Origin of the sequence: Pseudomonas sp. KK4 (genome assembly GCF_001984065.1) — a bacterium.
In the GTDB taxonomy this organism is placed as follows: Bacteria; Pseudomonadota; Gammaproteobacteria; order Pseudomonadales; family Pseudomonadaceae; genus Aquipseudomonas.
In genome coordinates, this window is sequence record NZ_LYVP01000038.1 from 1 (window position 1) to 49,190 (window position 49,190).

Annotated in this window: 41 protein-coding genes and 1 riboswitch; of the genes, 32 read left to right on the forward strand and 9 right to left on the reverse strand. The window is 61.6% G+C overall.

Annotation, left to right across the window (positions count from 1 at the left end):
- On the reverse strand, window positions 1–478 hold a 478-nt coding region (locus B0W55_RS14760; protein WP_305882513.1), incomplete at its 3' end, for a biotin/lipoyl-containing protein.
- Window positions 479–489: 11 nt separating this feature from the next.
- On the reverse strand, window positions 490–3,135 hold the full coding sequence (gene aceE / locus B0W55_RS14765; protein WP_077046714.1) for a pyruvate dehydrogenase (acetyl-transferring), homodimeric type: 2,646 nt from the start codon (window positions 3,133–3,135) through the stop codon (window positions 490–492).
- A 383-nt stretch (window positions 3,136–3,518) separates the two neighbouring features.
- Between aceE and glnE the strand changes: the two genes are divergently transcribed.
- The 16 genes from glnE (at window position 3,519) to B0W55_RS14845 (ending at window position 22,492) form a co-directional block, all read left to right on the forward strand.
- Window positions 3,519–6,458: a bifunctional [glutamate--ammonia ligase]-adenylyl-L-tyrosine phosphorylase/[glutamate--ammonia-ligase] adenylyltransferase gene (glnE, locus tag B0W55_RS14770; protein ID WP_077046715.1), complete on the forward strand. Its 2,940-nt coding sequence runs from the start codon at window positions 3,519–3,521 to the stop codon at window positions 6,456–6,458.
- A gap of 191 nt (window positions 6,459–6,649) precedes the next feature.
- The gene (gene waaF / locus B0W55_RS14775; RefSeq protein ID WP_077046716.1) at window positions 6,650–7,684 is read left to right on the forward strand and encodes a lipopolysaccharide heptosyltransferase II; all 1,035 of its coding nucleotides are present in this window, start codon (window positions 6,650–6,652) and stop codon (window positions 7,682–7,684) included.
- 1 nt (window position 7,685) lies between these two features.
- Window positions 7,686–8,747, forward strand: coding sequence for a lipopolysaccharide heptosyltransferase I (waaC, locus tag B0W55_RS14780; protein WP_077046717.1), 1,062 nt, complete (start codon window positions 7,686–7,688; stop codon window positions 8,745–8,747).
- The gene (locus B0W55_RS14785) at window positions 8,747–9,868 is read left to right on the forward strand and encodes a glycosyltransferase family 4 protein (RefSeq protein ID WP_077046718.1); all 1,122 of its coding nucleotides are present in this window, start codon (window positions 8,747–8,749) and stop codon (window positions 9,866–9,868) included. The genes waaC and B0W55_RS14785 overlap by 1 nt, the downstream gene beginning before the upstream one ends.
- Window positions 9,869–10,675 carry a lipopolysaccharide core heptose(I) kinase RfaP gene (gene rfaP, locus B0W55_RS14790; protein ID WP_077046719.1) on the forward strand — a complete coding sequence of 269 codons (807 nt, stop codon included), beginning with the start codon at window positions 9,869–9,871 and terminating at the stop codon, window positions 10,673–10,675. It begins immediately after the preceding gene.
- Window positions 10,675–11,409, forward strand: coding sequence for a lipopolysaccharide kinase InaA family protein (locus B0W55_RS14795; RefSeq protein ID WP_077046720.1), 735 nt, complete (start codon window positions 10,675–10,677; stop codon window positions 11,407–11,409). The genes rfaP and B0W55_RS14795 overlap by 1 nt, the downstream gene beginning before the upstream one ends.
- Window positions 11,406–12,158: a lipopolysaccharide kinase InaA family protein gene (locus B0W55_RS14800; RefSeq protein ID WP_077046721.1), complete on the forward strand. Its 753-nt coding sequence runs from the start codon at window positions 11,406–11,408 to the stop codon at window positions 12,156–12,158. The genes B0W55_RS14795 and B0W55_RS14800 overlap by 4 nt, the downstream gene beginning before the upstream one ends.
- Window positions 12,158–13,609, forward strand: coding sequence for a lipopolysaccharide kinase InaA family protein (locus tag B0W55_RS14805; protein WP_077046722.1), 1,452 nt, complete (start codon window positions 12,158–12,160; stop codon window positions 13,607–13,609). The genes B0W55_RS14800 and B0W55_RS14805 overlap by 1 nt, the downstream gene beginning before the upstream one ends.
- Window positions 13,610–13,828: 219 nt before the next feature.
- Window positions 13,829–14,164, forward strand: a complete 336-nt coding sequence (locus B0W55_RS14810; protein WP_256576301.1) for a YceK/YidQ family lipoprotein — start codon at window positions 13,829–13,831, stop codon at window positions 14,162–14,164.
- A 154-nt stretch (window positions 14,165–14,318) separates the two neighbouring features.
- Window positions 14,319–16,076 (forward strand): carbamoyltransferase, encoded by a 1,758-nt coding sequence (locus tag B0W55_RS14815; RefSeq protein ID WP_077046723.1) that lies wholly within the window; start codon window positions 14,319–14,321, stop codon window positions 16,074–16,076.
- Window positions 16,060–17,190, forward strand: coding sequence for a glycosyltransferase (locus B0W55_RS14820; RefSeq protein ID WP_077046724.1), 1,131 nt, complete (start codon window positions 16,060–16,062; stop codon window positions 17,188–17,190). The genes B0W55_RS14815 and B0W55_RS14820 overlap by 17 nt, the downstream gene beginning before the upstream one ends.
- Complete coding sequence (locus B0W55_RS14825) at window positions 17,190–18,086, forward strand: antimicrobial resistance protein Mig-14 (RefSeq protein ID WP_077046725.1); 897 nt, start codon at window positions 17,190–17,192, stop codon at window positions 18,084–18,086. The genes B0W55_RS14820 and B0W55_RS14825 overlap by 1 nt, the downstream gene beginning before the upstream one ends.
- A gap of 8 nt (window positions 18,087–18,094) precedes the next feature.
- Window positions 18,095–19,495, forward strand: coding sequence for a PIG-L family deacetylase (locus B0W55_RS14830; RefSeq protein WP_077046726.1), 1,401 nt, complete (start codon window positions 18,095–18,097; stop codon window positions 19,493–19,495).
- Between the two features lie 84 nt (window positions 19,496–19,579).
- The gene (locus B0W55_RS14835) at window positions 19,580–20,536 is read left to right on the forward strand and encodes a glycosyltransferase (RefSeq protein WP_077046727.1); all 957 of its coding nucleotides are present in this window, start codon (window positions 19,580–19,582) and stop codon (window positions 20,534–20,536) included.
- A 54-nt stretch (window positions 20,537–20,590) separates the two neighbouring features.
- Entirely contained in the window at window positions 20,591–21,352 is a 762-nt protein-coding gene (locus B0W55_RS14840) for a glycosyltransferase (RefSeq protein ID WP_077046728.1), read from the forward strand.
- Window positions 21,353–21,400: 48 nt separating this feature from the next.
- Entirely contained in the window at window positions 21,401–22,492 is a 1,092-nt protein-coding gene (locus B0W55_RS14845) for a glycosyltransferase (protein WP_077046729.1), read from the forward strand.
- On the opposite strand, the gene B0W55_RS14850 is transcribed toward B0W55_RS14845, so the two are convergent.
- On the reverse strand, window positions 22,487–23,092 hold the full coding sequence (locus tag B0W55_RS14850; protein ID WP_077046730.1) for a serine/threonine-protein kinase: 606 nt from the start codon (window positions 23,090–23,092) through the stop codon (window positions 22,487–22,489). The genes B0W55_RS14845 and B0W55_RS14850 overlap by 6 nt on opposite strands.
- Window positions 23,093–23,200: 108 nt before the next feature.
- On the opposite strand from B0W55_RS14850, the gene B0W55_RS14855 reads away from it, so the two are divergent.
- The 3 genes from B0W55_RS14855 to hldE all read left to right on the forward strand — a co-directional run bounded on the left by B0W55_RS14855 (window position 23,201) and on the right by hldE (window position 27,825).
- Window positions 23,201–24,373, forward strand: a complete 1,173-nt coding sequence (locus tag B0W55_RS14855; RefSeq protein WP_077046731.1) for an O-antigen ligase — start codon at window positions 23,201–23,203, stop codon at window positions 24,371–24,373.
- A 15-nt stretch (window positions 24,374–24,388) separates the two neighbouring features.
- The gene (gene msbA / locus B0W55_RS14860) at window positions 24,389–26,194 is read left to right on the forward strand and encodes a lipid A export permease/ATP-binding protein MsbA (RefSeq protein ID WP_077046732.1); all 1,806 of its coding nucleotides are present in this window, start codon (window positions 24,389–24,391) and stop codon (window positions 26,192–26,194) included.
- A gap of 206 nt (window positions 26,195–26,400) precedes the next feature.
- Entirely contained in the window at window positions 26,401–27,825 is a 1,425-nt protein-coding gene (gene hldE / locus B0W55_RS14865) for a bifunctional D-glycero-beta-D-manno-heptose-7-phosphate kinase/D-glycero-beta-D-manno-heptose 1-phosphate adenylyltransferase HldE (RefSeq protein WP_077046733.1), read from the forward strand.
- A 33-nt stretch (window positions 27,826–27,858) separates the two neighbouring features.
- Here the strand turns inward: hldE and B0W55_RS14870 are convergent, their stop codons facing one another.
- The 4 genes from B0W55_RS14870 to B0W55_RS14885 form a co-directional block, all read right to left on the reverse strand.
- Window positions 27,859–28,827 carry a metal ABC transporter ATPase gene (locus B0W55_RS14870; RefSeq protein WP_077046734.1) on the reverse strand — a complete coding sequence of 323 codons (969 nt, stop codon included), beginning with the start codon at window positions 28,825–28,827 and terminating at the stop codon, window positions 27,859–27,861.
- 33 nt (window positions 28,828–28,860) lie between these two features.
- A complete protein-coding gene (locus B0W55_RS14875; RefSeq protein WP_077046735.1) occupies window positions 28,861–29,673 on the reverse strand; it encodes an aldo/keto reductase in 813 nt (270 codons plus the stop codon).
- Window positions 29,670–30,845 (reverse strand): FAD-binding oxidoreductase, encoded by a 1,176-nt coding sequence (locus B0W55_RS14880; RefSeq protein WP_077046736.1) that lies wholly within the window; start codon window positions 30,843–30,845, stop codon window positions 29,670–29,672. The genes B0W55_RS14875 and B0W55_RS14880 overlap by 4 nt, the downstream gene beginning before the upstream one ends.
- A gap of 72 nt (window positions 30,846–30,917) precedes the next feature.
- Window positions 30,918–31,250, reverse strand: coding sequence for a multidrug efflux SMR transporter (locus tag B0W55_RS14885; protein WP_077046737.1), 333 nt, complete (start codon window positions 31,248–31,250; stop codon window positions 30,918–30,920).
- A 101-nt stretch (window positions 31,251–31,351) separates the two neighbouring features.
- On the opposite strand from B0W55_RS14885, the gene B0W55_RS14890 reads away from it, so the two are divergent.
- Both B0W55_RS14890 and waaA read left to right on the forward strand, forming a co-directional pair.
- Entirely contained in the window at window positions 31,352–32,272 is a 921-nt protein-coding gene (locus B0W55_RS14890; protein ID WP_077046738.1) for a LysR family transcriptional regulator, read from the forward strand.
- A complete protein-coding gene (gene waaA, locus B0W55_RS14895) occupies window positions 32,265–33,539 on the forward strand; it encodes a lipid IV(A) 3-deoxy-D-manno-octulosonic acid transferase (protein ID WP_077046739.1) in 1,275 nt (424 codons plus the stop codon). The genes B0W55_RS14890 and waaA overlap by 8 nt, the downstream gene beginning before the upstream one ends.
- 188 nt (window positions 33,540–33,727) lie before the next feature.
- On the opposite strand, the gene B0W55_RS14900 is transcribed toward waaA, so the two are convergent.
- Window positions 33,728–35,167: a TolC family outer membrane protein gene (locus B0W55_RS14900; protein WP_077046740.1), complete on the reverse strand. Its 1,440-nt coding sequence runs from the start codon at window positions 35,165–35,167 to the stop codon at window positions 33,728–33,730.
- A gap of 204 nt (window positions 35,168–35,371) precedes the next feature.
- Window positions 35,372–35,477, forward strand: a riboswitch (TPP riboswitch).
- 163 nt (window positions 35,478–35,640) lie between these two features.
- On the opposite strand from B0W55_RS14900, the gene thiC reads away from it, so the two are divergent.
- On the forward strand, window positions 35,641–37,530 hold the full coding sequence (gene thiC / locus B0W55_RS14905) for a phosphomethylpyrimidine synthase ThiC (protein WP_077046741.1): 1,890 nt from the start codon (window positions 35,641–35,643) through the stop codon (window positions 37,528–37,530).
- Between the two features lie 175 nt (window positions 37,531–37,705).
- Window positions 37,706–38,998: a putative hydroxymethylpyrimidine transporter CytX gene (gene cytX, locus B0W55_RS14910; protein ID WP_077046742.1), complete on the forward strand. Its 1,293-nt coding sequence runs from the start codon at window positions 37,706–37,708 to the stop codon at window positions 38,996–38,998.
- Here the strand turns inward: cytX and B0W55_RS14915 are convergent.
- Window positions 38,967–39,713, reverse strand: a complete 747-nt coding sequence (locus B0W55_RS14915) for an RsiV family protein (protein ID WP_077046743.1) — start codon at window positions 39,711–39,713, stop codon at window positions 38,967–38,969. The genes cytX and B0W55_RS14915 overlap by 32 nt on opposite strands.
- Window positions 39,714–39,918: 205 nt before the next feature.
- Between B0W55_RS14915 and B0W55_RS14920 the strand changes: the two genes are divergently transcribed.
- The 9 genes from B0W55_RS14920 to B0W55_RS14960 form a co-directional block, all read left to right on the forward strand.
- Entirely contained in the window at window positions 39,919–40,536 is a 618-nt protein-coding gene (locus tag B0W55_RS14920; RefSeq protein WP_077046744.1) for an NUDIX domain-containing protein, read from the forward strand.
- Entirely contained in the window at window positions 40,527–40,979 is a 453-nt protein-coding gene (locus tag B0W55_RS14925; RefSeq protein WP_077046745.1) for a DUF1249 domain-containing protein, read from the forward strand. Before B0W55_RS14920 ends, B0W55_RS14925 begins: the two co-directional genes overlap by 10 nt.
- 104 nt (window positions 40,980–41,083) lie before the next feature.
- A complete protein-coding gene (gene cpdA, locus B0W55_RS14930) occupies window positions 41,084–41,899 on the forward strand; it encodes a 3',5'-cyclic-AMP phosphodiesterase (RefSeq protein ID WP_077046753.1) in 816 nt (271 codons plus the stop codon).
- 155 nt (window positions 41,900–42,054) lie between these two features.
- Entirely contained in the window at window positions 42,055–42,663 is a 609-nt protein-coding gene (locus B0W55_RS14935) for a YqiA/YcfP family alpha/beta fold hydrolase (RefSeq protein WP_077046746.1), read from the forward strand.
- A 78-nt stretch (window positions 42,664–42,741) separates the two neighbouring features.
- Entirely contained in the window at window positions 42,742–44,649 is a 1,908-nt protein-coding gene (parE, locus tag B0W55_RS14940; protein ID WP_077046747.1) for a DNA topoisomerase IV subunit B, read from the forward strand.
- The gene (locus B0W55_RS14945) at window positions 44,649–45,638 is read left to right on the forward strand and encodes an esterase-like activity of phytase family protein (RefSeq protein WP_077046748.1); all 990 of its coding nucleotides are present in this window, start codon (window positions 44,649–44,651) and stop codon (window positions 45,636–45,638) included. Before parE ends, B0W55_RS14945 begins: the two co-directional genes overlap by 1 nt.
- On the forward strand, window positions 45,635–46,159 hold the full coding sequence (locus tag B0W55_RS14950; protein ID WP_077046749.1) for a TIGR02281 family clan AA aspartic protease: 525 nt from the start codon (window positions 45,635–45,637) through the stop codon (window positions 46,157–46,159). The genes B0W55_RS14945 and B0W55_RS14950 overlap by 4 nt, the downstream gene beginning before the upstream one ends.
- Before the next feature lie 7 nt (window positions 46,160–46,166).
- Window positions 46,167–48,422 (forward strand): DNA topoisomerase IV subunit A, encoded by a 2,256-nt coding sequence (parC, locus tag B0W55_RS14955; protein WP_077046750.1) that lies wholly within the window; start codon window positions 46,167–46,169, stop codon window positions 48,420–48,422.
- Between the two features lie 185 nt (window positions 48,423–48,607).
- Window positions 48,608–49,190 (forward strand): membrane integrity-associated transporter subunit PqiC (locus tag B0W55_RS14960; protein WP_077046751.1); only part of this gene is annotated, 583 nt, incomplete at its 3' end.

The window sequence follows — 49,190 nt, forward strand, 5'->3', positions numbered from 1 at the left end:
TGCTCGCCTTGTCCGATTCCAGGGTGATCAGCGACTGATCAGCCTCGACGGTGTCGCCGACCTTGACCTGGATCTCGATGATCTGGGCCTTGCCCGACGAACCGATGTCCGGCACGTGCACTTGCTGAACGCTGGCGGCAGCCGGCGCAGCAGCAGGAGCAGGTGCGGCAGCAGGTGCGGCAGCCGGTTTGGTTTCAGCTTTTGCAGCCGGCGCAGGGGCAGCCGCAGGAGCCGCTTCAGCGGCGCCTTCGACTTCCAGTTCGAGCAGTTCGTCGCCTTCTTTCAGGCGGTCGCCCAGCTTCACTTTCAGGCTCTTGATGATACCGGCCTTCGGCGCAGGCACTTCCATGCTCGCCTTGTCCGATTCCAGCGTCAGGATGCTCTGGTCGGCTTCGATGCGGTCGCCGACCTTCACAAACAGTTCAATTACTTCACCTTCACCGCTGCCGATGTCAGGTACGCGAATGAGTTCGCTCACAGAATCTCTCCTCAGCAGTCCAGTGGGTTGCGTTTTTCCGGGTCGATCCCGAACTTGGCGATGGCTTCAGACACCACCTTGGGTTCGATATCGCCACGGTCAGCCAGTGCTTCAAGGGCTGCCAACACCACGAAATGACGGTCGACTTCGAAGAAATGACGCAGTTTCTTGCGGCTGTCGCTGCGGCCGAAACCGTCGGTGCCCAGGACTTTGAATTCCTTGGACGGTACCCACTGACGGATCTGCTCGGCGAACAGTTTCATGTAGTCGGTAGAGGCAATGACCGGACCTTTGCGGCCGTTCAGGCACTCTTCAACGTAGCTCAGCTTGGGCTTCTGGCCCGGGTGCAGACGGTTGGTGCGCTCGACGGCCAGGCCATCGCGACGCAGTTCGTTGAAGCTGGTCACGCTCCACACGTCAGCGCCGACGTTGAACTGCTCGCGCAGGATCTTCGCCGCTTCACGGACTTCACGCAGGATGGTGCCGGAGCCCATCAGCTGAACGTGGTGCGCCGCTTCGCGGGTGTCTTCCTCGAGCAGGTACATGCCTTTCTTGATGCCTTCCTCGGCACCGGCCGGCATGGCTGGCTGCTGGTACGACTCGTTCATCACGGTGATGTAGTAGAAGACGTCCTGTTGCTCTTCGGTCATCTTCTTCATGCCGTCCTGAATGATCACCGCCAGCTCGTAGCCGTAGGTTGGATCGTAGGTGCGGCAGTTCGGAATGGTGGCAGCCAGCAGGTGGCTGTGACCGTCTTCGTGCTGCAGGCCTTCACCGTTGAGGGTGGTACGGCCGGCGGTGCCGCCGATCAGGAAACCACGGGTACGGCTGTCGCCAGCGGCCCAGGCCAGGTCGCCGATACGCTGGAAGCCGAACATCGAGTAGAAGATGTAGAACGGCAGCATCGGCTGGTTGTGGCTGGAGTACGAAGTACCGGCAGCGATGAAGGAGCTCATGGCGCCCGCTTCGTTGATGCCTTCTTCGAGGATCTGGCCCTTCTTGTCTTCCTTGTAGAACATCACCTGATCTTTATCGACTGGCTCGTAGAGCTGGCCGACGGAGGAGTAGATGCCCAACTGACGGAACATGCCTTCCATACCAAAGGTACGGGCTTCGTCCGGGATGATCGGCACGATGCGTGGGCCGATTTCCTTGTCCTTGACCAGTTGCGCGAGGATCCGCACGAAGGCCATGGTGGTGGAGATTTCACGGTCGCCCGAACCGTCGAGGATAGCCTTGAGGGTATCCAGGTCCGGCGTCGGCACGCTGAAGCTTTGTGCGCGGCGCTGTGGCACGAAACCGCCCAGTGCGGCGCGACGCTCGCTCAGGTAACGGGCTTCGGCGCTGTTTGGCTCTGGCTTGAAGAACGGCAGGTGTTCCAGCTCTTCGTCCTTGACCGGGATGTCGAAGCGGTCGCGGAACAACTTCAGGCTGTCGACGTCGACTTTCTTGGTGTTGTGCGCGGTGTTCTTCGCTTCGCCGGCACCGGTGCCATAACCCTTGATGGTCTTGGCCAGGATGACGGTAGGCTGGTCTTTGTGGTTGACCGCCTGGTGGTAGGCTGCATAGACCTTGTACGGGTCGTGGCCGCCACGGTTGAGTTTCCAGATCTCGTCGTCGGACAGGTCTGCAACCATTGCCTTGAGTTCTGGCGAGTTGAAGAAGTGTTCACGCACGAACGCGCCGTCTTTGGCCTTGTAGTTCTGGTACTCGCCGTCGATGACTTCGTCCATGCGGCGCTGCAGGATGCCGTCGACGTCCTTGGCCAGCAGTGGGTCCCAGAAACGGCCCCAGATGACTTTGGATACGTTCCACTGAGCACCGCGGAACACGCCTTCGAGTTCCTGGATGATCTTGCCGTTGCCGCGAACCGGGCCGTCGAGGCGCTGCAGGTTGCAGTTGATGACGAAGATCAGGTTGTCGAGCTTCTCGCGGCCAGCCAGCGAGATCGCGCCCAGGGATTCGGGCTCGTCGCACTCGCCGTCGCCCAGGAAGCACCAGACTTTCTGCTTGCCGGCAGGAATGAAGCCGCGGGCTTCCAGGTACTTCATGAAGCGTGCCTGGTAGATCGCCTGGATCGGGCCCAGACCCATGGATACGGTCGGGAACTGCCAGAAGTCAGGCATCAGCCAAGGGTGCGGGTAGGACGACAGGCCCTGACCGTCCACTTCCTGGCGGAAGTTGTTCATCTGGTCTTCGGTGATGCGGCCTTCCATGAACGCACGGGCGTAGACGCCTGGCGAGGTGTGGCCCTGGAAGTAGATCAGGTCGCCGCCGTGTTCGTCGGTCGGGGCCTGGAAGAAGTAGTTGAAGCCGATGTCATACAGGGTCGCACTGGAAGCGAAGCTGGAGATGTGACCACCCAGGTCAGAATCTTTCAGGTTCGTGCGCATTACCATGGCCATCGCGTTCCAGCGTACCAGCGAGCGAATGCGGCGTTCCATGAACAGGTCGCCAGGCATGCGTGCTTCGTGGGTAACAGGGATGGTGTTGCGGTAAGGCGTGGTGATGGCGTAGGGCAGTTGCGAACCGCTGCGGGTAGCGAGTTCACCCATACGGGTCATCAGATAGTGAGCACGGTCTTCGCCTTCTTTGTCGAGAACCGATTCCAGGGCGTCCAGCCATTCCTGGGTTTCGACGGGATCGAGGTCTTGCATGGCTTGCTCCAGGGCGGAAAGGCTACCAGAATCGGTTGCCTGAGTTAGCGACTGGCCTTGTGGGCAGACGTTATGAATTCTTGGATTGCCGATAGGTTGTTCCGGCGGTGTGTAGTTTTACTACAAATCATCCGGCATTTCAGCCTTACTAATGTATATACGAGTAGTAAAACTACAGATGAGCGGCTTGTGGCACCCGGCTGCGATGTGAGAATAAACGTTAAGGTTGGTCTTTTTCCAATCAAAAAAGGTGAAAGTTTGATGTTGGCTGCCAAAATAAAAGAAATTTCAGCTATTTCTAACTTTTGTTCGACAGTCCCTCAGGTAGTGCATTCCTACAATTCACTACATTCGGCTCATTCCACGCCGATCAAGGATAGACCATGAGCCTGCCCCTGCTTGCCGAACTGCCGGATATCCTGCTGCCGTTTGTCACCCGCGCTGAACAGTCGTTTCGGGCCGCCGTCGCTGACCTGGAAGACGATCATGGGCTGTCCGAATGGACGCCGGAACGCTGGGCACAATTTGCCCGTGTGACCGCTGCCAGTGACTTCGTGATCGAGCAATCGGTGCGTGATCCATTGATGCTGTTGGAGCTGGTTCGTTCCGGCGAACTGGACCGTGCCTACGCCCCCGGCGAGTTGTATGCACAGATCGCCGCGGCGGTAAACGCGGCTGAAACCGACGATGTGCTGGGCCGCGTCTTGCGCCGCCAGCGCGCCCGCCATCAAGTGCGAATCATCTGGCGTGACCTCACCCGCCAGGCCGACCTGATCCAGACCTGCCGCGATCTGTCGGACATGGCCGATGCCAGCATCGACCAGGCCTATCAATGGTTGTACGCGCGGCACTGTCAGCAGTTCGGCGTGCCCACCGGTCGACGCAGTGGCGAACCGCAGCAGATGGTCGTGCTCGGCATGGGCAAGCTCGGCGCGGTGGAGCTCAACCTGTCGTCGGACATCGACCTGATCTTCGCTTACCCCGAAGGCGGCGAAACCGTCGGCGTGAAGCGCGCACTGGATAACCAGGAATTTTTCATCCGCCTCGGCCAGCGCCTGATCAAAGCCCTGGACCCGATGACCGTCGACGGTTTCGTGTTCCGTGTCGACATGCGTCTGCGGCCTTATGGCTCCTCGGGCGCGCTGGTGCTGAGCTTCAACGCGCTGGAGCAGTATTACCAGGACCAGGGCCGCGACTGGGAGCGCTACGCGATGATCAAGTCGCGGGTGGTGGCCGGCGATCAGGTGGCTGGCGCGCAATTGCAGGAAATGCTGCGACCGTTCGTGTATCGGCGGTATCTGGACTTCTCGGCGATCGAAGCGCTGCGCACCATGAAGCAGCTGATCCAGCAGGAAGTGCGACGCAAGGGCATGGCCGACAACATCAAGCTGGGCTCCGGGGGCATCCGCGAAGTGGAGTTCATCGCCCAGGCTTTCCAGTTGATTCATGGCGGGCGCGACTTGAGCCTGCAGCAACGTCCGCTGCTCAAGGTGCTGAGCACGCTGGAGGGGCAGGGTTACTTGCCGCCGGCGGTCATCAGCGAATTGCGCGAAGGCTACGAATTCCTGCGTTATACCGAGCATGCGATCCAGGCGATTGCTGACCGCCAGACCCAGATGCTGCCGGACAGCCCTCAGGATCAGGCGCGCATTGCCTTTATGATGGGCTTCGCCGATTGGTCGGCCTTTCATGAAAAGCTGATGTACTGGCGCGGTCGCGTGGCCTGGCACTTCGGTCAGGTGATTGCCGATCCCGATGAGGAGCAAGGTGCCGAAAACGAAGTGGTGGTCGGCGGCGAGTGGCTGCCGTTGTGGGAAGAGGCCCAGGATGAAGAGGCGGCCTGCCGGCAGTTGCAGGAAGGCGGTTTTGCCGATGCGCCCAAGGCGCTGAAGGCACTGGCCAGCCTGCGTGGCAGTCCACAGTTGCGGGCCATGCAGCGTCTGGGCCGTGAACGCCTCGATGCCTTTATTCCACGGTTGCTGGCGCAGGCGGTCGAGCACGCCGATCCGGACCTGGTGCTGGAGCGGGTGTTGCCGCTGGTGGAGGCCGTGGCGCGGCGTTCGGCGTATCTGGTGCTGCTGACCGAGAACCCCGGTGCACTGCGACGCCTGCTGACCTTGTGCGCGGCGAGTCCATGGATCGCCGAGCAGATCACCCGCTTCCCGCTGCTGCTCGATGAACTGCTCAACGAAGGTCGGCTGTTCAAACCGCCGTTGGCGCCGGAATTGGCCGCCGAGTTGCGCGAGCGCCTGACGCGGATTCCCGAGGACGACCTCGAGCAACAAATGGAAGCCTTGCGCCATTTCAAACTGGCGCACCGCTTGCGGGTTGCCGCTTCGGAAATCGCCGGCCACCTGCCGTTGATGAAAGTCAGCGATTACCTGACCTGGCTCGCCGAGGCGATTCTCGAACAGGTATTGGCCCTGGCCTGGCGCCAGACCGTGGCCAAGTACGGCACGCCGCTGCGCACTGACGGCACCTTGTGCGATCCCGGCTTCATCATTGTCGGTTATGGGAAAGTCGGCGGGCTGGAACTGGGGCATGGTTCCGACCTGGACCTGGTGTTCATCCATGACGGCGATCCCCAGGCGGAAACCGACGGGCCGAAACCGATCGATGGCGCGCAATTCTTCACCCGGCTGGGGCAGCGGATCATCCACTTGCTCACGGCCCAGACCAACTCCGGTCAGCTGTATGAAGTGGACATGCGTCTGCGACCGTCCGGTGCATCCGGTTTGCTGGTCAGTTCGCTGGGGGCGTTTGCCCGTTATCAGGAGGGCGAAGCCTGGACCTGGGAGCATCAGGCGCTGGTGCGGGCGCGGGTGCTGGTGGGCAGCGAGGATGTGGGCCAGGCGTTCGAGAAAGTTCGCGCGGCGGTACTCGGCAAATCACGGGATCTTGCGACCTTGCGCCAGGAAGTCAGCGAGATGCGCGCCAAGATGCGCGATAACCTGGGCAGCAAGAGCACCGCGGCCGGCACCGGGGCAAATGCCTTCGAGGCCACGGCGCCGTTCGATCTCAAGCAGGACGCCGGAGGTATCGTCGATATTGAATTTATGGTGCAATACGCGGCCCTGGCGTGGTCGCAGACGCACCCGGCACTGCTGCGCTGGACGGACAATATCCGCATTCTGGAAGAGCTGGAGCACGAAAGGCTGATGCCCGCCGAAGAGGCCAGCCTGTTGCGCGAGGCCTATAAAGCCTACCGCTCCGCCGCCCACCGGCAGGCCTTGCAGAAGGACGCCGGGGTGATACCGGGCGACCAGTTCGCGGACGAACGGCGCCAGGTAATGCGGATCTGGCGGGAGCTGGGGCTAAGCTGAAACCGGATATTTGAAACACTGAATACCCTGTGGGAGCGGGCTTGCCCGCGAAGAGGCCGTCACATTCAGCCTCTATAGTGACTGACACTCTGCCTTCGCGAGCAGGCCCGCTCCCACAGTAGATCTGCATTGTTTGTAGAATTCTCGAGGCGGGGAGGCGTATGCCTCCCCGGTTCGTTTTTGGAAACCACATGAAAATTCTGATCGTTGGGCCCAGTTGGGTCGGTGACATGGTGATGGCGCAGACACTGTTTCAGTGCCTCAAGCAGCGCCACCCGCAATGCGAAATCGACGTGCTGGCCCCCGAGTGGAGCCGGCCGATTCTTGAGCGCATGCCCGAAGTCCGCCAGGCCTTGAGCTTCCCGCTCGGCCACGGCGCACTGGAGCTGGCAACCCGTCGGCGCATCGGCAAATCCCTGGCCGGCCAGTACGACCAGGCGATCCTGCTGCCCAATTCCCTGAAGTCGGCCCTGGTGCCATTTTTTGCCGGCATCCCCAAGCGCACCGGTTGGCGCGGCGAGTTCCGCTACGGCCTGCTCAACGACGTGCGCACCCTGGACAAAGAACGCTACCCGCTGATGATCGAGCGGTTCATGGCCCTGGCCTACGAGCCGGGTGCCGAGTTGCCCAAGCCTTACCCGCGCCCGAGCCTGCAGATCGACCCGGTGACCCGCGAGGCGGCGCTGGCCAAATTCGGCTTGGCCCTCGACCGTCCGGTGTTGGCGCTGTGCCCCGGCGCTGAATTCGGCGAGTCCAAGCGCTGGCCGTCCGAGCATTACGCCAAGGTCGCCGAAGCGAAGATTCGCGAAGGCTGGCAGGTCTGGCTGTTCGGTTCGAAAAACGATCACGCCGTCGGCGAGGACATCCGCTCGCGACTGATACCCGGCCTGCGTGAAGAGTCGGTGAACCTCAGCGGCGGCACCTCGCTGGCCGAGGCCATCGATCTGCTGTCCTGCGCCGACTCGGTGGTGTCCAACGACTCCGGCCTGATGCATGTCGCCGCCGCACTGAACCGCCCGCTGGTGGCGGTCTACGGCTCGACGTCCCCGGGCTTCACGCCGCCGCTGGCCGAGCACGTCGAGATTGTGCGCCTGGGCATCGAATGCAGTCCGTGCTTCGATCGCACCTGCCGTTTCGGTCATTACAACTGCCTGCGCCAGCTGATGCCGCCTGCGGTGAACGAAGCCTTGCAGCGGTTGCAGGGCACTGTGGTCGAGGTCAAATAGTTTGCGGGTACTGCTGATCAAGACTTCATCGCTGGGCGACGTGATCCATGCGTTGCCGGCGCTGACCGACGCGGCGCGGGCCATCCCCGGCATCACCTTCGACTGGGTGGTGGAAGAAGGCTTCGCCGAAATCCCCACCTGGCACCCGGCGGTGGGCAAGGTGATCCCGGTGGCGATCCGTCGCTGGCGCAAGAACATCTGGCAAACCATCAAGAGCGGCGAGTGGAAGCGCTTCAAGCAAAGCCTTCGTGCGACGAAATACGACCTGGTCATCGATGCCCAGGGCCTGCTCAAGAGCGCTTTGCTGACCCGCTACGTCAAAGCCCCGGTCGCCGGGCTCGATAAAGACTCCGCCCGTGAACCGATCGCCGCACGCTTCTATTCCCGGCGCCTGGCCGTGGCCCGTGGGCAACATGCGGTAGAGCGGGTGCGCCAGCTGTTCGCCGTGGCCCTGGGCTACGACTTGCCCAAAGGCCTGGGCGACTACGGCCTGAACGTCGAGCGCATGGTGGAACTGCCGCGCAAGAACCCCTATGTACTGTTCCTGCACGGCACCACCTGGGACACCAAACACTGGCCCGAAGCCTATTGGCGCGAGCTGACCGAGCGTGTCGGTTACCTCGGCGTGGGCGTGAAACTGCCGTGGGGCAATGCGATCGAGAAAGCCCGGGCCGAGCGCATCGCTGCCGGTTTCAAGCATGCCGAAGTGTTGCCCAAGCTGAACCTGGCCGGTGTCGGCAAAGTGTTGGCCGGGGCGCAGGCCTGCGTGGCGGTGGACACCGGGCTCGGTCATCTGGCTGCCGCGCTGGACGTGCCGACCCTGTCGCTGTTCGGCCCGACCAACCCGGGCCTGACCGGTGCCTACGGCAAGTCGCAGATCCATCTGGCGAGCGACTTCCCTTGCGCGCCGTGTCTGCAAAAGCAATGCACCTACCAACCGACGGCCGAAGATGCCCAACGGTTTGATCTGAAACGCGAGTGGCCCCTGTGCTTCACTCGCCTGAATCCCGAGCGTGTCGCCAGCCGATTGAGCACGTTGTTACTGGCTGAGGAGCTGCGCTGATGCAACTGGCATTTGTCCTTTATAAATATTTCCCCTTCGGTGGCTTGCAGCGCGATTTCATGCGCATCGCCCTGGAATGCCAGAAACGCGGTCACCAGATTCGCGTCTACACGCTGATCTGGGAAGGCGACGTGCCGCCGGGGTTTGAAGTGCTGGTGGCACCGGTCAAGGCGTTCTTCAACCATCGGCGCAATGAAAAGCTCAGCGAATGGATGGAAGCCGACCTGGCCAAGCGTCCGGTCGACCGCCTGATCGGCTTCAACAAGATGCCGGGCCTGGACGTCTATTACGCCGCCGACGGTTGCTTCGAAGACAAGGCACAAAATCTGCGCAACTCGCTGTATCGCCGCTGGGGTCGCTACCGCCACTTCGCCGAATACGAGCGGGCGGTATTCGCCAGGGACGCGAAGACCGAAGTACTGATGATTTCCGAAGTGCAGCAACCGCTGTTCATCAAGCATTACGATACCCCCGTCGAGCGCTTCCATCTGCTGCCACCGGGCATCGCTCAGGATCGCCGCCGGCCTGCCGACGCGGACCAGATTCGCGCGGGCTTTCGCGCCGAGTTCAACCTCAGGGATGATGAGCTGCTGCTGGTGCAGATCGGCTCCGGGTTCAAGACCAAGGGCGTCGATCGCAGCCTCAAGGCCCTGGCGGCGCTGCCCGCTGATCTGAAGAAGCGCACCCGGCTGTTTGTAATCGGCCAGGACGACCCCAAATTATTCCAGATGCAAAGCGCGACGCTGGGCCTGGGCGACAACGTGACCTTCCTCAAGGGGCGCAGTGATATTCCGCGTTTCCTGCTGGGTGCCGATCTGTTGATCCATCCGGCATACAACGAAAACACTGGCACCGTGCTGCTTGAAGCGCTGGTGGCCGGGTTGCCGGTGCTGGTGAGCGCGGTCTGCGGTTATGCCCATTACATTGCCGAGGCCGACGCCGGCCTGGTGCTGGACGAGCCGTTCGAGCAGGCGCAATTGACCCAGTACCTGACCGGCATGTTGAACGACGCTCAGGCACGGGCGGCCTGGAGCCGCAATGGTCTGGCCTTCGCCGAGACGGCCGATCTCTATAGCATGCCGCAGCACGCGGCCGATGTGATTCTGGCGGAGCACGCTTAAATGAAGTTGATGCTGGCTGAACCGTTCAAGAGCCTTTGGGCCGGACGCGATGCGTTCACCGAAGTCGAAGGCTTGCAGGGCGAGGTTTACCGTGAGCTGGAAGCGCGCCGGACCTTGCGCACTGAAGTGAACGGCCATGGTTTTTTCGTGAAAATCCATCGTGGCATCGGCTGGGGCGAGATCTTCAAGAACCTGCTCACCGCCAAATTGCCGGTGCTGGGTGCGGGCCAGGAGTGGCAAGCCATCCAGCGTCTGCAGCAAGTCGGCGTGCCGACCATGACCGCCGTCGCTTACGGCGAGAAGGGCAGCAATCCGGCGGACCAGCACTCGTTCATCGTCACTGAAGAACTGGCGCCCACCGTCAGCCTCGAAGACTTCAGCATCAACTGGGTCAAGCAGCCGCCGCAGCCAAGGCTCAAGCGCGCGCTGATCGCCGAGGTGGCGCGCATGACCGGCATGATGCACCGCGCCGGGGTCAACCATCGCGACTGCTACATCTGCCACTTTTTGCTGCACACCGACAAACCGGTGACCGCCGACGACTTCAAGCTCTCGGTGATCGACCTGCACCGTGCCCAGACCCGTCCGGCAATCACCTCGCGCTGGCGCAACAAGGATCTGGCGGCGCTGTATTTTTCGGCCCTGGACATCGGCCTGACCCGCCGCGACAAACTGCGCTTTCTCAAGGGCTACTTCCAGCAGCCGCTGCGGCAGATCCTCAGTGAAGAGGCCGGGCTGCTGAGCTGGCTCGAAGGCAAGGCCAACAAGCTTTACGACCGTAAACAGCGATACGGGGATGCGCTCTGATGGCGGGTTGGACACTGGAACCTGCTTACAGCGACCTGGCAGAAGATTTCGGCAGCCTTGAAGCGGTGTTTGCCCTTGAGGGCGAACGCCTGACCCGTGACCCGCTGTCGGAGGTGATCCGCGTTCAGCGCAATGGCGTCAACTATTACGTCAAACGCTACTCGGGCGCCGGCAAAGGCCTGCGACGCTACCTGGGCAAGCCTCGGGTCAAGATGGAATGGCAGAACCTCAAGCGTTTCGCCAAGTGGGGCATTCCCACCGCCGAAGTGGTGGCCTGGGGCCTGGAGCGGCGCGGCGCGGCCTATGATCGCGGGGCGATGATCACCCGTGAACTGCCGCACACCGAAGACTTGTCGGCACTGGCCGAACGGCATGATGCCAAGCTGGCCGACCGATCCTGGGTCGATACGGTCAGCCGTCAGTTGGCCGACTACACCCGGACCATGCACGAACACCACTTCACCCATAACGACCTGAAGTGGCGCAACCTGCTGATCGACGATCAGGCCAGACTGTTCCTGATCGATTGCCCCAACGGCGATTTCTGGCGCGGCTTCTGGCTCAAGTACCGGATCACCAAGGACCTGGCGTGCCTGGACAAGGTCGCCAAGTATCAACTGTCGGCCACACAACGCCTGCGCTTTTACCTGCAATACCGCCAACGGGACCGGCTCAGTGCCGCCGATAAAAAACGGATCCGGCACGTGGTGAGATTTTTCGAGGGACGCGAATGACTGATTTTCTGGCCCCTGAAGACCGTGCGCTGCTCGAGCGTCACGGCCTCGGCACGTTCGAAGCACTCTGGGCCCGGCAGCTCGATGCCGTGGATGAACCGAACACCGCTCGCGGTGGCTGGAGCAGCGTGTTTCGACTGGATCTGGAGGGTCACGGCTTCTACCTCAAGCGCCAGAGCAACTACCAGACGCACACCTTGCACGCGCCTTTTGGCGAACCGAGTTTTGCCCGGGAATTTCGTAACATCAGCCGTTATGAAAGGCTAGGTATTCCGGCCTTGAAGGCGGTGTTCTTCGGTGAGCGCAAGGTCGACGGCGAAGTGCGGGCAATTCTGTTGACCCGTGCGCTGGATGGTTGGGCTGATCTGGATTCGTTGCTGCAGCGTTGGTCGGACCTTGGTGAGGCGCAGCACACGGCCATTCTGCAAGCCTGCGCAAAACTGGCGCAGCGCCTTCACAGCCAGCGCCAGGTGCATGGCTGCTTTTACCCCAAGCATATTTTTCTGCGCGCCACCGGTGATGGCTATGAGGCGCAACTGATCGATCTGGAAAAGACCCGGCCCTTGTTGTTCGGTCAGCGTGACCGGGTCAAGGACCTGGAACCGCTGCTGCGTCGGGCGCCGGAGTGGAGCGAAGACCAGTTGCGCATTCTGTTGGCGGCCTATCTGAACCAGCCGCAGGACAGCGCGTTGATCGATCGCTGGCTGAACCGCCTGACCGCCCGCCGCAGCCACAAGGAGAAGCGCTGATGCGTTTGTCCGAACTTCAAGGTGCTGGGCGTAATCCGGTTTTGCCGCTGAGCCTGTCATTGGCTGATGCCGCGGGGCCTGCGGATTTGCAGTTGCTGAGCCTGTTGCGGGTCTTGCCCGGGCAGCGTTATGTCGGTGCCGGTGTGTGGCGCGGTCGTCCGGTGCTGGCCAAATTGCTGGTCGGCAGCAAGGCGGCGCGGCATTTTCAGCGCGAACTCGATGGCGTGCGCTTACTGGCGGCGCAGGGCTTGACCACGCCGCTGTTGCTGGCGGACGGGCTCAAGGACGGCGAGGGCGGCTGGCTGTTGTTCGAGTTCCTGGAAGAGGCTGCCAGCCTCGGCGACGCCTGGAGTCAGGTCGAGCACCTGCCGGTGCTGGCCGATGAACAGACCGCGGTGCTGGCCGAAGCCCTGGGTGCGATCGGGCAAATGCACCGCAAAGGTTTGTGGCAGCAAGACCTGCATCTGGACAACCTGCTGCGCCAGGGCAGTCGATTGTACCTGATCGACGGCGCCGGTATCCGTACCGAAACGCCGGGCCAACCGCTGTCACGGCAGAAAGTCCTGGAAAACCTCGGCGTGTTCTTCGCCCAGCTGCCCAAAGCACTGGAGCCGTTCACCGAAGAGTTGCTGGTGTACTACCTGCTGAGCAACGGCGAACATGCCTTGCCCATGGAAGCGTTGCAGAAGCAGATCGACAAGGTGCGCAGCTGGCGACTCAAGGACTACCTGATCAAGGTCGGGCGCGAATGCACGCTGTTCAGCGTCCAGCGCGGTGCGTTCGGTTTGCGTGCCATACGTCGCGAGGAAGAAGCGTCGATGCTGCCGGTACTGGCGCAAGCCGACGCCTTGCTCGACCAGGGCCACCTGTACAAGACCGGCGGCGCGGCGAGCGTCGGCAAGGTCGAGGTGGGCGGTCGGACCTTGGTGATCAAGCGCTACAACATCAAGGGGTTTGCCCACTGGCTCAAGCGCTTCTGGCGCCCGAGCCGTGCCTGGCACTCCTGGCGCGAAGGCAATCGCCTGGCGTTCCTCGGGATCGCCACGCCCAAACCACTGGCGTTGTTGGAGAAGCGCTTTCTCTGGTTGCGCAGCCGCGCTTACCTGATCACTGAGCATCTTCCCGGGCCGGACATCATCGAGCGCTTTGCGCCCTACGTTGAAAGCGGCGATGCACCCGAGGCCGAGTTGGCGGCACTGGATCAGCTGTTTGCCGCCCTGATCCGTGAGCGCATCAGCCACGGTGATTTCAAAGGGCACAACCTGTTCTGGCAGGAAGATCGCTGGGCATTGATCGATCTGGATTCGATGTGTCAACACAGCTCGGCGGGCAGCTTTGCCACAGCCTATGCGCGGGATCGGGCGAGGTTCATGCGCAACTGGCCCGAGAGCAGTGCCCTTCACCAAGTGATCGATCAGCGACTTCCCAAAGATATCTCCAGCGCTGTCTGAATCGCCTTCGCGAGCAAGCCCGCTCCCACAGGTTGATCTCCAATGGCCACAGAGCGGGAGCGGGCTTGCTCGCGAAGAGGCCAGAACAGCCAACCGGGAATGAGGGACAGGTTCTTGTGAACTGTCCTACACAATCTTGAGAAACCATGAACTGTGGCCTGACGGATCACGGTGCTAGTTTGCCTGACGTTCTCGGAGGGCAGACTTTTGACAATGAAAATGGCTATCACATCAGGCGCCATCTGGCTGGCATTGACCGGCTGCGGCACCGTCTCCACGGTCTTGCAGGACGACGCCAAGGCAGCCCAAAGCCTGCGCAAACAAAAAACCTACTGCCAGTCCATCCCCCGGGTCTACAGCGGCCTGGCTTATGACTTCTGTGTATTGAATGCGCCACCCGACCCTACGGGAATACTGGTTCCCTTTGTCCTGCTGGACTTGACCCTGTCCGGTGTCTTCGACACGGTTTCCCTGCCCTATACGATTTATCGCCAGGCGGCAGACGGCAATATCCAGGTCTACTGGCGCCCGTCACGCGGCTGGAAAGCCCCATGAACGGCCCCACTCAAGCTTGCCGCTTGCCGCTAGAGGCTTGCCGCCGCTTTTAAGCTATAATCCCGCCCTTTAGCTGCCTCGCGCTCCTGGCGAAGGCACATCATTTTTGTGGCGTTTACAGCGCCTGCATGCAGACTAAAGAGGCTAGACCCCTGTGGCATTGACGATTCTTGGCCTGTCCGGCGCCCTTAGCCATGATCCTTCCGCAGCCCTGTACATCGACGGCAAGCTGATCGCGGCGGCTGAAGAAGAGCGCTTCGTACGCGATAAACATGCAAAGAACCGCATGCCCTACGAATCGGCGAAGTTCTGCCTGGAACAGGCCGGCATCAAGCCTTCGGACGTTGACGTAGTCGCGATTCCTTTCGCCCCGATCAGCATTTTCGGCAAGGCCCGCTGGCAGTACGCCAAGCGTTACTGGTACGCCCCGGACCGCGCACTCGACGCGATCCTGATGGGCAACCGTCGCTACAAGCGCTATCGCAACAAGATCGTCTGGTGCCTGGAGCAACTGGGCTTCGATCCGAAGAAAATCAAGATCGAACCGGTTGAACACCATTTGGCCCACGCTTCCAGCGCCTACCACTGCTCGGGTTTCAAAGAGAAAACCGCGATCCTCGGCATCGACGGCAAGGGTGAGTACGCCACGACCTTCTTCGGTTATGGCGAAAACGGCAAGATCCACAAGATCAAGGAATTCTTCGATCCGGACTCCCTCGGCGGCCTGTACGGCGCGATCACCGAGTTCCTCGGTTTTGACATGCTGGACGGCGAGTTCAAGGTCATGGGCATGGCGCCGTACGGCGACGCCAGCAAATACGACTTCTCGCGCCTGGCTTCCTTCGAGAACGGCGAGCTGGTGATCAACACCGACTACGCCAACGTGATCGGCCTGCGTCGCTATAAAGAGAAGGGCAAGGGTTACTACTTCTCGCCGAAGCTGATCGAGTGGCTGGGTCCGAAGCGCGAAGGCGACATCGCCGATGAGCCGTACATCCACTACGCCGCCAGCATTCAAGCGCTGTTCGAAAAAATTGCGCTGCAGATGATCGACTACTACCTGGGCGACGTGCTCAAGGAAACCGGCAAACTGGCCTACGCCGGTGGCTGTGCGTTGAACGTCAAGCTGAACCAGAAAATCATCGCCCGCGATGACGTCAAGGAACTGTTCGTGCAGCCTGCCTCCGGCGACGCCGGCACCGCAGTCGGCGCAGCGGCCTATGTGTCCCATGCCCGTGGCGTGCCGGTCGAGAAGATGGAACACGTCTACCTCGGCCCTTCGTACAGCAACGAAGACGTGATCGCCGCGTGCGCCCGTCACGAGAACAAGCCGGCCTGGCGCAAGCTGGACAACATGCCGGAGCAGATCGCCAAGATCATGGTCGATGGCAACCCTGTGGCCTGGTTCCAGGGTCGCATGGAGTTCGGTCCGCGCGCATTGGGCGGTCGTTCGATCATCGGTTGCCCGAGCGTGGCCGGTGTGGCCGATCGCATCAACCATCAGATCAAGTTCCGCGAGCGTTGGAGGCCTTTCTGCCCGTCGATGCTCGACACCGTCGCGCCGCAGATGATCAAGATCGATCACCCTGCGCCGTTCATGACCTTCACCTTCGAAGTGGCTGAAGAATGGAAGACCCGGGTGCCGGAAGTCGTCCACGAAGACGGCACCTCCCGGGCCCAGGTGCTCAAGCGCGAATACAACCCGCGCTACTACGACATGATGAAGGCGCTGGAAGTACTGACCGGCAACGGCGTGTCGCTCAACACCTCGCTCAACCGTCGTGGCGAACCGATGATCTGCTCGCCGACCGACGCCTTGAATATGTTCTTCGGCTCCGACCTGCAATACCTGATCATGGAAGACATCCTGGTCGTCAAAGAGGGCGCAAACGCCTATGACACGCTCGGCTGAACGCCATGTGCTGCAGTTCTGCCACGGCTATGACGGGCCGTTCCTGGACTGCGCGCGGCAGTACGCCAGCCTGTTCGCGGGGACCGGCTATCGCGTGACCACGGTGTTTCTGACCGGGGTCGCCGATGCCGAGGTCGCCGCGGGGTGCGCCAGCGATGAAGTGTTGTTCATGGAATACAGCTCCAGGGCCATTCGTGGCCTGAAGCTGGGCGCCATCAGCGATCTGCGCAAGATCGCCGCTTCACGCAATTTCAGTTTCTGCATCGCCCATCGTTTCAAGCCGATCTACATCGCCTTGCTCGGCACCTCGTTGCCGGTGATTGGCGTGCATCACGCGTTTGACGATTACAAACGCGGCAGCCGCAAACTGTTCGCCAACATTTTTCGCAAGCGCCTGAGCCTGCTCGGCGTCTCCGATGCCGTGCGTGACGACATGCGTCGTTGCCTGCCGAAGTGGCCGGCGTCGCGGATACAGACGTTGTACAACCGTATCGACGTGCAAGCGTTGCAAGACAGCCAGGTATCGCCCGGCGAAGCTCGGGAAATCCTTGGCCTGGCGGCGGACGCCTGGATTGTCGGCAATGTCGGGCGGCTGCACCCGGACAAGGACCAGGCCACGTTGCTGGACGGTTTCGCCGCGGCGTTGCCGGGGTTGCCGACCAACAGTCAGTTGGTGATTCTCGGTAGCGGGCGTCTGGAAGAAGACCTCAAGGCTCAGGCCCGCGAGCTGGGTATCGGCGACCGCGTGCTGTTCCTCGGGCAGGTGCCCGAGGCGCGGCGCTACTTCCGTGCCTTCGACGTGTTTGCCCTGAGTTCCGATAACGAGCCGTTCGGCATGGTGCTGCTCGAAGCCATGGCCGCTGGCGTGCCGTTGCTCGTCACGGCCTGTGGCGGGGCGAAGGAAGTGGTCGAAGGCGTGGGCATTCTGTTCCCGCTGGGCGATGCCGAACACCTGGCTCAAGGGCTGCAACATCTGGCCGCCATGGATGCGCAACAACGCCAGCAATGCACCGAGCTGATGCTCGATCGCTTGCGAGAGCGTTTCTCCGACCGCGCGGTACGCGATGCTTTCTGGCATTTGCCGCAGGTTACCGAACTGGCACCGAGGGGCTGATGCTCAACCGATTTAAAGGCTGGCGCGAACGCGGCTGGTCAGTCGCCGATGCCTCGACTTATACCCAGGCCTGGCAGCGCTACGGCGGCAGCGTCGCGACGCATCCGCTGGTGGTCGAGCGCCTGGCGCAGTTGGCCGGCATCCCGGTGCGGTACCTGGCCTGGGAGCAGGACGGCGACGTCAAAGCGGCGATCCCGACCTGGGGCCGCGATCTAGCCTTGTCCAAGGACGTGCTCAAGCGCAGTGGCAAAAAGGGTCTGTTCGACCTTGGCAACGCCGAGATCATCCTTCCCGCCGCTGACGATGCCCAGGCGCCGTTGCGTCATCGCGGCCGTTACCTGTCGGCGCTGAACGAACGCCGTTTCAGCGGCATCAAGCTGCAGGCCGAACAGCTGGCCATGGCCCGTGCACCCGAGGACCTGTCGAAGAAGTTTCGCTACAACCAGCGCCGTGAACTCCGGTTGCTGGAGGAGGCGGGTGGCGTGGTGCGACCGGTGGCGGAGTTTTCCAGTGCCGAGCTGGCGGCAATCTATTGCGACCTGTTCCAGCGTCGCTGGGGTTTTCCTGCAACAGGCGCGGCGCGCATGGCCGAAGTCATCGAGTTGTTGCGCCAGTTGCTGATTGGTTCGGTGATTTTCCTCAACGATGCGCCGATTGCGATTCAGTTGGTGTACCGCGTCGAGGCGCCGCAGTGGATCAGCGTCGAGTACATCAACGGTGGCGTCGACCCCGAAACCCGCGAATTCAGCCCCGGCAGCGTGCTGAGTTTTCTCAACACCCAAAGCGCCTGGGAGCATGCCCGGGCACTGGACAAACCCTTGCGCTTTTCCTTCGGTCGCGCCGACCGGGAATACAAGGATCGTTGGTGCAACCCTGTGCCGGTCTTTACCGTATGAGTCAGCCCATGAGTCGCAAACAAGCCCTGCTCAAGCGCCATCGACGCAACAAACGCATCGGCCTGTTGATTGCCCTGGGGCTATTGATCATTTGCGGCGTCTGGGTGGCCTGGTGGTTGCCGCTGGTGCTGGCGGTGCTGGGCTGGATCGCCCACGAGGCCTGGTTTGCCGACCATCTGTTCTATTCGCCCAAAGACGATTACCAGTACAACTTCCCGCCCTACACGCCGCAGCCCAAGGTTCATCTGAACGGCGACCGCCTGCGCCTGGACGACGGGGTGATGCTGGTCGAGGACGCGACGCTGGTATTGGCGCTGCGAATCAAAAGCACATGGCTGGGGCGCTTTTTCGACCCGGTGGTGGAGTTGACCGGCGGCGACAACCCCGATCGACAGGCGTTGGAACGAGGCGTCAACGGCCTGCGTTACCTCAACCTCAGTGGTCAGGCGCCAGTGCTGTCGCGAGGAGAGTTGCGCCTGCGCGGGCGTTTTTGCCGGCTGTCCGGCGAGCCCGTGCTGTGGGCGCTCGAGCATCCTGACTACCGTCGGCAGCGGGTGATGGTGATCGCACCTCACGCCGATGACGCGGAGCTGGCGGCCTACGGGTTGTACAGCCAGGCCGACGAAACCTGGATCGTCACGCTGACTGCCGGTGAAATCGAAGCCGAGCACTATCAGCAGATGGGCCTGGATAACGTCGAGGCCGCGCGGCTCAAGGGCCGGTTGCGGGCCTGGGACAGCATTGCGGTGCCGCGTTGGGCCGGGGTGCCCGAAGCGCATTGTGTGCAATTGGGCTACTTCTGCCTGCAACTGGCCGCCATGCAGGCCGCGCCCGCTCAGCCGGTGGGTTCCCGGGAAGCGGATCTGAGCGACACGCGGTTGTTCCGTCGGATGAACCCGTTCGCCCTGCCGGGCGATGCCGACGGCGCGCCGACCTGGAACAATCTGCTGGCCGATCTGCGCGAATTGTTGCTGCGGGCGCAACCCGAAGTGATCGTGCTGCCGCACCCGACGCTTGATCCTCACCCTGATCATATTTGCGCTCAGCAAGCTGTTCTCGAAGTACTGAAGGACCTCGATTGGCAGCCGACCCTCCTGGGCTACGCCAACCACCTGCACGACAATGATCGCTGGCCCATGGGTGACCATGGTGCGGGGACGGCATTGCCACCGGTTTTCGATCCGGCCAGTTCGCTGCATCCCTATTGCCTGTCGCTGACGGTGGCGCAGCAGCGTGACAAGGCCATGGCCTTGGGCATGATGCACGATCTGCAGCCAAGACCTGCGTTCAAGCGCCGTTTGCGCCGAGTGCTGCAGCGCCTGTTGGCCGGCCGCTCCGGTTCGCCCTACGGCGAGAACGAATTTTTTCGCAAGGCTGTGCGCCGCCATGAACTGTTCTGGCGTTTGTAAGGTGTTTCGGGCCTGGGGTGCGCTTGCGTCGAGCAGCGACTATTTCAGGTGTTGCTCGGTTTGCCTGTTGCGGCAAGGAAGACGATGAAAGTTTTATTTCTGGTGCAGAAAGAACAGCGGGCCATTCTGGATCGTCTGTACGAAGGCGTTGCGGCTCATTGCGAGTGCGACCTGCGGTGGCTGAGCAGCGACGAGCAGCGCAACCTGCGCAGCTATTTCCGCCGTGAAGTCGATGTATCGCGGTATGAGCGGATCGTGTTTTTCCTGCGCTTCAAGCAGGAGATCCGTCAGGTCGGTTTCATCCGCACCCTCCCCAACCTGGTGATTCTCGAACACGACGCCTACCAGAACTACATTCCGTGCAAGTACACCGGCAAATTCAGCGCGCATTACCGCCGCTTGCCGTGGGCGCGGGTGATCAGTTCCGGTTTCGTGGTGACCGAGCGACTGCGCGGTGAAGGTTTCGATGCGGTGTTCGTGCCCAAGGGCTACGACCAGACACAGCTTGTAGACCAGGGTCGCGAACGCGATATGGAACTGGCATTTGTCGGCAGCACCAACAGCGCTGCCTACAGCGGCCGCAAAGCGCTGCTCGATGAGTTGGGCCGCGTCGAGCCACTGGTGGTGACAAGGACCAAATCCGGCGAAGAGTATCGCGACACCCTCAACCGCATTCGCTTTTTCGTCAGCGCCGATGTCGGCATGGGCGAATTCATGATCAAGAATTTCGAAGCCATGGCCTGTGGCTGTGTGTTGCTTGCCTACGATCAGGGCGCGGCGGAAAGCCAGGCGCTGGGACTGCAGGACATGCACAACGTGGTGTTCTACCAGAGCATTGCCCAGCTTCAGGAGAAACTGGCGATCTTGCGCAATGACAGCCAATTGGCACAGCGAATCGCGCACAATGGCCGCGAACTGGCGGTCAGTCAGTTCAGTTTCGCGCGCATCGGCCAGCGAATCGTTGAGGAACTCGAGCCGGCATTGCGTCCGCGTGCGCCGCTGAGCCTGCTGGAAAAAGTCCGCCTGAAACTGGGTATTTGACAAGATCTGTCGAGCAATCGATATTGCGCGACCCTAACCGTTACTGAGAATCAAGTGCGATTTTCCAAAGAAAGTGACATCACGTTCGTGGTAACAAGCTGTGGTCGACTGGATCTGCTGAAGATCACCCTCGACAGTTTCGATCGCTTCAACACGGCGCCCATCCGTGAGGTGTTCATCACTGAAGATGCCGGTGACGAGGGCATACACGCGATCATCCCGGCCCATTGGAAAGATCACTGCACGGTGTTCGTCAATCGGCCGAAACTGGGGCAACTGGCTTCGATCGACCTGGCCTATGAACATGTGAAAACGGCGTATGTTTTCCACTGCGAAGACGACTGGGAGTTCTATCGCCGGGGATTCGTGGAAGACTCCCTGGCCGTGCTGGAGGCTCGCCCGGAAATCCTGCAGGTATGGCTGCGCAGTTATAACCACGATCTGCGTATTCACAGCCCCTACATTCGCCTCGGTGAGCGCGAAGTCGTGGAGGGTGTTGCGTGTTACCCGCTGATCTCCGACAAACCTGAGTGGCAGGGGTTTTCCCTGAATCCAGGATTACGCCGGATGAAGGAATACCGCTTGTGTGCCCCATTTACCGGCTACAGTGGAGAGAAGGCGCTTTCGGTGCGATACGCCGAGCTGAATCTGGCGGCCCGCATACTGGAAGCTGACGCGGTGATGCATACCGGTTTCGGTCTTCACGTCGAAACGGCGGCGGAGCGTCTACGCAAGGCACGCCGCAATCGACGTGATCAGGTCAAATTCGTATTGTCCTTGGTGCTGGGAGTCTGCATTGGCCGGTTCATCCTCTAGGTGCGCAGCAGCCCTTTTCCAGAACCCCGTGCACTGGCTTCGCGCACTATGAGTATTCTCAACATCATGTGGGCAGGGGGCGCTCCATTCGCCTCTACTCATAAAGTGCATCAGCAGATCCTGTCCCAGGTGTCGCCCTCGGTGCCGGTCAAGACCTGGCTGCTTCAGGGGCGTGCGTCCGAATCCCGAGTGAACATGGGGGATGTTCGGGAGTGGGGGGTGTCCTCTGCCCGTCTGAAGGGGCGGCATTTCTGGCGGCTCCTCAAACCCTGGATGCAGGCTCGGTTCAGGAGCGCTCTGCAGGAGAGCGGTGCACATCTGCTGCTGCTCGATGGCCTGGGTGTTGCGCGCACGATGCTGCCGCTTCTCAAGGCAATGCCCCAGGTCCGCGCGGTGGTGGTGTTCCATGGTTCAACGCGCCTGAACGCTTCTGATCGCGTGCTTTTCCACCAAGTGCCCATGGCGCAACTGACGCTGGTCGCAGTTTCCAACACCCTGGCGGACAAAGTGAGCCGAGACTTGCAAATACCGGTCATGGCACTGCGAAGCGCGTTCGATCCGGCGGCCTTTCGTTGCGCACTGCTATCGCGAGATCAAGCGCGAGCCCTGCTGGGTTTGCCTTCGGGTGTGCAGGTATTGGGGGCGGTCGGGCGCCTGGTTCCGGGCAAGGGCTTTGGCTTGCTGCTCAATGCGTTTGCGGCGGCCCTGCATGAGCGCCCCGATCTGCGTCTGGTCATTGTGGGTGAAGGCACGGAGCGTGCCGCCCTGGAAGCGCAAATCGATAGCCTCGGCTTGCGCGACAAAGTCTATCTGCCGGGCCATCTGAGCGATGCCGCACGGCTGTATCAAGCGTTCGATTGGGTGGCGATTCCTTCGAAAAGCGAAGGGTTGGGCCTGATCATGCAAGAGGCGGTGATGGCCGGTGTTCCGGTGCTGTCCAGTGAGCTGGAAGTGTTCCGCGAGCAGTTGGCCGATGCGGGGTGGTACGCACCGACGGAGGATGTCGGCGCCTGGCACGACGCTATCGTGCGAGCCTTTGGCACCTCTGCCGAGGCGGTTGCAGCCGCTCAGCATCAGGCGCTGGCCCCTGAACAGGCCTGGCAGCGTTTCAGCCAGGCCGCCCGCTCACTGCTTTCATGACGGTAGGACAGCCTGCTCGAGCGCTTGTAACGGAAAGCTCTCGTTCAGGTTTTCGCGTGCAATATAGCGGGCGAAGTGTTGCAGGTTGCGTTTGATCAGATGCCGGGGCAGTGGCCCTCGCAGAAAACGCATATCGGCCACATCGATCAGCCCCATGCGATTGTCCGGCGTGACCACGATGTTGCCCAGATGCAGTGAGCGAAAGTAAATACCCGATTGATGAAGATTGCGGATCAGCCCGGCGAGATCCGGCAGGGCTTGCGGCCAGCTGAAACCGTCCTTGCTCGCGATCTGACGCAGCGTCTCACCCGGCAACGGCTGGTAAAGCACGGCCGTCATGCCAGGCGTTTCCAGCCGGTGATATTGCAACACCTGCAAGGTCGGTACGCCGAGTTTCTGCAACGCCAGGGCATTGTCGATGAAGCGTTTCGAATAGGGCCGAAACAGCGCCGAAGAAAAAATACGCTTGCGACGGAACAGTTTCAGAATATTCCCATCCGGCAACAGGTAGACTTTCGGCCCGTAGCTGTCGGCCTCGAGTACCTTGGCACCGTCAATCATTTGATTTAAAGCGGCTTGCGGCAGCCGAGAACATTGCATCGTGGAAAGCCTTGTCGGAAGAACGGGCGCGGTGGCGGGCAATGATGCCGAAAAGTTTCAGCTTTAACCATGCCAGTTGGATAAGCGAATACTCTCAGGAGCAATTTGATGCACGAAAAACGCTGGGCGCAAACATGGATGTCGATCGGTCTGCTGTGGTTTTTATTGGCTATCGCTGTTGCCCCTACCAACAAGGTCTATCAGCAGGGGATGGTGGCATTTCTCTGGCTGCCGGCCCTGGTGTTTGCCTGGTCTGCGCGGGTTCAGCTCACAGAAGCGCTTTACCAACATCGCTGGATCTGCATGCCGTTGCTCGGGCTCCTGGTCTGGTCGCTCATCAGCCTTTACTGGTCGAACGCCCAGGACACCAGTCGTGAAGCCAAGCGTCTGCTGTACATCGTGGTGTTCCTGTTGTTCTTCCCGGTGTTCGCCAGCGGCCGGCCCGACCGTGTGATCCGCGTGATGCAATGGGGCGGGATCGGCCTGGCGATCGCTACGGTAGTCGCCATCGCCAAGTTCTACGGGATGGCCGGCAACCCCTGGAGTGCGCGGGCTGAAGGCCTTGGCGAGTTGTCTCATCCGATTCTGGGTGGCTATGTCATCGGGTTGGCGGCGGTGTGGCTGGCGCTGTGGGTGCCCCGTACCGCTTCATTGCAGGCGCTCTGGGTCGTTGCCCTGGCGGTGTTGGGTGCGTTTGTGCTGCTCAGTCAGAGCCGTGGCGCCGGCCTGGCACTGTTTTTTACCTTGCTGGCCATGCCGATCTGGTGCCGTGACCGGCGCAGCCGCGTTGTCGCAGCGACCGCACTGGTCGTGGCGTTCCTGGCGTTCTGGTTTTTCGAATCGCTGGTCACGGCGCGGGGCGTGTCCTATCGTCCGCAGATCCTGGTGGCCAGCCTGCAAATGATCGCCGAGCACCCATGGCGCGGCCTGGGCCTGGGCAGCGACTACAAGGTGTTTGCCTCCAATACTTATTTCGACCATGCCCATAATCTGTTCAGTCACATCGCCATCGAATTGGGTGTTCCGGGGCTGTTGCTGTGGTGCGCGGTGTGGCTTGCGGTGCTGCGCGAAGCCTGGAAGGTTCGGGAAACGCTGTATGCCCGAGGCATCATTGGCATGTGGTTGTTCTCCACCCTGGCCATGCAGTTCGATGCCGCCAGCCTCAGTGGTACTCCGCGGGCCGAATGGTTCATCAGCTGGCTGGTGGTGGGGCTGGCAGGTGTTTTGGTATGGGCGCGGGTCAATCCCGGCGCTTGTGATAAAATTTCGCGTTCTTCTTAATCAGTGAGCCCTACGATGAGTGATGCGCCGCGTGACGCGGGACAGGATTCCAGCCTGAAAATCTATTTTCGGCTGTTGGGGTACGTAAAGCCCTACACCGGCCTCTTCTTGCTGAGTATCGTGGGCTTCGTCATTTTTGCTTCGACCCAGCCAATGCTGGCCGGCATTCTCAAATACTTTGTCGATGGCTTGAGCAACCCTGAAGCGGTGCTCTTTCCGAATGTCCCTTATCTGAAAGACCTGCAATTGCTGATGGCTGTGCCGCTGCTGATCATCCTGATCGCTGCCTGGCAAGGCCTGGGCTCGTTCCTTGGCAACTATTACCTGGCGAAGGTTTCGCTGGGGTTGGTCCATGACCTGCGTGTCGAGTTGTTCAACAAGCTGTTGGTGCTGCCCAACCGCTATTTCGATACCCACAACTCCGGGCATCTGATCTCGCGCATCACCTTCAACGTCACCATGGTCACCGGTGCCGCCACCGATGCCATCAAGGTGGTGATCCGCGAAGGCCTGACCGTGGTGTTCCTGTTTGGCTATCTGGTCTGGATGAACTGGAAGTTGACGCTGGTGATGCTGGCGATCCTGCCGCTGATTGCCTTGATGGTCGGCAACACCAGCAAGAAATTCCGCAAGCAGAGCAAAAAGATCCAGGTGGCGATGGGCGACGTGACGCACGTGGCGTCCGAGACCATCCAGGGCTATCGCGTGGTGCGCAGCTTCGGTGGCGAGCGCTACGAAGAGCAGCGTTTTGCCGCGGCCAGCCAGAGCAATACCGACAAGCAATTGCGCATGACCAAGACCGGTGCGGTCTACACGCCCATGCTGCAACTGGTGATCTATACCGCCATGGCGGTGCTGATGTTCCTGGTGCTGTTCCTGCGTGGTGACGCCACGGCCGGTGATCTGGTGGCCTACATTACTGCCGCAGGCTTGTTGCCCAAGCCGATCCGACAGCTGTCGGAAGTGAGCTCGACCATCCAGAAAGGCGTTGCCGGTGCCGAAAGCATTTTCGAGCAGCTGGACGTCGAACCTGAAGTCGACACGGGTACCGTCGAGCGCGATCGCATCAGTGGTCATCTGCAGGTGCGCAACCTGAGCTTCTCCTACCCGGGCACCGACCGCGAAGTGCTGAAAAACATCAGCTTCTCGGCGGCGCCTGGTCAGATGATCGCCCTGGTGGGACGCTCTGGCAGTGGCAAGTCGACCCTGGCCAGTCTGATTCCACGTTTCTACCATCATGACATCGGTGAAATTCTTCTGGACGATGTGGAAATCGAAGACTACCGCTTGCGCAATTTGCGCAGGCACGTGGCACAGGTTACGCAGCATGTGACGCTGTTCAACGACACCATCGCCAACAACATCGCCTATGGCGATCTGGCCGGTGCGCCCCGTGCCGATATCGAACGGGCCGCCAGCGATGCCTATGCGATGGACTTCATCTCGCAAATGCCTGACGGCCTGGATACCCAGGTCGGGGAAAACGGCGTGTTGCTGTCGGGTGGGCAGCGTCAGCGCCTGGCGATTGCCCGGGCGTTGTTGAAAAACGCGCCACTGCTGATTCTCGATGAGGCAACCTCGGCGCTCGATACCGAGTCCGAGCGTCATATCCAGGCAGCGCTGGATCACGTCATGAAAGGGCGGACAACACTGGTCATCGCCCACCGTCTGTCGACCATTGAAAAGGCCGACCTCATTCTGGTGATGGACCAGGGGCAGATCGTCGAGCGCGGCACCCATGCCCAGTTGCTGGCGCAAAACGGCTACTACTCGCGCCTGCATGCGATGGGGCTGGATGCGCCGGCGGAAGATATCGCCTGAGTTCCGCCTTTGCAGGCGCTGTCTCAAGCTGCGATCTTTTTGATTTGCGTTAAAAATCAAAGGGTCGCAGCCTCGTTTCACTCGACAGCTCCTACACCGACTCTCCTGAGGTCTTCGCGAATTCATCCCGTTGCAGTCGCCGCACAAGCCGGTGCCTGCCCTGTGTTAATATCGCGCCCCTGTTCATTTTGTATGTGGGTTGCTCCATGAAGTTGTCCATGCCGCGATTCGATCAAGCCCCTGTCTTGGTGGTCGGCGATGTCATGCTCGACCGTTACTGGCATGGTGGTACCTCACGGATTTCCCCTGAGGCGCCAGTACCGGTGGTCAAGGTCGATCACATCGAGGACCGCCCGGGCGGTGCCGCCAACGTTGCGTTGAACATTGCCGCGCTCGGGGCCCCGGCCTCGCTGGTGGGTGTAACCGGCGATGATGAAGCCGCCGACAGCCTGGCCAACAGCCTCAAGGGTGCCGGCGTGCGTGCCCTGTTCCAGCGCGTTGCGCACCAGCCGACCATCGTCAAGCTGCGGGTCATGAGCCGTCACCAGCAACTGCTGCGTATCGACTTCGAAGAACCTTTCGCCACCGACGCCCTGGCGTTGTCCGCGCAAGTCGACGAATTGCTCGAAGGCATCAAGGTGCTGGTGCTGTCCGACTACGGCAAAGGCGCACTGAAAAATCATCAGGTTCTGATTCAGGCGGCCCGTGCCCGTGGCATTCCGGTGCTGGCCGACCCCAAGGGCAAGGATTTTTCGATCTACCGGGGCGCGAGCCTGATCACGCCGAACCTCAGCGAATTCGAAACCATCGTCGGCGGTTGTGCCGATGAGCACGAGCTGGTGAGCAAGGGCGCGCAGTTGATGCACGACCTGGACCTCGGCGCCTTGCTGGTGACCCGCGGCGAGCACGGCATGACCCTGTTGCGTCCGGATCACCCGGCCTTGCACCTGCCGGCCCGTGCCCGTGAAGTGTTCGACGTGACCGGTGCCGGCGACACGGTGATTTCCACCCTGGCGGCGGCCATTGCTGCGGGTGAGGAATTGCCTCACGCGGTCGGCCTGGCCAACCTGGCGGCGGGCATTGTGGTCGGCAAACTCGGTACGGCAGCCATCAGTGCGCCGGAACTGCGTCGCGCGATTCAGCGTGAAGAGGGTTCGGAGCGTGGCGTGCTGGGTCTGGAGCAACTGCTGCTGGCCGTTGACGACGCCCGTGCGCACAACGAAAAGATCGTGTTCACCAACGGTTGCTTCGACATCCTGCATGCCGGTCACGTGACCTACCTGGAGCAGGCGCGGGCCCAGGGCGATCGTCTGATCGTCGCGGTCAATGACGATGCCTCGGTCAGTCGCTTGAAAGGGCCGGGCCGGCCGATCAACAGTGTCGACCGTCGCATGGCCGTGCTGGCCGGTCTGGGGGCGGTGGACTGGGTGATCAGCTTCCCTGAAGGCACCCCGGAAAACCTGCTGCGCGAGGTCAAGCCGGATGTGCTGGTCAAAGGTGGCGATTATGGGATCGACCAGGTGGTCGGCGCGGACATCGTGACCGCTTACGGCGGGACGGTGAAAGTGCTGGGCCTGGTGGAAAACAGCTCCACGACCGCAATCGTCGAGAAGATCCGCAAGTCTGAATGACAGAGATCGGTCCCACGCTCTGCGTGGGACCGATTACGGGCGTGCGGTCTTGTGCGGCACGATCTTTTTCAACAGCTGCTTGGCTTTCCCGCGCAACAGCGCCAATCCCGAATGTTTCCCTGGCGGCGTCAAGCCCTGCTGGCGCACCCAATCCTTCCAGCGTATCCGCTCCTCTTTCACCACCCAACCTTCCTGCCGGGCAAAGCTTTCGGCCAGGTACAGCCCGCGCGTGCTCGCCGGGTACAACTGATCTTTTTTCAGGGTGTAGAGCTCGGCCAACGGATGGCCGTCCTGCAAGGGCATCAGGTACAGGTCGGGGCGCTTGCGGTCCAGGCGAGCCACCAGTTGATCGCCTTCCAGGCGTTCGTCGACATGGAACAGGCTCAGGGATTTGGCTTCCTTGGGCACGTCGAGGCGCAAATCGTAGATCAATTGCAAAGACGCTGTGGGCAAATGCACATAGGCCCGCGGCCGTTCGATCAGTTGCAGGTTGGCGCAACGCACCGGCCGCGCCGACCCCGACAGCGGCGACAGGCGAAAGGGCAGGGCTTCACGGTAATGCAAGGCCGAGGAGTAAGGCGCGGGCAGCCAGGTCTCGTTGAAACGGCCATTGAGCCAGCCTTCCGGGGTTTCCAGCAGGCATTCTTCGGCGATCTCCTGAATTGCCGTATGAAGCGGCAGGTTCAGCTCATGGGCCGGTACATAACCGGAGATCAGCTTGAGCACCACATCGCCCCGGTCCTGCCGACGCTGGCGCACCAGCACCCAGTAATCGCGATTCTGCCAATGCAGGGTCAGGCGCACCGAAACCCCGAGGTTGGCCAGTTCAAGGGCAAAGCGCTCGGTATCGCCGACCGCCACCGGGCGGCGACGCTGCAAAATCTGGGAAAAATTAAGCGGTCGGCCGACGCTCTGGTAACTCAGGCCTTCGGGAGTCGCTTCGACGAATAAGGGCAGGGTCTTGAAGTTGCTCGGGTTCTTTCTGATGAGCGTACGCGGCATGTCGGCTCCTGCTTAAGGCCGCGTAAGGCGGCGTCAGTTGCTACGTAGGACCTGGGCAACGGTCGCGACGTTATGGGCGAGGTGCAGCGGGTTGATGGTCCCGACAATAGCACTGGCGACCCCCGGATGTTCGAACAACAACTCGAAACTGGCCCGCACCGGATCCACCCCAGGACTGAGGCAGACATGACCGCTGGCGAGGGCTTTTTTTACCAGAATGGCTTTGCCGTGAGCAGCAGCATAGTCAATGACAGGCTTTTCGGATTGTTCGTTCAGATTGTAGGTGACCATCGCGCAATCACCTTGCTCCAGCGCCTTCAGGCCGCCCTCGACCGTCTTGCCGGAAAAGCCGAACCCACGGATCTTGCCTTCGGACTTGAGTGCAGCGAGCGTTTCGTAGACCTCACAGTGGTTGAGGATTGCCAGGTCGTTGCCATCGGAATGCACCAGCACCAGGTCGATGAAGTCGGTTTCCAGACGTTGCAAGCTGCGCTCCACCGACAGTCGGGTGTGCGCGGCAGTGAAATCGTGCCGAGACTGACCGTCGGCAAACTCTTCGCCGACCTTGCTGACGATGACCCAGTCCTGACGTTGCCCGCGCAGCAGAGGGCCGAGGCGCTCTTCGCTGCGGCCATAAGCCGGGGCGGTGTCGATCAGGTTGATGCCCAGGTCGCGAGTGAGCTTGAGCAGCCGGCGCGCGTCGTCATCGTCGGGAATCTGAAAGCCGTTGGGGTACTTGACCCCTTGATCGCGGCCAAGCTTCACAGTGCCCAGGCCCAAGGGGGATACCAGCAGCCCGGTGCTGCCGAGCGGGCGATGCAGATCATGCAGGGTCGGTACGGTCATGGCAGCAGTTGCTCCCAGGCAGGAACGCCCATCGGCGGTTTTGGCAATGGCGGCAGTGGCGTTGCAGGGCCAGGTTGAATCCCGTCCCGTTCAAGGCTGTTGATCACTCGATCGGCAAAATCCGGCGCCAGCGCCAATTTGGTTGGCCAGCCCACCAACAGCCGGCCTTCTTCGGCCAGAAAGGCGTTGTCGGGGCGGGTCAGGCCTGTTTGCAGGGGTTCGGCGCGATCCACACGCAAAGTGGCCCACCGCGCGGTGCTCAGGTCGATCCAGGGCAGCAACTGGCCGAGTTCTTTCTGTGCGGTAGCGATTTGCTCGGCGGGCTCACGGGCTACGCCGTCAGTCTCGGCGATATCGCCACCCAGGTACCAGACCCATTGACCATCGGCAGCCGGGTGGGTGGTCACGGTGATGCGCGGTTTGGTGCCGCCGCCCAGGCAGTGGGCGTACAGCGGTTTGAGGCCCGGTCCTTTGGCCATGATCATATGCAGCGGCCGGCGCTGCATGGCTGGCTGGCTCAGGCCCAGGGCTTCGAGCAGTGATGCCGTTCCGGCACCGGCACTGAGGACGATGCGTTGCGCGCGAATCTCACGCTCGTCGACCTTCAGGCCGACCAGGACGCCACCCTCCAGCAGCGGTTCGATGGTCTGCCCGGCGAGCAAGCCGTCACCCGCCAGGTCCGCCAGGCGCTGGACCAGACTCGGCACGTCGATCACCAGTTCGGCCAGGCGATAGACCTTGCCCTTGAAGCGCTTGTCTTGCAGGGCGGGGGGCAGTTGATCGCCCTTGACCTGATCCACGCGACCGCGCACGGCCTTGCTGGCGAAGAAACTGGTGAGGTTGCCGGCAATGGTGCCGGGGGACCAAAGGTAGTGGGCTTCGGACAACAGGCGCACGCCGGACAGGTCCAGCTCGCCGTTGCCGGCCAAGGCTTCGCGCCAGCGCCGGGGCATGTCGGCAATGGCTTCCGAGGCGCCGGTCAGGGCACCGTGCAGCGCGTATTTGGCGCCGCCATGGATGATGCCCTGGGACTTCATGCTCTGCCCGCCGCCGAGGCCGGCGCTTTCCACCAGCACGGTCGAAAAACCCTGGCGACGCAGGCGCGCATTCAGCCAGAGGCCGGCGACACCAGCGCCGACAATCAGAACGTCGGTGGAAATAACGGATGGCATGCAGCGACCTCAGAGTTCAAGACGAGGGCGCAGTATACAGATTCATGCCGAACGCCATGTAGCAGCCGGGTATCAGTGCCCCGCGGTCTTGGAGAAGAGCTGGATGACGACGACCCCCAACACAATCAACCCCATCCCCAGCATCGCCGGCACGTCCAGCTTCTGCCCATAAATAAACAGCGCCGCCACACTGACCATCACAATGCCCATGCCGGCCCACACGGCGTAGGCCACGCCCACCGGCACGCTGCGCACCACCAGGGTGAGCATCCAGAAGGCGATGCCGTAACCGACGATGACCAGGATCAGCGGCAGCGGCGTGCTGATGCCTTTGACCGCTTTCATCGAAACGGTGGCGATGACTTCGGCGCAGATGGCGATGGCCAGGTAGTAGTAGGCGGTCATGGGTCAATCCTCATAAAAAATGCTGCTTGCTGAGGCGGCATTTTAGAGATCCCCCAGATGCGGTAAAGTCATTACCTATCTGCTGGGGAGATGGGTTAGCCATGAGCATGCAATGGAATCTGGATCAGTTGCGACTGTTCGTCAGCGTCGCGGAGCAACGTTCGTTTTCCGCCGTGGCGCGCGGCCAGCGCAAGGCGCAGTCGGCGGTCAGCAGTGCAATCGCCTTGCTGGAGGAGGACCTGGGCGTGAGCCTGTTCGACCGCAGCAGCGGTCGGCAGCCCAGACTTACGGAAGCGGGTACGGCCTTGCTTGATGAGGCTCGGGAAGTCCTGCGCCAGTGCGAGCGCCTCAATGGCCGGGCGCTGGCAATGATGCGCGGCCAGGAAGCACGATTGCGTCTGGCCCAGGATGAAGCGATGCCCTATCAGCCCGTGATTGAAAGCCTGGAAGCCCTGGCCGAGCGCTTTCCCAGCCTGGAAGTGCAATTGACCAGTGCCGCCCAGGGCGAAGTGGCGCGAAAACTGGTGGAGCGCCGCGCCGATCTGGGCCTGCTGTTCTTTCATGATCAGATTCCCGAAGCCTTGGAGCGGCGGGTGCTGGGCAGTGTGGAAATGGTCACCGTGTGCGGCGTCGACCATCCGCTGGCGCAACAGACGCAGGTCGATCGCCAGCAATTGGCGCAGCACCGTCAGTTGCTGATGTCGACCCAGTCCAGCCTTTATCCGGGCAGTGAACCGGCCAGTCCGCAAGTCTGGCGGGCCGACAGTTTCTATGTGATGGCCGAATGGCTGGTTCGCGGCCTCGGCTGGGCCTGGTTGCCGCGGCATGTGGTGCAATACCCGACCTATCACGACCAGATGGTCGAATTAAGCAGCGAATGGACCCCGCCCGCGCTGGTGGTGGAGCTGGTCTGGCGTCGCGATGAGCCGCTCGGGCCGGCGGCGCGCTGGCTCGCGGAACGTTTTGCCGTGCACCTGCAGGCGATCGGCGAAAAACCCGATAAACTCCGCCGCCATGAATAGATCTCTCTACACCGTGCTGTTTTACCTGGGGCTGCCGTTGGTGGCGATTCGGCTGTGGCTGCGGGCGCGCAAGGCGCCGGCGTATGCCAGGCGCGTTGGCGAGCGCTTCTCCTATGGCATGCCGACGATGAAGCCCGGAGGTATCTGGGTGCACGCGGTGTCGGTGGGCGAAAGCATTGCCGCCGCGCCAATGATCCGCGCCCTGTTGCAACGTTATCCACAGCTCCCGATCACCGTGACCTGTATGACCCCGACCGGCTCGGAGCGCATCCAGGCACTGTTTGCCAATGAACCGCGCATCCAGCACTGCTACCTGCCCTACGACTTGCCGTGCGCGGCGAAGCGTTTTCTTGATCGTGTCCAGCCGAAACTGGCAGTGATCATGGAAACCGAGCTTTGGCCCAACCATATCCACCAATGCGCCAAGCGCGGGATTCCCGTGGCCCTGGCCAATGCACGATTGTCCGAGCGCTCGGCCAGAGGCTATGGCCGGTTCGGCAAACTGACCGGGCCGATGCTTGCCGAGATGAGCCTGTTCGCCGTGCAGACCGAAGCCGAAGCGCAGCGTTTCCGGGAGTTGGGCGCACGGGATGAGACCGTTGAAGTCACCGGTTCGATCAAGTTCGACCTGACCATCGACCCGCAACTGCTGCAGCGCGCCACCGAACTGCGCGGGCAGTGGCAAGCCCAGGAACGTCCGGTGTGGATCGCCGCCAGCACCCACGACGGTGAAGACGAAGTGGTACTGGCCGCCCATCGCCGGTTGCTGGCGAGCCATCCCGATGCGTTGCTGATTCTGGTGCCAAGGCACCCGGAGCGCTTTGACTCGATGTTCGAATTGTGCCGCCAGCAGGGTTTCGCCACGGTCCGCCGCTCCACGGGCGAGGCGGTGACTGCCGATACGTCAGTGTTGCTAGGCGATACGATGGGCGAATTGCTGTTTCTCTACGCCCTGGCCGACAGCGCTTTCGTCGGGGGCAGCCTGGTGCCCAACGGCGGGCATAACCTTTTGGAGCCGGCAGCCCTGGCCAAACCGGTGTTGAGTGGTCCGCACCTGTTCAACTTCCTCGAAATCGCCGCGCAACTGCGCAGTGCCGGCGCGTTGCAGGAAGTGGACGATGCCGAAGGGCTGGCATTGGCGGTACAACGCCTGTTCGAATTACCGCAGGATGCGCAACGCATGGCGCAGGCGGGGCTGACGGTGATGCGTCGCAACCAAGGCGCGTTGCAGCGTTTGCTGGATGGGTTGGGACGGTTGATCGACTGACCTGAAGCCTGAAACCTGAAACCTGAAACCTGTGGCGAGGGAGCTTGCTCCCGTCCGGCTGCGAAGCAGTCGTAAACCGGCCATTGCGCTGGGTCAGTCGAAATGCATTCGCTGGTTTTGGGGCCGCTACGCGACCCAGCGGGAGCAAGCTCCCTCGCCACTAAAAGCCTTTCAGCAGGATGGGTCTGTTACTGGCCGGGTCTGGCTTTGAGTTGTTCGGCCGCAGCCTTGGCCAGATCCGGCGGCAGGAAATCCTTGTCCGGGTTGTAATTGGGGTTGAGCCAGCGCGCCAGGTCCTGCAGATCCCCCGGGTTCAGGGTGCCGGCCTGTTGCTTGAGGCGCAGGTTGTCGAGGATATAGTCGTAGCGGGTGTTGTTGTAGTCACGGACCGAGGTGTACAGCGAACGCTGTGCATCCAGCACGTCGACAATGTTTCGCGTACCCACCTGATAACCGATTTCCGTCGCTTCCACCGCACTCTGGTTGGAAATGATCGACTGCTTGCGCGCCTGCACCTGCTCGACATCGGTGTTCACCGCACGATGCAGGTCGCGGGTGTTTTCCACGATGGAGCGAAGCAGGGATTCACGCTGCTGCTCGGTCTGGTCCAGTTGGGCGTACCCTTGGCGTACCTGGGAGTTGATCAGGCCACCGCTGTAGATCGGGATGCTCAGTTGCAGACCGATCGAGGTCTGCTCGACATCGCCCTTGTACGGCAGGGGGAGGTTGTTCGGGTTGCTGAAACCCAAGGCATCGTTGTCGCCTTTTTCGTACCGGGCCACCGCATCGACAGTCGGCGCATGGCCAGCCTTGCGTTGCTTGAGCGTTTGTTCGGCGGCGCTGACGGCGTAGTTGCTGGCCAGCAGATTGAGGTTCTGCCGGGCCGCGGTTTCGACCCAGGCCTTGGCGTCGTTGGGCGCCGGCGGCAGGATCGGCAGGTTATGGCTGATGCCCTGGATCGAGTTGTATCGACGGTTGGTCAGGGTGACCAACGCTTCGAAAGCATCATCCACCTGGCGCTGCGCAACAATGCGGTTGGCCCGCGCGGTGTCGTAGCTGGCCTGGGAGTTCAGCACGTCGGTCTTGTCCGACAGGCCGACGTCGAAGCGCTCGTTGGACTGGTCCAATTGACGCTTGAACGCGGCTTCCTCGGCCTTGGTCGATGCCAGGTTGTCCTGGCTGCGCAACACGTTGAAGTAACTGTCGGCGGTTTGCAGGATCAGGTTCTGTTCGGTCGCAGAGAGTTGCAGCGCGGCCTGTTCATTCACATCCTTGGCGGCCTGGAACTGGAACCAGCGATCAGCACGGAACAAGGGTTGTGCCAGGGTGGCCTGATACGAATGGGCATTGCGGTTGGCGGTAGCGGAAGGCTGATCGATCGAGGTGCGCACGCTGGTGACATCGGCGCCGCCAGACAGGTTGGGCAGCAACCCGGCGCGGGCCTGGGGCACGACTTCTTTCTGCGCGCCATATTGGGCAACGGCGGCCGCCAGGTCGGCGTTGTTGTTGACCGCCTCCTGATAGACGCTGACCAGATCGGTCTTGGTCGATAAGGGCGCTTCTGCTGCCCAGGCCATTCCATTGGACGCACAAGACACGGCAACGGCCAGTGAGAGTTTGCGCAGCATGAGGCGATCCCTAGAAAAATTATGCTGATAATTTGAGCGCCAAGGCTACGGCGCGGCACTTGCAGCGTCAATGCGCAGCACGGCCGTAGCGAGTGTAGTTGCGCTGGAGAGCGGCAACAATCCTGCCGTTCTGGGTAATTACGCCATTCATCACGGTGTTTATCGCGGTGTTGGCGTTCTTGAGCCGTTGTGTCTAGACTGGCCACGTTCTTGTCGGGGTGCCTTGCTATGAGGCTGAGATCGAATAATTTCGGATCCCGTTGAACCTGATCAGGTTAGCGCCTGCGTAGGGAACAAGATTTCTCGTCACCCGGCGAGTCCTCTTGTGCTTCGTCCGGGATGTGATTCGACCATCGAACACCCCTCGAGCACTGAGCACAGCACGGCTGGATTTCCCAGCTCACGTGCGTCCATTCGTTACAGGTTCGCTCCGACAAAATTCCACTGCCTGGATGCTGTCTGGAGAGCCCGTGATGACCATAAAAGCAAAAATCGCCACCAACCTGAGTGACTCGGCCAAGGTCGATCAGCAATCGGTGCAGCCGTTTACCCGCTCGCAAAAAATCTATGTTCAGGGCAGCCGCCCGGACATTCTCGTACCGATGCGCGAAATCAGCCTCGACGTGACGCCGACCGACTTCGGCGGCGAGGTCAATGCGCCGGTGGTGGTGTATGACACCTCGGGCCCCTACACCGATCCCAATGTGATTATCGACGTGCGCAAAGGCCTGGCCGACGTGCGCTCGCCCTGGATCGAAGCCCGTGGCGACACCGAGCGCCTCAGTGGCCTGAGCTCCAACTTCGGTCAGGAACGCCTCGCCGATCCGGAACTGACCCAACTGCGTTTTGCCCACGTCAACAACCCGCGCCGCGCCAAGGCCGGGGCCAACGTCAGCCAGATGCACTATGCCCGCCAAGGCATCATCACCGCCGAGATGGAATACGTCGCCATCCGCGAAAACATGAAGCTGGAAGTGGCCCGCGCCGCCGGCCTGCTGGACCAGCAACACGCCGGCCACAGCTTCGGCGCCAGCGTGCCGAAAATCATCACCCCTGAATTCGTCCGTGACGAGATCGCCCGCGGTCGCGCGATCATTCCGGCCAACATCAACCACACCGAACTGGAACCGATGATCATCGGCCGTAACTTCCTGGTGAAGATCAACGGCAACATCGGCAACAGCGCCCTGGGTTCGTCCATCGAAGAAGAAGTGGCGAAACTCACCTGGGGCATTCGCTGGGGTTCGGACACGGTCATGGACCTGTCCACCGGCAAGCACATTCACGAAACCCGTGAGTGGATCATCCGCAACTCGCCGGTGCCGATCGGTACCGTGCCGATTTATCAGGCCCTGGAAAAAGTCGGCGGCGTCGCCGAAGACCTGACCTGGGAGCTGTTCCGCGACACGCTGATCGAGCAGGCCGAGCAGGGCGTCGACTACTTCACCATCCACGCCGGTGTGTTGCTGCGCTACGTGCCGATGACCGCCAAGCGCGTGACCGGCATCGTGTCCCGCGGCGGTTCGATCATGGCCAAGTGGTGCCTGGCGCATCACAAGGAAAACTTCCTCTACACCCATTTCGAAGACATCTGCGAAATCATGAAGGCCTACGACGTCAGCTTCTCGCTGGGCGACGGCCTGCGTCCGGGATCGATTGCCGATGCCAACGACGAAGCGCAATTCGGCGAGCTGGAAACCTTGGGCGAGCTGACCAAGATCGCCTGGAAGCACGACGTGCAGTGCATGATCGAAGGCCCGGGCCACGTGCCGATGCAGTTGATCAAGGAGAACATGGACAAGCAGCTCGAGTGCTGCGACGAGGCGCCGTTCTACACCCTCGGCCCTTTGACCACCGACATCGCACCGGGCTACGACCACATCACCTCCGGCATCGGTGCGGCGATGATCGGCTGGTTCGGTTGCGCCATGCTCTGCTACGTGACGCCCAAGGAGCACCTGGGGCTGCCGAACAAGGATGACGTGAAGACCGGCATCATCACCTACAAGATCGCCGCCCATGCCGCCGATCTGGCCAAGGGGCATCCGGGGGCGCAGATCCGCGACAATGCCCTGAGCAAGGCGCGTTTCGAATTCCGTTGGGAAGACCAGTTCAACCTGGGCCTGGACCCGGACACCGCTCGTTCGTATCACGATGAAACCCTGCCGAAGGATTCGGCCAAGGTCGCGCACTTCTGCTCCATGTGCGGGCCGAAGTTCTGCTCGATGAAAATCACCCAGGAAGTGCGTGAATACGCAGCCAACCAACGGATCGAAGCGCTCGACGTGGATGTCGCCCAAGGCATGGCCGAACAGGCCGAGCGCTTCAAGCAGGAAGGCAGTCAGCTGTACAAGAAGGTTTGATCTGACCTGTGATTGACGGCGCCTGTGCTGCCGTCTTCGCGAGCAAGCCCGCTCCCACAGTGGACCGCGTCCGCCCGGACAACTCGGTCAACTGTGGGAGCGGGCTTGCTCGCGAAGGCGTCGGACCGGGCACCCAACATCTCAATGACACAATTATCCCTCTGAGATAACACCCTTGAGCATTCAACCCAGCACTTATTCACCTGACATTGCGGTCCCCACCGACAAACGTGTGTTCGGCGGCCGCGATCTGTTTTCCCTGTGGTTCTCCCTCGGCATCGGCCTGATGGTCCTGCAGACCGGCGCCTTGCTCGCGCCGGGCCTGGGCCTGTCCGGCTCGTTGCTGGCGATCTTCCTCGGCACCCTGGTCGGCGTTCTGCTGCTGGCGGCGGTGGGCGTGATCGGCAGCGATACCGGCCTGTCGTCGATGGCCGCGCTCAAGCTCAGCCTGGGTGCCAAGGGCGCGAGCCTGCCGGCGGTGCTGAACCTGCTGCAACTGATCGGTTGGGGCTCGTTCGAGATCATCGTCATGCGCGATGCCGCCAGCCTGTTGGGCGCCCGCGCGTTCAGCGAAGGCAGCCTGCTGTCCAACCCGGTGCTGTGGACGCTGGTCTTCGGCGCACTGGCCACCCTGTTGGCCGTCAGCGGGCCGTTGACTTTCGTACGGCAGATCCTGCGCAAATGGGGCATCTGGCTGCTGCTGGCCGCGTGCATCTGGCTGACCTGGAACCTGTTCGCCAAGGCCGATCTGGCCGCACTCTGGGCCCAGGCCGGTGACGGCTCGATGCCGTTCGCCGTGGGTTTTGATATCGCCATCGCCATGCCGCTGTCGTGGTTGCCGCTGATCGCCGACTACTCGCGTTTCGGCAAGCGTGCGAAAAACGTGTTTGGCGGTACCGCCATCGGCTTCTTTATCGGTAACTTCTGGCTGATGAGCCTGGGCGTGGCCTACACCCTGGCGTTTGCGCCGAGCGGTGAAGTCAATGCCTTGCTGTTGGCGCTGGCCGGGGCCGGCCTGGGGATTCCGCTGCTGCTGATTCTCTTGGACGAGTCGGAAAACGCCTTTGCCGATATCCACTCGGCGGCGGTGTCCAGCGGCGTTCTGTTGCGGATGAAGGTCGAGCACCTGGCGCTGGCCATCGGCGTGGTCTGCACCCTGATCGCGTTGCTGGCGCCCTTGGCTCAGTACCAGAACTTCCTGCTGTTGATCGGTTCGGTGTTCGCGCCGCTGTTCGGCGTGGTGCTGGTCGATCATTTCATCCTGCGCAAGCGCAGTGGCCAGGTGGCGTCAGCCGCGTTGCGCTGGCCGGCACTGCTGGCCTGGCTGGGCGGCATCAGCACCTATCATCTGCTGGCCAACCTGTATCCGGATGTCGGTGCAACCCTGCCGGCGCTGGTCCTGGCAGGGCTGTTGCAGCTGGTGCTGGGACGGGCCTTCAGTTACGGCCGGGAAACAGCTCGGGCTTGAGGATGCCGTTGAGGCGAGGGTAGGGGATCTTCAGTTCGACATGGCCCAGCGCGTAAGGCGCGATGCTGCTGGTTTCGTACTTGAGGATCACCCCGCCATAGGTCAGCGCCACGTTCTGGGTTTTCTGGAACGGCCAGCTCTTGACGAACTCCGGTTCCTGATCGAGCTTGGTGCTGATCAACCAGCTGTTGTGCGCCACCTGCGCTGCCTTCCAGAATGCCTCTTCCTGCCCCGGCAACAGCATGTCCGACAGTGTCAGCACCTTGTGCTGCTGGCGCGAATAGTTGATGAACCCGCGCCCCGGTGTGCCATGAGCGCCACCGGTGTCCAGGTAACTGGACAATTCGACGATCACCAAGCCGTCATGCTGCTCGCGTACTTTGGCTTGCAGATAACTGCTGTTGCGCGGTCCGGCCGTGCGCAAGAACTGCTCGCGATAGGCCGCCAGCGTCGGCGCCACCGGTGCATCGGGGGAGGTGCGGGTCATTTGCAGCAGGCGTTTTTCGATGATGCCGTCCAGTTCGGGCTCGGCGGGAAAGTGCAGGGTATCGATATTCACCAGCGGACAGTCCTGGTCCGAGCAGCCCGGCTTGAGCTGTTCGGTGGCGTCGCGGGTGGTTTCCAGCGGCACGCGATAATTCGGCTGGAACAGGCTCTGGCAGGCGCCCAGGGTCAGGGCGATAGCGGCCGCGGAGGCAATTTTAAAAAGCGACATGGGTGTCCTTCATAAAACAGGGAAAGGCAAAAAGTTACCGCTTCGACTACCAACGGCGCAGTCAGTTCGCCACTAAGCTAATTAGAGTGGGTTTCGCCCTCACCGTCTATCCCGCTGACGGGAAAGGGGCTGCATCAAACGGCAAGGGCGCGTTAGGATGGCGCGAAGTCGAGGTTGGAGCCTCGGTGTAGATACGAGGATTGTCATGACTGATTTTGCCAACGCCCTTCCGACCGCCGTAGAGATCGTCCGGCGCGAAAAGTGCTTCGAGGGCTTCTACAAGCTCGATCGCGTTCATTTGCGCCACGAATTGTTCGCTGGCGGCATGAGTCGTGAGATCAATCGTGAATTGTTTGTCCGCCACGATGCGGTGTGCGTTCTGCCTTACGATCCGCAGCGCGACGAAGTGGTGTTGATCGAGCAGTTTCGTGTCGGCGCCCTGGGCAAGACCGACAACCCATGGCTGATCGAACTGGTCGCTGGTCTGATCGACAAGGACGAACAGCCGGAAGAAGTTGCTCACCGCGAAGCGCAGGAGGAAGCTGGGCTGGTATTGAAGGCGCTGTGGCCGATGACCAAGTATTTTCCATCGCCCGGCGGCAGCGACGAATTCGTGCATTTGTACCTGGGGCGCTGCGACAGCAACGGGGCCGGCGGCCTGCATGGGCTGGAGGAAGAAGCAGAAGATATCCGCGTCACGGTGTGGGCTTTCGACGATGCCCTGCAAGCCGTACGCGACGGACGTATTGCCAACGCGGCCAGTATCATTGCCTTGCAGTGGCTGGCCTTGAATCGCGTTGAAGTGAGGGGGTTATGGTCGTAAACAAGCTGCGCGATCGCTATCGGGTAGACCTGGCAGGGCTGCAAGCGTCCTGCGAGGCGAACTACGCACGCCTGATGCGATTGCTGCCGGACATGCGCAGCGAACCGGCGGCGCGGCGCATCGCCGTGACCCATGGTGACCAGATGCTCGGGGTATTGGCGCTGGAGGTGCTGCAAGTCTGTCCGTACACCACCACCTTGCAAGTGCGCCAGGAGCACAGTCTGCCGTGGCTGCCGGTGCCCCGGCTCGAGGTGCAGGTCTATCACGACGCCTGCATGGCCGAAGTGGTCAGCGCCGAACATGCGCGACGCTTTCGCGGCATCTATCCTTATCCGAACGCCTCGATGCACCAGCCTGACGAAAAAGCCCAACTGAACATGTTCCTGGGCGAGTGGCTGAGCCATTGCCTGGCGTTGGGGCATGAATACGAAGTGGTCCGTTGACGTTGTTGTGAACTGCGTCAGGTTCACAGGTTTCCCCTTTCGAGCGTCCCCCAGCATAATCGCGCCATTGACCCCATTCCGTGATCACGCCCTGGGAGACCGCCTTGCCGAGCGTATCCACATTGACCACCGCCGATTCGGCGTTGCTGGTGCAACTGTCCGACAGCCACCTGTTTGCAGAGCGGGACAGCGTGCTGCTGGGCATGAATACCCGTGAAAGCCTGCAAAAAGTCATCGAACTGGTGCGTGCGCAGCAACCGCGGATCGACCTGGTCCTGGCCACGGGCGACCTGTCCCAGGACGGCACGCTGGAGTCCTACCAGCAGTTTCGGGATTTGACTGCCGCGCTCGATGCGCCGACGCGTTGGATTCCCGGCAATCACGACGAACCTCGACTCATGGCCGAGGCAGCGGTGCAAAGCGCCTTGCTGGAACCGGTGGTGGACATCGGCAACTGGCGCGTCACCTTGCTCGATTCGGCGGTGCCGGGCTCCGTGCCGGGGTATCTGCAGGACGAGCAACTGCAATTGCTGGCCCGTTCGCTGAGCGAGGCACCGCAGCGTCATCATCTGGTGTGTTTCCACCATCATCCGGTGTCGATCGGCTGCCCCTGGATGGAGCCGATCGGGCTGCGCAATCCCGAGGCATTGTTCGCGGTGCTGGATCGTTTTCCCCAGGTGCGTGCCGTGCTGTGGGGGCATGTGCATCAGGAAATCGATCAATGGCGCAACGACGTGCGGTTGATCGCCTCGCCCTCCACCTGCATTCAGTTCGAGCCGGGCAGCGAGGACTTCAAGGTCGGCGAACAGGCGCCGGGGTATCGCTGGTTGCGATTACTGCCCGATGGCCAACTGGAAACCGGTGTCGAGCGTGTCACCGGGTTCGACTTCACGGTCGACTACGGTTCCAACGGCTATTGACCCCAAACATCCCCCGTAGGAGCGACACACAACCCTTGTGGGAGCGGGCTTGCTCGCGAAGACGTCCACATGGACAACACATATCCCACGGATATCCCCGATTCCCCAGACACCCTGTAAACTCCGCTCTTTTACCCGACGCACAGGGAGTCCCAATGTCCGGCTCGATCCTTTATATCCACGGTTTCAACAGCGCGCCTGCCTCGCAAAAGGCCACTCAGTTGAGCCAGGTGATGGAGCGGTTGGGCCTGAGCGATCAACTGCGCGTCCCGGCCTTGCATCACCATCCCCGCGAGGCGATTGGCCAGCTGGAACAGGCGATTGCCGAGCTCGGTCGGCCATTGCTGGTCGGCAGCTCGCTCGGCGGCTACTATGCGACTCACTTGGCCGAGCGTCATGGCTTGAAGGCGTTGTTGATCAACCCTGCCGTCAGCCCGCACCGGATGTTCGACGGGTTTCTGGGGACGCAGAAAAACCTGTATACCGATGAGACCTGGGAACTGACCCACGACCACGTGACGGCCCTGGCCGAGCTGGAAGTGCCGGCACCGCAGGACCCGCATCGCTATCAGGTGTGGTTGCAGACCGGGGACGAAACGCTGGACTACCGCCTCGCCCAGCAGTATTACCGGGCCTGCGCCTTGCGGATTCAGGCCGGTGGCGACCATGGTTTCCAGGGGTTTGCCGAACGACTTGCGGCGATGCTCAGCTTTGCCGGGATCGGTGCCGACAAGTATCAGGCCATCGATTTCACGGCGCTTTGATTCTCAGCGGACATTGCCCGTTTTTTGCACTGAATTTTTTTCACTGAACAGCTTTTCATTGAAGGACGACGAGACCCCATGGCCACTCCCAGCGCTAGCTCCTATAACGCCGACGCCATCGAAGTCCTCTCGGGCCTCGACCCGGTGCGCAAGCGCCCCGGCATGTACACCGATACCAGCCGCCCGAACCACCTGGCCCAGGAAGTCATCGACAACAGCGTCGACGAAGCCTTGGCCGGGCACGCCAAATCGGTGCAGGTCATCCTGCACGCCGACCACTCGCTGGAAGTCAGCGACGACGGCCGTGGCATGCCGGTGGACATTCACCCTGAAGAAGGCGTGTCGGGCGTTGAACTGATCCTCACCAAGCTCCACGCGGGCGGCAAGTTTTCCAACAAGAACTACCAGTTCTCCGGCGGTCTGCACGGGGTGGGTATTTCCGTGGTCAACGCCTTGTCGACGCAAGTGCGGGTGCGGGTCAAGCGCGACGGCAACGAATACCAGATGACCTTCGCCGACGGCTTCAAGGCCAGCGAACTGGAAATCGTCGGTACGGTCGGCAAGCGCAACACCGGGACCAGCGTGTTCTTCGCGCCGGACCCGAAGTACTTCGATTCCCCGAAATTCTCCATCAGCCGCCTCAAGCACGTGCTCAAGGCCAAGGCCGTGCTGTGCCCGGGGCTGCTGGTCAGCTTTGAAGACAAGGCCACCGGCGAGAAAGTCGAATGGCATTACGAAGACGGCCTTCGTTCCTACCTGGTCGACGCCGTCAGCGAATTCGAGCGCCTGCCGAACGAGCCGTTCTGCGGTAGCCTGGCCGGTAACAAGGAGGCGGTGGACTGGGCGCTGCTGTGGCTGCCGGAAGGTGGCGACGCAGTCCAGGAAAGCTACGTCAACCTGATCCCGACCGCACAGGGCGGTACCCACGTCAACGGCCTGCGCCAGGGCCTGCTCGATGCCATGCGCGAGTTCTGTGAATTCCGCAGCCTGCTGCCGCGCGGCGTGAAGCTGGCCCCGGAAGACGTCTGGGAGCGCATCGCCTTCGTGCTGTCGATGAAGATGCAGGAGCCGCAATTCTCCGGCCAGACCAAAGAGCGTCTGTCTTCCCGCGAGGCGGCGGCGTTCGTTTCCGGCGTGGTCAAGGATGCGTTCAGCCTGTGGCTCAACGCCAACCCGGAAACCGGTCTGGCGCTGGCCGAACTGGCGATCAACAACGCTGGCCGTCGGCTGAAGGCGAGCAAGAAGGTCGAGCGCAAACGCATCACCCAGGGCCCGGCGCTGCCGGGCAAACTCGCCGACTGCGCCGGGCAGGACCCGATGCGCTCTGAGCTGTTCCTGGTGGAAGGTGATTCCGCCGGCGGCTCGGCCAAGCAGGCGCGGGACAAAGAGTTCCAGGCGATCCTGCCGTTGCGCGGCAAGATCCTCAACACTTGGGAAGTCGACGGCAGCGAAGTGCTGGCCAGCCAGGAAGTGCACAACATCGCCGTGGCCATCGGTGTCGATCCCGGCGCGGCGGACATGAGTCAGCTGCGTTACGGCAAGATCTGCATCCTCGCCGACGCCGACTCCGACGGCCTGCACATCGCGACCCTGCTCTGTGCCTTGTTCGTCCAGCATTTCCGCGCGCTGGTGGATGCCGGTCACGTCTACGTCGCAATGCCGCCGCTGTACCGCATCGACCTGGGCAAGGAAATCTACTACGCCCTGGACGAAGCCGAGCGCGATGGCATTCTCGATCGCCTTGTAGCCGAGAAAAAACGCGGCAAGCCGCAGGTCACCCGATTCAAGGGCCTGGGTGAAATGAACCCGCCGCAGCTGCGTGAAACCACCATGGACCCGAACACCCGCCGCCTGGTGCAACTGACCCTGGGCGATGATTTCGAGGCGACCTCGGAAATGATGGACATGCTGCTGGCGAAAAAACGCGCGGGCGATCGCAAGACCTGGCTGGAATCCAAAGGCAACCTGGCGGAGGTGCTGGGCTGATGCGTCTGGGCTTTGCCCTGGCGTGTGCGTTGCTGCTGAGCTCGATTGCGGTGTCCGCCGAGCCGGCTCCGCAACTGCGGTTGTTGTCCGAGCACGCCGTAGACGGCATGCGCGGCGGCAATCTCTCGGGATTGGCGCAGTGCGGCAAGGACTTGTGGACGGTGTCCGACCGCGACGACGACCAGATCTATCGCCTCGAAACCGGCGACGGTGTCTGGCAGGCTGAAACGGTGCGCATCGGTGTTCCCCCGGTGCCCGACAGCGGTTTGCCCTGGGGCTTGCGTTCGCGGGCCTGGGTGGCGTCATTCGTGCGCGGCGGCGACCTGGACTTCGAAGGCATCACGTGCGACAGCGCCGGCAACCGTTATGTGGTCAGCGAGGCGCATGCCGCCGTGCTGCAAATTCCACCCACCGGGCCGGCTTCATGGCTGAAGATTTCGCCGCTCCTGGTTCGCGAAGCGCGGGCCAGCGGCATGTTGTTGGGCTTCAATGCGCTGTTCGAGGGGTTGGCGATCAATCCTGAGGGCGACCAATTGTGGTTGGCCGCCGAGCGCGAAAGTCGCGGGTTGCTGCTGATCAAGCGCAAGCAGACCGTGTGGGATTGTGATGGTAAATGTGTGCTGCTCAGCGAAGGCGGCAGAGAAATGCAGCCTGCGCAGTTTCCAAATGCCAGGCCGTTACCACGGGACTTTGCCGATCTGTCGCTGTTCCAGGGCAAGCTGTTTACCCTGGAGCGCAACGCCTTCGAGATTTGCCGCCGCGACCCGCTGACGGCCAAGGTCGAGCGCTGTTGGTCGTTCGCCGATGAAGCCTTGCAGGAGCGCCGCCGTTATCCACAGCCCTTTGGGCTGGCGGAAGCGTTGGTCGTGGATGCCGATGGGGCGTGGATCGGCATCGATAACAACACCGGCGCCCGTGCCGATGGTGAGGTCCGCCCGATCGTCTGGCGCTTTGCGGCACCGGAAGGCGGCTGGAGCGCCAAGCCGTGAGTCAGCAGACGCCAGGCCAGCGTGCCGGCCGGGTGTTTCTGGTCCTGGCCTGGTGTGCGGCACTGTTTCTGGCGACGCGATTTTTCGGTCAGTGGGAAGAGCGCCAGCAAAATCCGAACGTGGTGCTGACGTCGGAGCAGGGCGATGGTTTTATCGAGGTGAAACTGGCCAGCAATGCCCAGGGTCACTTCGTCGCCAGTGGCCATATCAACGGCCAACCGGTGGATTTCATGCTCGACACCGGGGCCACCGATGTGGCGATCCCGGCCGAGTTGGCCGAGCGTTTGAAGCTCGAAGAAGGTTTCGGTGTGACCCTGAGCACGGCCAATGGCCTGAGCCAGGGCTATCGCACCCGTATCGACCGCCTGCAACTGGGCGACATCGTGCTGCGGGATGTCCGCGCACTGGTGGCGCCCGGGCTGCATGGCGAGCAGGTGCTGCTCGGCATGAGCGCCCTGAACAAACTTGAATTTACCCAGCGCGGTGGCACCATGCTGCTGCGCCAGACAACGAACCGATGAGGCCCGCATGAGCGACATCCTTGCAGACAGCTTAGATGGCGTAGAACGCCGATCGCTGGCTGACTTCACCGAAAATGCCTACCTCAACTATTCCATGTACGTGATCATGGACCGCGCCCTGCCGCATATCGGCGACGGCCTGAAGCCCGTGCAGCGGCGCATCATCTACGCCATGAGCGAGTTGGGACTGGATGCCGACTCCAAGCACAAGAAATCGGCGCGTACCGTCGGTGACGTGCTCGGTAAATTCCACCCCCACGGCGACTCGGCCTGCTACGAAGCCATGGTGCTGATGGCCCAGCCGTTCAGCTACCGCTACACGCTGGTCGATGGCCAGGGTAACTGGGGTGCGCCGGATGATCCCAAGTCCTTCGCCGCCATGCGATACACCGAAGCGCGGTTGTCGCGTTATTCCGAAGTGCTGCTCAGTGAACTGGGCCAGGGCACCGCGGACTGGGGTCCGAACTTCGACGGCACCCTCGACGAACCCTTGGTGTTGCCGGCACGTTTGCCGAATATCCTGCTCAATGGCACCACCGGCATCGCCGTGGGCATGGCCACCGACGTGCCGCCGCACAACCTGAGGGAAGTCGCTACGGCATGCGTTCGCTTGCTCGATGAGCCGAAAGCCACGGTCGAGCAGCTCTGTGAGCACATCCAGGGCCCGGATTACCCGAGCGAAGCGGAAATCATCACGCCCCGCGCCGATCTGCTGAAAATGTACGAAACCGGCAAGGGCTCGGTGCGCATGCGCGCCGTGTACCACATTGAAGACGGCGATATCGTCGTGACTGCGCTGCCGCATCAGGTGTCCGGGGCCAAGGTCCTGGAGCAGATCGCCGCGATGATGCAGGCCAAGCCTTCCAAGGCGCCGCAGGTTGCGGACCTGCGCGATGAGTCGGACCACGAGAACCCGTGCCGCATCGTGATCATTCCGGTCAACAGCCGTGTCGATCATGACGCGCTGATGCAGCACCTGTTCGCCACCACCGAGTTGGAATCCAGCTACCGGGTCAACGTCAATATCATTGGCCTGGATGGCAAGCCGCAGTTGAAGAATCTGCGGGCGTTGCTGGTGGAATGGCTGGAGTTCCGGGTGCAGACCGTTCGTCGCCGCCTGCAATTCCGTCTTGATAAGGTCGAGCGTCGGCTGCACCTGTTGGACGGTTTGCTGATTGCCTACCTCAACCTGGATGAAGTGATCCACATCATCCGTACCGAGGAGCACCCGCGGGCCAAATTGATCGAGCGTTTCGCCCTGAGTGAAATCCAGGCCGATTACATCCTCGACACCCGGTTGCGTCAGTTGGCGCGCCTGGAAGAAATGAAGCTGCGTGCCGAGCAGGATGAACTGCTCAAGGAACAAGCCAAGCTGCAGGCCTTGCTGAGCAGTGAAGCCAAGCTGAAGAAGCTGGTGCGCAGCGAACTGATCAAGGACGCCGAAACCTATGGCGACGACCGTCGCTCGCCCATCGTCGAGCGCGCCGAAGCCAAGGCCCTGACCGAAACCGAACTGCTGCCGAACGAGAAAATTACCGTCGTGCTGTCGGAAAAGGGCTGGATTCGCTCCGCCAAGGGCCATGAGATCGACGCCACCGGGCTTTCCTATAAGGCGGGCGATGGCTTCAAGACCTCGGCGGCCGGGCGCTCCAACCAGTTCGCCGTGTTTATCGACTCCACCGGTCGCAGCTACTCGGTAGCCGCGCATACGCTGCCATCGGCCCGTGGTCAGGGTGAGCCGCTGACCGGCCGTCTGACGCCACCGCCAGGGGCGAGCTTTGAATGCGTGCTGATGCCCGACGACGATGCGCTGTACGTCATCGCCTCCGACGCCGGTTACGGATTCGTGGTCAAGGGTGAAGACCTGCAGGCCAAGAACAAGGCCGGCAAGGCGCTGCTGAGCCTGCCGAACAACGCCAAGGTGATCGCGCCGCGTCCGGTGGCCGATCGTGAGAGCAACTGGCTGGCCTCGGTGACCACCGAAGGTCGCCTGCTGATCTTCAAGATCAGCGATCTGCCACAATTAGGTAAGGGCAAAGGCAACAAGATCATCGGGATTTCCGGTGAGCGAGTGGCCAGCCGCGAAGAGTATGTCACGGACATCGCCGTCATTCCGGATGGCGCCACCTTGGTGCTTCAGGCCGGAAAACGTACCTTGTCACTGAAAGCGGACGACCTCGAGCACTACAAGGGTGAGCGTGGGCGTCGTGGTAACAAATTGCCACGTGGCTTCCAGAGGGTGGATGCGCTGCTCGTCGAATAGCTCAATCAGGCGTATTAGAGGCGTCGATCCACGATTTAACCCGTAGATCGACGCTTTCGCGCTGGAGTCGGAACGCATATTCACGGATGATATGGCCTTTCAAGCGCCGGCGTGGCCGAGCGTTCTTCATATTTATTGAGTATTTTCACTGTGGTCAGCCTTGTGGCGATCACCTGGATGGGACGATGACTGCTCTGCGCCTTCCTTTTATTTTGATGCTCGCTGGCGTTCTTGGCCTGGCGGGTTGCAGCGTGCACCAGCCGGTGTCGTTGTATCAACTGGACAGCGGAAGTCCGGTTCAGCCTGCGCAAAGCGCGGGCATGGCGGTTTTGCTGGGTCCGGTAGTGGTGGCTGACTACCTGCAACGCGAAACCCTGTTGCAGCGCCAGCCTGACGGCAGTCTGCAAGCGTCGACCGACGGTCGTTGGGCCGGAAGTCTGTCGTCCGATATCGACCAGTTGTTGTTGCGTCAGGTAGCAGGGCATCTGGACAGCCAGCGCGTCGTGCTGGCGCCGGCGACCTTGGGTTTCACCCCGGATGTACAGGTGCTGTTGACCATTACCCGGCTGGACTCCGGTGCAAAACAACCGGCGATCCTCGACGCGCAATGGCGCCTGATCGACCGCCGTGGCCAGGTGCGTGACAACCGCATCATCCATCTGCAGGAACAGCACGCCGGCACTACCGCCGCGCAGGTTCAGGCACAGGGTGCGTTGTTGCAGAAGCTTGCCGAACAATTGTCCGTCGCGCTCAAGCCTTTGGCCAACC

What these genes read in the sequence shown, in the direction of transcription:
- hldE (WP_077046733.1), top strand. Translation starts at nt 26,401, where the DNA reads ATGAAGTTGTCCATGCCGCGATTCGATCAAGCCCCTGTCTTGGTGGTC.
- B0W55_RS14880 (WP_077046736.1), bottom strand. Translation starts at nt 30,845, where the DNA reads ATGCCATCCGTTATTTCCACCGACGTTCTGATTGTCGGCGCTGGTGTC.
- B0W55_RS14785 (WP_077046718.1), top strand. Translation starts at nt 8,747, where the DNA reads ATGCAACTGGCATTTGTCCTTTATAAATATTTCCCCTTCGGTGGCTTG.
- B0W55_RS14845 (WP_077046729.1), top strand. Translation starts at nt 21,401, where the DNA reads ATGAGTATTCTCAACATCATGTGGGCAGGGGGCGCTCCATTCGCCTCT.
- B0W55_RS14795 (WP_077046720.1), top strand. Translation starts at nt 10,675, where the DNA reads ATGGCGGGTTGGACACTGGAACCTGCTTACAGCGACCTGGCAGAAGAT.
- B0W55_RS14810 (WP_256576301.1), top strand. Translation starts at nt 13,829, where the DNA reads ATGGCTATCACATCAGGCGCCATCTGGCTGGCATTGACCGGCTGCGGC.
- B0W55_RS14835 (WP_077046727.1), top strand. Translation starts at nt 19,580, where the DNA reads ATGAAAGTTTTATTTCTGGTGCAGAAAGAACAGCGGGCCATTCTGGAT.
- B0W55_RS14825 (WP_077046725.1), top strand. Translation starts at nt 17,190, where the DNA reads ATGCTCAACCGATTTAAAGGCTGGCGCGAACGCGGCTGGTCAGTCGCC.
- parC (WP_077046750.1), top strand. Translation starts at nt 46,167, where the DNA reads ATGAGCGACATCCTTGCAGACAGCTTAGATGGCGTAGAACGCCGATCG.
- B0W55_RS14800 (WP_077046721.1), top strand. Translation starts at nt 11,406, where the DNA reads ATGACTGATTTTCTGGCCCCTGAAGACCGTGCGCTGCTCGAGCGTCAC.
- B0W55_RS14935 (WP_077046746.1), top strand. Translation starts at nt 42,055, where the DNA reads ATGTCCGGCTCGATCCTTTATATCCACGGTTTCAACAGCGCGCCTGCC.
- waaA (WP_077046739.1), top strand. Translation starts at nt 32,265, where the DNA reads ATGAATAGATCTCTCTACACCGTGCTGTTTTACCTGGGGCTGCCGTTG.
- glnE (WP_077046715.1), top strand. Translation starts at nt 3,519, where the DNA reads ATGAGCCTGCCCCTGCTTGCCGAACTGCCGGATATCCTGCTGCCGTTT.
- B0W55_RS14915 (WP_077046743.1), bottom strand. Translation starts at nt 39,713, where the DNA reads ATGTCGCTTTTTAAAATTGCCTCCGCGGCCGCTATCGCCCTGACCCTG.
- parE (WP_077046747.1), top strand. Translation starts at nt 42,742, where the DNA reads ATGGCCACTCCCAGCGCTAGCTCCTATAACGCCGACGCCATCGAAGTC.
- B0W55_RS14920 (WP_077046744.1), top strand. Translation starts at nt 39,919, where the DNA reads ATGACTGATTTTGCCAACGCCCTTCCGACCGCCGTAGAGATCGTCCGG.
- msbA (WP_077046732.1), top strand. Translation starts at nt 24,389, where the DNA reads ATGAGTGATGCGCCGCGTGACGCGGGACAGGATTCCAGCCTGAAAATC.
- aceE (WP_077046714.1), bottom strand. Translation starts at nt 3,135, where the DNA reads ATGCAAGACCTCGATCCCGTCGAAACCCAGGAATGGCTGGACGCCCTG.
- thiC (WP_077046741.1), top strand. Translation starts at nt 35,641, where the DNA reads ATGACCATAAAAGCAAAAATCGCCACCAACCTGAGTGACTCGGCCAAG.
- B0W55_RS14870 (WP_077046734.1), bottom strand. Translation starts at nt 28,827, where the DNA reads ATGCCGCGTACGCTCATCAGAAAGAACCCGAGCAACTTCAAGACCCTG.
- waaF (WP_077046716.1), top strand. Translation starts at nt 6,650, where the DNA reads ATGAAAATTCTGATCGTTGGGCCCAGTTGGGTCGGTGACATGGTGATG.
- B0W55_RS14890 (WP_077046738.1), top strand. Translation starts at nt 31,352, where the DNA reads ATGAGCATGCAATGGAATCTGGATCAGTTGCGACTGTTCGTCAGCGTC.
- B0W55_RS14925 (WP_077046745.1), top strand. Translation starts at nt 40,527, where the DNA reads ATGGTCGTAAACAAGCTGCGCGATCGCTATCGGGTAGACCTGGCAGGG.
- B0W55_RS14820 (WP_077046724.1), top strand. Translation starts at nt 16,060, where the DNA reads ATGACACGCTCGGCTGAACGCCATGTGCTGCAGTTCTGCCACGGCTAT.
- B0W55_RS14805 (WP_077046722.1), top strand. Translation starts at nt 12,158, where the DNA reads ATGCGTTTGTCCGAACTTCAAGGTGCTGGGCGTAATCCGGTTTTGCCG.
- B0W55_RS14945 (WP_077046748.1), top strand. Translation starts at nt 44,649, where the DNA reads ATGCGTCTGGGCTTTGCCCTGGCGTGTGCGTTGCTGCTGAGCTCGATT.
- rfaP (WP_077046719.1), top strand. Translation starts at nt 9,869, where the DNA reads ATGAAGTTGATGCTGGCTGAACCGTTCAAGAGCCTTTGGGCCGGACGC.
- B0W55_RS14830 (WP_077046726.1), top strand. Translation starts at nt 18,095, where the DNA reads ATGAGTCGCAAACAAGCCCTGCTCAAGCGCCATCGACGCAACAAACGC.
- B0W55_RS14885 (WP_077046737.1), bottom strand. Translation starts at nt 31,250, where the DNA reads ATGACCGCCTACTACTACCTGGCCATCGCCATCTGCGCCGAAGTCATC.
- B0W55_RS14850 (WP_077046730.1), bottom strand. Translation starts at nt 23,092, where the DNA reads ATGCAATGTTCTCGGCTGCCGCAAGCCGCTTTAAATCAAATGATTGAC.
- B0W55_RS14855 (WP_077046731.1), top strand. Translation starts at nt 23,201, where the DNA reads ATGCACGAAAAACGCTGGGCGCAAACATGGATGTCGATCGGTCTGCTG.
- B0W55_RS14875 (WP_077046735.1), bottom strand. Translation starts at nt 29,673, where the DNA reads ATGACCGTACCGACCCTGCATGATCTGCATCGCCCGCTCGGCAGCACC.
- B0W55_RS14900 (WP_077046740.1), bottom strand. Translation starts at nt 35,167, where the DNA reads ATGCTGCGCAAACTCTCACTGGCCGTTGCCGTGTCTTGTGCGTCCAAT.